Raw genomic sequence first — 42,269 nt, forward strand, 5'->3', positions numbered from 1 at the left:
AAGGCGCCGCAGGGCTGGTTCTTGGTGGCCACCGTGCGCAGGCGCAGGAGGCCGACATCGTCGCGGCCGACATCGGCCGCGGCCAGGACCTCGCTCCAGGCATAGACCGTGTCGCCGGCAAAGAGCGGCGCCACGTGGCGGCCGGCATTGATGCCCGCCAGCGCGAAGGCGTTGCCCAGGCCGTTGAAGCTGAGCGCCCGGGCCAGCGAGATCACGTGCCCGCCATAGATCAGCCGCCGGCCGAACCGGGTGTCCTTGGCGGCCAGCCCGTCGAAATGAACCTTGGCGGTGTTCTGGAACAGGCGCGTGGCGATCTGGTGCTCGGCCTCCTCGACGGTCATGCCGTCGACATGGTCGATCTTCTCGCCGACCGCGTAGTCGGCGAAGCGGTGCGGGCTGCCGGCGAGCTCCGAATCGTAGGCCGCGGCGGACAGCTTCGGCAGGGCGCCTGCGAGGTCCTGCGGGTCGACCACCTTGGCCAGCGTCGGCACGTGCTCCTCGGCGATGGCCGCCTCGGGGTCGCGCTTGCGCACCAGCACCCAGCGGCAATAGCTCAGCACGGTCTCGCCGGATTCGTCCGAGCCCACCGAGCGGACATAGACCACGCCGGTCTGGCGGTTCGAGCTCTCCTTGAGGCCGATCACCTCCGAGACGGTCGACAGGGTCTCGCCCGGATAGACCGGCCGGCGGAAGCCGCCCTCCGCGTAGCCGAGATTGGCCAGCGCGTTCAGCGAGACGTCCGGCACGGTCTTGCCGAACACCATGTGGAAGGTCAGCAGGTCGTCGAGCGGGCTCTTCGGGTAGCCGAGGGCCCGGGCGAAGGCGTCCGACGATTGCACGGCGAAGCGCGGGCCGTAGAGGCCGGTGTAGAGCGCCACATCGCCCACCGTCACGGTGCGGGGGGTGGCGTGGCGGATGGTCTCGCCGAGGCGGAAATCCTCGAAGAACCGGCCTGGATTTGTCTTCACGGTCACTCGATCCTACTGCGCGTAGATATACGCCTGGGGCACGGCATATTCGTGCAGAAGGCGGCTGATGAACAGCAGCAGCAGGATCAGGATGATCGGCGAGATGTCGACGCCGCCGAGATTGGGCAGCAGGTTGCGGATCGGCCGCAGCACCGGCTCGGTGATCCGGTAGAGCACCTCGCCGATCTGGGCGACGATCGGGTTGCGGACATTCACCACGTTGAACGCCACCAGCCAGCTCAGGACCGCGCTGGCGATGAGGACGTAGATGAAAAGCTGGACGACCGTGTCGAAGAGCCAGATCAGGGCGTTCATGCAGGTCCGCGCACTATCCTCGGGGCGCCCGCGCGGCAGCACCGGGAGCGGTGTGCGGCAGGCGGCGGTGAAACAGGAATTGACAGGCTGAGCCGCCCGCGCCTACAAGGCCGGCGCCTCGACGGGGCTGTAGCTCAGATGGGAGAGCGCCGCAATCGCACTGCGGAGGTCAGGGGTTCGATTCCCCTCAGCTCCACCACTCACTTTTCGGTTCGGAAAAGCGAGGGGTGGCAAGAACTCACCGAACAATCCATAGGCTTTCTCGCGACGGATGTGCGGCTTTCTGCTAGAGCCGTACATCCGCAGTGTCGTGCTTACGGCTCCGACCGTGCCGTCGCGACAAACCCGTAATTACCCACCCCCTTGCGCGGTTTGGGTTTCGCTGATTCCCTGCCGGGATGGGTCGCAGCGATCTTGAGCGGTTGAGCCGCGAGGAGCTGATCGAGCTGGTGCTGCGGCTGCAGCGTCCGGAAAAGACCTGGCGTACCTCGTCGAAGCCTCCCGCGACGGACCGCAAGGAGCGGCGGGAGCAATCCAAGCCTGGCGGCGCCAAGCATGGTCACGAAGGCCATAGCCGGGTGATGAGCGACGATCCCGATACGGTGGTCGATCATCGTCCCGACCGGTGCTCATGCTGCGGCGGCGACCTGCACACCGCTCTTCCGACAGAGGTCGTCGGCGTTTCCGAACGGATCGAGCTGCCGGAAGTCGCGCCGGTGGTGACGCAGCATCGGCGACTGGCCGTGCATTGCCCGGCCTGCGGGACGCGGGTGGTCGAAGCCGTGCCGGAAGCGGCGCGAGGAACACCCTTCGGCCCGCGGCTGCATGCGGTGGCGACGTATCTCAAGACCTTCCAGGCGCTGTCCTACGCGCGGTTGCAGGCGGCGCTCTCCGACCTCTTCGGTCTGACGCTCAGCCAGGGCGGGCTGATGAACTTGCTCCAGCGCGCGCAGAGGCGCTTCCGCTCCGGTCGCGAGGAGGCCGTCTCGATCCTGCGCCGTGCCACGGTGGTCGCCTCGGACGAGACCGGCGTGCGCATCGAGGGCAGCAACGCCTACCACTGGGTGTTCCATTCGGCCAAAGCCGTGGTGCACACGGCCTCGCCAACGCGGGGGGCGATCGTGGTGCGGGAGATGATGGACGGGCATCGGCCCGCGGTGTGGATCTCGGACCGCTACACCGCCCAGCAGGGCCACGCCGCCGCGCACCAGACCTGCCTTGCCCATCTCGCCCGTGATGTCGCCTACGCCGTCGACACCAGCGACGATCCTGTCCCCTGGCACCTGCAACTCTGGCTCCAGTCCGTGTTCACTCTGGCCGAGCGCGCCACCGATCTGGCCGCCTCGACGCTGGCCGCCAAACGCCGGAGCCTGGATCGCCAACTCGGCGCCATCCTGGCCACGCCGAGCGGCTGCGACCTGACCCGCGACCTGCAGGCCAAGATCGGTCGGGCTCGCCATCAGCTCCTCGTCTTCTTCGATCATCCCGGCGCAGTCGAGCCCACCAACAACGGCTCCGAGCGGCTGCTGCGCCCGGCCGTGATCCAGCGGAAGGTCACCAACGGCTACCGCGCGATGTGGGCCGCCGAAGGCGAAGCCGCTATCCGCACCGTCGTCGATACCGCGCGCCTCACTGGTGCCAGCCAGTTCGGCACTATCCTCAAAACCGTCGGCGCCTGAACCTCACGATTACCGGGGTGGGTAATTACCCAAACCCTGTCTCAATCCGCTTGGAAAAACTTAGTCCGCTTGACTGTCCTGTCGAATCGCCGAACCGGATGGCATGTTCGGCCACCTCCCAAACAGATTGCCAAGAATCGGTGTCTCGGGAAGCTTAAGATATTGAGACATTCCTGCGTCCTTGCGACCCCCAACATCGACTTGGCGCGGCTGAGCGACAACTTCTTTCGCAGCATGCCTCTTCCGATGCATCACAGCACCCTCCACGGGGCGCGAAGCCATATCTCTGGGAGGCCCCTTCTTCCGGGGCAGGCCAAATTAGCCGGCCGCGCTTGGTCAGGCCGCATCGGAGGTCTGAGCCTGCGGTACGATCCGATCGAGGTGGGTTCGGAGTCGGCCGGCAGCAAAGTCCATAAAGGCGCGAACCTTGGCAAGCGCCAGCCGGTCGGGTGACACGACCAAATGGATGGGGACGGGGGGCGGCTCGTCGGCGGGCAGAAGAACAGCCAAACGGCCGTCACGCACTTCGTCCTGGATCTTGTACGAGAAGATTCGAACGATGCCCTCGCCGTCGATTGCCGCTCCGACAGCAGCGTCGTCGGTGTTGACCATCAGCCGAGGCTTGACGCGGACCGTGCGGGCGATCCTGCTGCCGCGCGCCGGCGGAAAGCTCCAGATGTCGGTCGGGCTTGTGGGTTCGATCCCGATGCAGTCATGCCGCGCCAGATCGGCCAGCGTATTGATCGGCGGTCGATCAGCCAAGTATCTCGGCGACGCGCAAAGAACGCGGCGCACTTCGCCGATGCGAACCGCGATCAGGCTGGATTCCTGCAGCGGAGCGATCCGGAGCGCAACATCAATCCCCTCATCGACGAGGTTCGTCACCCGATTCAGCAGCAGGTAGCGGACCTGCATGGCGGGATACGCCCTCAGGAACTCACCCACGACCGGGCGCAGAACGCGTGTCCCGAACATCACGGGCGCGGTGACGGTCAGGACGCCCCGGGGTGCAGCCCGGTTCCCGGCCAGGGCGAGGTCGGCTTCGTCCAAGTCCGTCAGCACCCGGCGGCAGACGGCGGCGTATTGCTCGCCGGCCTCGGTCAGCTGCAGCCCTCGGGTCGTCCGGTGCAGGAGTCGAGCTCCGACATGCCTCTCAAGAGCGGCGATGGCCCGCGTCATCGCGGCTGGGGAGCGACTGAGGCGCCGGCCAGCGCATGCGAGGCTGCCCTCGTCCAGAGCGGTGACGAACACCCGCATCGCTTCGAGACGATCGATCATTATTCCGCCGTGCGAAATCAAGGATTGCGCAGGTTAGGCGTTCCGCTCCCGAGCACAACGGCCTAGCCTGCTTTACCTGATTTGGAAAACAGGAGGGTGAACGTGACCGACCCCGCCAACATCCCGATCATCCATTATCGGACTGCCAAGGTCGAGGGCGTGCGCATCTTCTACCGGGAGGCGGGCCCCGCGGATGCCCCGATCGTGTTGCTGTTGCACGGCTTCCCGACCTCGTCGCACATGTTCCGCAACCTCATCCCTCTCTTGGCCGACCGCTATCACGTCATCGCCCCCGACTATCCAGGTTTCGGCGGCAGCGATGCTCCCGATTACCGGGAGTTCGCGTATACGTTCGCGCATTATGCCGACATCGTGGACGGCCTGCTGACCCAGTTGGGAGCGGGCCGCTATACGATGTACGTGATGGATTACGGCGCCCCGGTCGGTTACCGGCTCGCGCTCAAGCATCCAGAACGCGTCAGTGCTCTCGTCGTCCAGAACGGTAACGCCTATGAAGAGGGGCTGAAGGCATTCTGGGATCCCATCAAGGCCTACTGGCGCGAGGATACGCCCCAGCGGCGCGAAGCTCTCGCTTTCCTCGTCGCACCGGAAACCACGAAGTTTCAGTACGTCGACGGCGTGGCCGACGTCTCCCGGATCGATCCGGACAACTGGCTGCACGACCAAGTGTTGCTCGACAGGCCGGGCAACAGGGACATACAGCTCGACCTCTTTCGCGACTACGGCACCAACGTACCGCTCTACCCACAATTTCAGGCCTTCTTCCGGGAGCACAAACCACCGACGCTCATCGTCTGGGGCCGGAATGATACGATCTTCCCGCCCGACGGCGCGCATCCGTATCTGCGCGACCTGCCCGATGCCGAGCTGCATTTGCTCGACACGGGGCACTTCGCGCTCGAGGACAAGCTCGACGTCATGGCGCCGATCATTGGGGACTTCCTCGATCGCAGCATCGGCAGCCGTTGAGGCACAGGCGAGCAGCAAGGGGGCGTCGTCAGGGGACGATCCAGGTCGCGGACGGCGCCACGATCTCATTCAAGGATCGCGGCGAAGGGCGGCCGATCGCCCTCGCTTACCGCTGGCCTCCCAGCGCCGACACCGTCGAGGATCAAATGCCCGTCCTCGCCCGTCAGGGATACTGCTGCATCGCGTATGACGGATGCGGGCGCAGCCCCTCCGTCCGACCTTGGACTGGCAGCCACCTCAATACCGAGGCTGGCGATTGGGCGGCGCCGGTCCAAGCGCTTGGGCTCGCGTCGCCTGAACCCTCTGGCGTAGCATGCGTTTTGTGCCTCCGATCCGAGGCGGGACCTCGCTGAGCGACACGTTCACGGACGGATCCTCGACCACAGAACGAGGCTTTCCGGCCAAAGGCGAGAATACCGCCCTGGGGCCTGCGGCGCACACTCTCGGTCATCCCTGGGGCGCCCTCAGAACGGTGCCAAGTGGCGCGCAACTCAGCAAGAACGGGGGCCGCGGAGCCAAGCCGCCTGTCGAAGCTGCAGCGCGGTTGGCCGCCGAGATCATCGGGTCCGGGGCCCTGTGACCGGCATCGACCGGGAGGCGAGCGTGCGCGCTCGCGCCGGGACAAGGGCTGAGTCATCCGGATCAACGCGGATCCGGCCGCGAGCGACCGCCATCCAGACGTTTGATGCGTCCGAGACGCGCGGCCCTGTGGCCAGCTGCCGGGTCTTTGTGCATCAGACGGTCCCGGTCGCCGCCGCGGCCCGATCGCACGGAGACGCCGGTCCGGCCGGCCGGGCGATCGGCATCCGCCGCTCGGGGTATGAGAATGACCACGGCCTCCTACGATGCGGCGCTGGCCGCCACCGGCGTCGGCGCGTTCCAGAAGCGGTTGTTCGCCCTGTTCGGCCTCGTCTGGGCGGCGGACGCGATGCAGGTGCTCGCCATCGGCTTCACCGCCCCCTCGATCGCCGCCGGATTCGGCATCCCCGTCCAGCAGGCGCTGCAGACGGGAACCGCCCTCTTTCTCGGCATGCTGGTCGGCGCCTTCCTGTTCGGCCGCCTCGCCGACCGTTTCGGGCGCCGGCCCGTCCTGATCGCGACCGTGCTGATCGACGCCGCCTTCGGCCTCGCCTCGGCCTTCGCCCCGAGCTTCGGCTGGCTCCTGGCCCTGCGGTTCCTGACCGGCCTCGGGGTCGGCGGCACGCTGCCGGTGGACTACGCGATGATGGCCGAGTTCCTGCCCGCCGATCGGCGGGGCCGGTGGCTCGTGGCGCTGGAAGGTTTCTGGGCGGTCGGCACCGTGGTGCTCGCGCTGGCCTCGCTCGCCGCGCACGGGACGCGACCGGAGGAGGCGTGGCGGGTCGTGTTCATGATCACCGCCGCGCCCGCGCTGGTCGGCCTCGGGCTGCGCATCCTGATCCCCGAATCGCCGCTCTTCCTCCTCCGGCGCGGCCGCACCGCGCAGGCCGAGGCCGTGCTCGCGCGGGTCGCGCGCACGAACGGATGCCCCGCCAGCGCGCCGAACCTCTCGCAGGCCGCCCGATCGCTCGGGACACCGAAATCCGCCGGCTCGATCTTCCGCCCGGACCTCCGGCGGCGCTCGGCGCTGATCCTGGCCGTCTGGCTGCTCGTGTCGGCCTCGTATTACGGCGTCTTCGTCTGGCTGCCGGTGCGGCTGGCGGGCCAGGGCTTCGGCTTCCTGCGCGGCGAGGCCTTCCTCGTCCTGGTCGCGCTCGCGCAGCTGCCGGGCTACGCGCTCGCCGCGTACGGGGTGGAGCGCTGGGGGCGGCGTCCGACCCTCATCGCCTTCCTGCTCCTCAGCGCGTTCGGCTGTCTCGCGTTCGGCATCGGATCGTCGGTCGGCTTCCTCGCGGCGGCGACGCTTCTGATGAGCTTCGCGCTGCTCGGCACATGGGGGGCGCTCTACGCCTTCACGCCCGAGCTCTATCCCACGGAACTCCGCGCCACCGGCATGGGCAGCGCCGGCGCGGCGGCCCGCCTGGGGGGCCTGCTCGCACCGTCCGTCCTGGCGCCGGTGCTGGCGAGCGGCTTCAACCTCGCGCTCGGTGCCTTCGCGGCGCTGCTCGCGCTCGCCGCCGCGCTCACGCTGCTGATCGCGGTCGAGACCCGGCGGATGCCGCTCGGGTGACGCTTGTGCTTCAGGCGGGGATGGCTCTGCCGCTGACGGTGGACTGTCCCGCTTGAGAGGCGCTCGACGCCTTGGTTGCGGAGGCAACCAGAGCCTCAACGGGCTGATGATGGCCCGGAGGTCGCCGCGCGCCCGCATGAACGAAGCCGCGAGCGACATCTCCCGATCAGGCAGGCTGACCGGTCGCGCCGGCTTCGCAGCCGTCGAACGCCTCACGATCTCTGGCACGGACAGAATTCGGGCCCAGTCCTTTCTGAGGCCGGGCATGCCATGAACGAGAACCTGACCGCTCCAGCACGGCTGAACGCCCGACCTCGGGAAGGTCCGATGTCTGGTGGGCGAGACAGGTGTGCCGGTGAAACCACCATGAACCGGTATTCGCGAGGCACCTCAATCGATCGTGCGGGCGCCGGCGATGGCCAAAAGACCGTCTGCGAGCGCGCCGCGCCAGACCAGATAATCGTGCCCGCCGGCATAGTCCCGGCCCGTGACGGGGTAGCCCCGGCTCTTGAGGCGCTCGCGCAGGCGCCGGGTCGTCTCCAGGATGCCGTCCGAGCCCTGATGGGCGCCCTCGAACAGGCCGGCGCTCATGTGGAAGCGCAGGTCTCGGCGCGTCGCGCGGGCGACGAGCTCCGCCAAGCGCTCCGGATGCCACCAGAACGAGCCCGACATCGCGATGACGTTGCCGAACAGCTCGGGATGGGTCAGCGCCACGGTGGTGGCCGCCAAGCCGCCATAGCTCGATCCGGCCAGGATCGTGCGGGCGGGCGGGATGGCCGCGCGGCTGCGCGCCTGGATGGCCGGCAGCAGGTCCCGCGCCAGGAAATCCGCGAAGGCCGGGTTGCCGGGGAGTTCCCGCGTGCGCGTCTCGGCATCGATCTCCGAGACGAACACCGCCAGCGTCGGGGGCAGGCGCCCGTCGGCCGTGAGGGCGTCGAGGATCCGGGGCGTCGGCACCTTAGTGAGATAGGCCTTCGCGTCGAACAGGATCAGCAGCTGGTTGCGCCGGTCCGCCGGGTCGAAGCCCGCCGGCGTGTAGAGCGTGATGCTGCGGGTGTTGCCCAGGCCCGCGCTCGACAGCCGGAACCGGGTGAAGGTGCCCCGCGGGGCCGAGAGGTTCTCGAGCCCCGGCTGGACCGGCGCGGCGGGCAGTTCCAGCGTCGAATCCTGGTTGAACGCGTCGGGCGCGTCCGCCGGCCAGGGGTGATGGTTCAGGGGATCGGCGGCCGCAGTGGCGAGCAGGGCGATGCGGCGCTCGCGGGCGCTGCCGGCGGGCGCCGGCACGTCGGGGGCGATCCGGTAGGACAGGCGCGTATCGGCTGGGACCGTGAAGCTTTTGAACCAGACATCGCTGCCGGCGAGGCGGCTCAGCCATTCATGGTCGCCCGACGGCGCCCCGACGAGCCGCACGTTCGTCCGGTTGCCCCGCGCCAGGAAGGTGAGGAGGACCTGGCCGTCGCCCGCCGGCTCGACCAGGGGCGTCCCGCGTCGCGCCACATCGGCCCAGAACGCCTCCGTGCCGCCCCCCGCCTCAACCCTGTGCGCCAGGGCCGCCATGACGGGACTGATCAAGTGCGGCGCCGGCGACACCGCCTCTAGCGGCGCGGCGCTCGCCTCCGTGGTCAGGCGCGCCGTCCCCTCCTCAAGCGCCTTGAGAACCAGGCGCGCGGGCCCGCCCGGCGCCACGAAATGGACCACGGTGCGGCCTTCGACATCGTCGGCCAGTCGGCGGATCGGTCGGCCGTCGTCCGCCACGAGGTCGAGCCGGACGCGGCCGGCGCCGACCGCGAGGGTGCCCCGCACATAATCGCCGGGCTGGGCGACCAGCACCAGGGATCGCACCTGGCCGGCGGCCAGGCGGTGGCTCGCAACGGTCTCTGCAGGCTGCGTCCCCGGAGGCGGCGCGCCCTCGGAGTGGGGCGCGGACATCCCGAGGACCAAGCCGGCCATGACCAGGGCCGCGAGCGACCTCACCACCGGTATTTCAGCGCCCCGGTGACGGTAAACCCGTCTCCGTAGAAGCAGGCCCCGGCGCCCTGGCACGACGCCACGTAGGTCACATTGCCGATATTCTTGGCGTTGAGCTGAAGGGCGGCGCCGTCGAAGCGGCGGTCCAGAACGCCGAGATCGTAGCTCAGCATGGCGTCGACCAACGCGTAGGACGGCACCTTCACGGTGTTGGCACTGTTGCCCCAGCTCGTGCCCAGGTAGCGAATACCGGCGCCGAGCTGGAGGCCCCTGAGCAGTCCCGTGTCGAAGGTATAGGCCGCCCAGAGCGAGGCCATGGTACCGGGGATGCGCGGCGGCGTCTTGCGGAACTCGGTCGGATCGCCGGTCCTCTCGATGATCGAGTCGATGTAGGAATAGCTGGCGATCAGGGAGAGATTGGCGGTAATGTCGCCCTGGGCGGACAGATCGACGCCCTGGTTGTGGACGACGCCGATCTGCTTGAAGATGAACTTTCCGAACGTGTCCGAGTAGGCGCTGACCACCCTGTTGTTCTGCACAATGTCGTAATAGGCGGCCGTGAGCAGAAGGTGCGTTCCCTCCGGGGTGTACTTGATGCCGCCCTCGAACTGGTCCGCCGTAGTCGGTTTGAACGGCGTGTTGCCCATGGGCGGCTGATCGAGGACTGGCTCGAACGAGGTGGCGTAGCTCACATAGGGTGCGATGCCGTTCGGCAGGGTGTAGAGCGCACCCACGCGATAGGTAAAGGCACTGTCGTCGTAGCGCATGGCGGTCCGCGGCACGGAATCGGTGGTCGACGTCTTCGCCCAATCCTCCCGGAGGCCGGCCAGGAGGTGGAGATCACCGATCGTCACTTGGTCTTGCAGGTAGACACCGACCTGGCTGGCAGACGTGTTCAGGTTTGAGTCCGGGTCGAGGACCAAGCGCGAAAAATCGTAGCCGTATATCGGACGGGCTAGGCTGATGCTGGGGACGTTCTTCCGGTCGAAGCCCCAGTGATAGTCGCGGGTCCGGTCGCGATAGTCGAGGCCGGCCAGGATCGTGTGTTCGACTGGGCCGGTGGCGAGCTTAAGCTCGACCTGATTGTCTTTGGTCAGCGTGCCCCAGGCGTCTGTGCCACCCGATGCGGAACGACTAATGAGCGTCTTCGCGCCGGTTGCCGAATCGAGACTGGTGCGCCCCCAGGTGAGCGTCCGCTGCTCGTAATCGACCCAGGCGTAGCGCAGCTTCTGACGCAGCGTGAGGGCGTCGCCGATCCTGTGCTCGAACTCGTAGCCGATCCAGGCCTGTGTGCGCTCCGCCTTCTCGAAGTTGGGGTCGGAGACGAAGAAGTCTCGCCGCACGTAGCCGTAGTCTTTGATCGGCCGGATCGTCCCATCAGCATCGAGGAAGTTGCGGAAGCCGAAATTCGGTTCCCACTGGTAGCCGGACAGGATGGTCAGCGTCGTGTCCGGGCTGGGAGCCCAGCTGAGCGAGGGGGCGACCGCGATGCCCTGTTGGCGGGTGAAGTCTTCCTGCAGGTGCGTGGTCAGCCCGGTGCCGACGAGGCGGAAAGCGAGGGACTCCGTGCCCGACACCCGGTCGGAGATGTCGAACGATCCTTGCAGGAACGCCCTATTGCCGACGGTCAGCCAGATCTCGCGCAACGGCCCCGAGAACAGCGGCTTCTTGCTCACCATGTTGATGAGGCCGCCTGGATTGACCTGGCCGTAGAGCACCGAGCCCGGGCCGGAGAGCAGCTCCACCCGTTCGAGCAGATACGGGTAGACCTTGGAGTAATCGACGTCGCCGCCAAAGAGCATGCCGTCGAGGTAGCGCGGCACGTAGGAGAAGCCGCGCACGAACACCTCGTCCCGCACGTTGGAGGCGCCGCGATAATCGGCGATCACCCCGGGCGTATAGCTGAGCGACTCGGCGACCGAGCGGACCTGCTGATCGTCCATCTGCTGCCGACCGATCACCGTGATCGATTGCGGCGTATCGGCGATCTTCGCGCTGGTCTTGGTGCCGGAGAAGGTTTGCCGAGCCACGTAGCCACGCACCGGGCCGTCACCGCGCTCGCCGCGGCCTTCCACCGACAGGGTGTCGAGCGCGACCGCAGCGACGGGCGCCGATCCGCTGACACTTTGGGCCAGCGCGGCGCTGAGGGCGATCGTGCTCGCCGCCCCGGTGAGAAGGATCGAGAGGGCCAGACGCAGGGACGTTCCGGAACAGATGTGCGACCGCATGGACGAGACGTTGGCAACACGCCGCGCATGATCCGTCGCGCGAGAGCACGTGATGCTGAGCGCTCCGTATAGGCCCAAGCATTCCGAAGCTCCACGAAGGTTAGCGTTGCCACAGCGGCGGATTTCTTTGTAGGAACGGCACGCCTTGCGTAGGCAATATCGTTTTAATTTGTATCTTTTCTAAAGTGATTGGCGTATGAATGCTATGGATCATCTGTCCGTCAGCGTGATCGACGGGCGGACAGGCTGCGTATGCGACGCAGCCGTCAGCGAAATCAGCCCAGGTTTGCTCGTGATGGTCTTGTCTGAGGGCGCGCATCGATTGTTCATCGACGGTCAGGCGTTGGATGTGCAGGGAGGCGACGAAGGGGGCGACGGAACGGTGGTCCTGCTCAACACCACCCGTGCGTCGCGCCTGCACCATGATCCCGGCGAGGCGGCGCCCGTCCGGTCCGTGACGATCGCGGCGCCCCATGCGTGGCTGGACGGGCTGAGGCGCGCGACGACCGAGACCGACCCGGTCCTCCAGGATTTCCTGTCCACGCATCGCGCGCAGCTGACCGTCCCGGCGAGCCGGCAGATCCGCCATCTGGCGGATCAGATCTACGACCCACCGCCGACCCTGGGCGGCGCGATCCGCGCCCTTCATTGCAAGGCGCGGGCCCTCGACATCCTGTGCCAGGCCTGTGCGGCCGTGAGAGAGCACACGGGCGAGCGCTCGCAGCCGCACCTCGCAAGCCGCCGTCGTAGCGAACGGGTCCGGGACTACGTGCTGGCCAATCTCGGCGCGAATCTCACCATCGAGAGGATTGCCGCGGAGATCGGGGCGAGCGTGTCCTCCGTCCAGCGCCACTTCAAGGAACACTTCCGGATGACGGTGTTCGAATTCATCCGCAGCGAGCGGCTCGCTCAGGCCTGCGCGGCGCTGGAGCGGGACGGCGTCACCATCGCCCAGGCGGCCTACGTGGCGGGCTACGCGGATCCCTCGAACTTCACGGTGGCGTTCAAGCGGGCCTACGGCGTCCTGCCCAAGCACAAGCGGCGGTGACGGCGCCCGCTCACTCCTGAGCCCCGGGACGATCGGGCCCGCCATACGGACGCTTACAGCCATCCGCCTCCGATCGGAGCCGTGCCGCCCGGTTTGCGGAGAATCCATCCGGACGACCCGAAGGCGCCCGGCATCCGCGATCGCTCCAGAACGCCCTCCTCCGATCGGCTGCGTCCGGCCGCGGCGGGCGGCGGCCGGTGATGCCGCCCGGCCTCGATCGCATCCCGGCGCGGCGCAACCATATGCTCAGCGGCCGAAATATCGGGTGAAGGCTCGTCCGCCGCGCGCCGCGGGGGGCTCGAGGACCCGGCCGTGTCGGTCGATCAGGCTCCATAGGCCGCCCACCATGGAGGCCGGCACCCGGCCGTCCGAGCGGCAGCCCGTGCAGGCCAGGGCCTGGCCCCGAGCGTTGAACGGGTAGGCCCAATCGTAGGGTGTCGCGAGCACGCGGCGCAGGCGCCGGTCGTAGAAGGCGACCTTTCCGGCGTACCGTCCGCGCACGAGCCCCTGGGCGAACGGGTCGGGCCCGTTGTCGAGGGTGAAGACCGGCAGCCCCAGACCGTCGGGGCGGACCCACAGCCAGCCGAGCCCGGGGACCGCGACCTCGGCCAGGCCATGGTGGAACGGCAGGCGGGCGGCGTGGACCGGGGCCAGGCGTATCATCGCGCCGGCGCGACGGGCGCAATGCGCATGGCGGTCGAGCTCGGTGCGGACATAGTGGCAGGCCATGGGATAGGCGGCCGGCTCCTGCCGCGCCGGCGCGGGCGCGACCGGCAGGATCATGGTGCCCAGGGCGGCGATCAGCCGGGCCGGCGTCCCACGGGAACGGCCGCTCGGTTCGGGTCCCGCGGGTATGATCCGCGGCGGGTCGCGGGGCCGTGTGCCCAAGTCCGGATCCTCTATCGGAACGGCGCCGGAATCGGGCTACCGGAGGTGGCCGCGCGGCCCGCCGCGCGCCCTCAGAGGCCCTTCTCCAGAACCTGGACCACCGCGTCCACGCGGGGCTTGAAGTCGGCTACGTTCGCGAAGGGACGCCAGTTCACGTCGAGGATCCCGCCCTCGAACTTCAGCCCGAGGGCGTAGTTCGAGCCCCGGGCGCTCGCCTCGTCGTAGCGGACCCGGATCGACTTCAGCGCCTTGTGCAGGGCATCGCGGCCCATCTGGTCCTTGGTGATCTCCTTCAGCCCGGCGGCCAGCGGCTCGAAGATCGTCTTCCCGAAATAGGCGTCGTCCGCGTAGTATTGCGCGTCGCCCGGGATCGTCAGCTGGTCCCAGGCCACCTCGACCGGCACGGGAAAGCCCGCCGCCTCCTGGATCGCCTTCTCCAGGGCCGGATACCGGTCCTGACGATAGGCGGCGATCGCCCGGCGCTCGGCGAGCCCGACCGTCGGCTCGGCCCAGGCGGCCGGGACGCAGAGCCAGGTTGCGGCAGCCGCGAGGGCGAGACGGCGTGAGATCATGCGGTGGGGTCCTTCTGCAGGTTGGGGCGGCCTTGGCTTGCCGCCCGGGGGTGATGGTTCGATGACGCGGCGCGGCCGGGAACGCCCGCGGTGAAGGCGGCGCAGCGTCTCGATGGCGGGGTGGGATGATCGCACGGACAATCCGACCGGCGCTCCTGGCCGCTCCGGTCGTCGCCCAGCAGGCCGCGCCCCCGCGGGCCGAGCCGGTAAAGCCCGCCGGCGCGGCGGCCGTGAAGGCCCTGACCTGCGATGCCGTCGCGGCCGACGAGCGGCGCCTGCGGCAGCGCTACCGCAGCGATCCGGCGGTGCTGCGCGCCCTCGACCGGGCGCGCGACCCGGATGGCTGACGCCGACGATCCGGCGCGCCGCCGGGTGATGCGGCTGCTCCGGGCCCCGCCCCTGGCCCTGCTGCTCGGCCTGGGCCTCGGGCCGTTCTTCCTGCTGTTTCCGGCCCTGCCCGCCAGGCCGGAGCAGGATTCGAGCCTTCTGCCGGTCGCGCTCTGGCTCGGCGCGGCTCTGCTGGGTGGCCTTGCCGGCGCCCTCGAGGGGGCCGGGCGCCCGCTGTACCGGGCGGGCTGCCTCATCCTGGCGGCGACGCTGCTCTCGCCCTTGGCCCTGCGCCTGGTGATCCTGACGGATCCCGGGATCCCGCAGGATCTCGCGACCCTGCTCGGCCTCGACGGGGAATCGGCGATGGACGCCGCTCTGTACGAGATCTGGCTCGCGGCCTGGATGGCCTGTCTCGCCGCAATCCTGCCGTGCCGGCTTCTCCTCACGCGGTACCGGAGCGCCCGCCGCGACAGGCCGGCCGGCGCGTCCCGGTCGAGCCCGGGGGCCTGAGGCCGCCCCGCCGGAATGGGACTCCGCATCGCCACGGACCGCTCCGCCTCACGCCGTGGCGGCAGCCGACGCCGCCCGCCTGTTCCGGATCATCGCGAACCCGGCCGCCGCGATGATCCCGGCCAGCCCGAGCACGATCGCCAAGAGGGTGATCGTGCGGTTCCAGAGCTGATCGAGGCCGAGATCGGTGGTGACGAGGTCCGGACGCTGCGGGTCGGCCATCACCGCGATGCTGTAATCGCCGACATGCAGGCCGGTGAACAGGTAGTTGACCTGCCGGGTCACGGTGGCGGTGGGCGTCCGAAGGCTCACGGTGACGTCGCAGACATGGACGATCACCGTGGTCTTGCACGTGCCCGCGCTCACCTGCGCGTTGGGGACGGCCCGCGCCCGGTCGTGAACCTGCCAATCCGTCAGCAGGGTCGGGGTGGTGTGGACGAGGCACCCCACCAGGAGACCGCCGAGCGCCACGAAGCCGATGAGCGCCCGGAGGGCGCCCCTCCAGCCGTTGCCCTGGGGCGGCAGGCGCAAGGGTTCGGAGCGGTTCGGGGACGCGGTCATGCAGCCTCAGGCAACCTGGCTCTCGTGAGGAACGGGTCGGGCGGCGGTCTCGGCCAGGATCCGCCGGGCCTGCGCGGCGTCGCGATAGCGGCCGATCAGGTCGGCGAAGTCCTGCGGCTTCATCTTGCGCGGCAGGCCGTGCTTGAGCGTGACGATGCGGCGCTTCGGATCGAGCTTGATGCCGCGCCCGCCCGGGATCCGCTGCGGCACGGCGACCTCCGGCGGCAGCAGCAGGCGGGTGACCATCGTGAGCCGGTCCAGCGTCATGTCGAGGTCGGCGATGTCGTCCCAGGCGATGGCCCGGTCGAGGCCCGGCACGTGCAGCCCCTCGGGACGCAGGGCCATGATGACCCGCTCGCCGTCCCGGAGCCGGTAGAGGCCGGGGCCGCCGAGGGCGACGCCGCAGACGAGCGCCACGGCGGCCACGATCCGGGCCTCCTGCGGCGAGAGACCCGGGAGGCCGAACAGGGCCAGCGCCAGCGCCGCGACGCCGAACAGGATGCCCGCCGTCACGAACACGATGGCCTGGGGCCGGCGGTTCTCGTGCAGCACCTTCTCGTCGGCCTCGATCTCCGCGGCGGTCGCCTCCAGATGCGCCCGGAACGCCGCATCCTGCGCCCGCACCGCCGCGAGGAAATCGGCCGTGGCGGCCCGGCACAGCCCGGCCGGATCGGCGAAATAGGCGGCGAGCTGCCCGGGCGCGTCCGAGGGCGGCCGGGCCGCGGCGGCGGCGATCAGGTTCGCGTCGATCGTCAGCCCGAGGGCGGCGACGCGGTCGCGGGTCGTCGGATGGGTGTCGGTCGGGTGCGGCTGCTCGGTCTCCAGATGCGCCCCGGGATCGTCGAGCCCCTGGGCGGCGACCCGGTCGAGCACGGCCGCCACGAGGTCCGCGGGCGCCGAATCGGGGGCCTGCGCGGCGGCGTCCAGCGTCTCGGCGATGCGCGGCTGCACGGCGCCGGTGCGCAGGAGCGCCCGCGCCGCGGCCTCGGCCGAGGTGGCGCCCGCGCCCGCCGCGTCGGCGGCGAACTCGCGCGCCCGGCTCCAGTGGCGCACGGCGAGGTGGAAGCGCTCCATCACGAAGACGCCGAGGCGCAGGGACGGGCCGAGCAGGCTGAACGAGCCGTGATGGCCCGCCGCCACCGCGTCGAGGGAGCGCCCGACGCCCGCGTAGATCGGCAGGAAGCGCTGGCTGTAGGCCGTGTCGCCGCCGGCATAATGGGCGAGCTCGTGCGCGAGGATCGTGGCCGTCTCGTCGACCCGCATCAGGGCGAGGTAGGGCAGCGGCAGGTAGAGGATCCGGCCCTCGAGACGCTCACCCCCGGGCTCCAGCTCGGCCGGGCCGGCGCTGACGAAGAACCCGCCGCCGAGGCCGATCACCACCGCGTCGGGCTTGAGCGCCCCCAGCCGGTCGGCGAGCGCCTCGGTCAGCCGCCACAGGCCGGGCGCCTCCGCGGCCGTGACGACGCGCCCGAGGATCGGCAGGGGATCGGGCTCGAAGGCGCTGAGCGCCCGGCGCAGGCCGAGCACCGTGCTGCCCGCGACGACGACCGCGCCGCCGACCACGACCACCGCGAGCCCCAGGAGCTTCAGCGCGCCGGCGCTGAAGCCGGTCTGGACGAGCATGCCCGCCTCGAAGGTCACGGCGGCGACGAAGCCGGCGGTCGCCGCCAGGATCTGGGTCGAGAGCGCGGTCGGGATCACCCGTCGCATCAGCGAGAAGCCGCGCACCAGCGCATCGCGCGACGTCCGCCCGACCTGGCCGAGCAGCGTGCCGGCGAGCAGCACCAGGATCGAGAGCGCGGCCGCGATGGCGCCCCCGACGATCACCACCGGCGGCAGGAGGCGGCGCCATTCCATCACGGTGGTCAGGGTGGCGACCTCGTTCCGCGCCGCCCGGGCCTGGTCCAGGGCGAGCGGGCCGCCGTAGAGCTGGCCGTTGCGCCGGAACTGCATGCTCCAGTCGATGCGCCCGTCCTTGGGCACGCGCGCCTCGAGATCCGCGACGATCCGGTCCAGCTGCCGGCCCTCGGCCGCGAAGGCGGCCCAGTCGTCGGCGCCGCGCTCCCGCTCCCAGAGGCCGAGCATCATGAGGCAGAGCGGCAGCAGCACGGTGGCCGCGACGAGCTTCAGGACGGCGCTGGGACGTGACTGCGACTGCGGCGGATTCGACGGCTCGGAAATGGTCATCTCCTGACGCGCACAGGATCCGGGGTGATGCGACGCAAGAACGGGAAGATGATCGACGACGGAACGGAGGGCCTGACAGACATTGCAGCGTTTGATTTCAGACCTGCGCCGGTAAAGGTTGGGCACAACTCAATGTGTTCTTCGCAGCGCGACAGGATTTCTACCTTCTCGGACCGGCGCGTCAACAGAATGTTGTCCTGTCCGCCTTCGGCGCCGCGAGGAGCCGGATCAGCCGGCCATGCTCCGGACGTACCGGTGGTGGATCCACCCGGCGCGGCAGGGGCCCGCGTAGGGCGCGCGCCGCGGGATCGGCGAGGACACGCCGCACTCCGCCCCGCCGGTCCGGTCGCGCGGGGCATAGACCACGCCCCTCCAGGGCCCGCGGGCCTCGCACAGGCGGACCTTGTCGCCGGTGTGCAGCCGGTCGATCTCCCGGTACGGCGTGCCGCCGGGGCCGCTGCGCACCGAGAGGAAGTTGTCGCCCCGCGGGTCGAGGCCGACGATCTCGCCGACCGCGTCGCAGGCATCCAGCTCGGCCTCGCCGCCGACGGTCACCGGGACGTCCAGGCCCTGCGCCGCCGCGGGGGATGCGAGGGCCAGGAGGGCGAGGAGCGACAGGCTTCGGAACAGAACCATGGACGGGCGATCCCTTGATTGCGGCGCCGGGCAGGCGGTGTCCGAGGCGGATCGAACGGCGCTCATCGCGGCGGCGGGGCCGCGCTCCGGCGGGCATAGAGGCCGGTGAAGCTCACATTGGCGCCGCCGCAGGCGTTGTTGTCCCGGACCACGAGATAGGGGCCGCGCCGCCACAGCCGGATGCGGCAATCGTCCGGATCCCCGGCCGCGTAGGGCAGCGTCTTGTCCTCGCCCATCGTGAAGGCCAGGACGCCGTTCTCGGGCCGCGCCGTGCCGGCGACCGCGCCGATATGGAACGGGCCCTCGCCGCCGCGGCGCGCATCGCTCCGCCCCCAGGAGGCCTCGCCCTTGACCGCGAGAGCGTCCCCCGCCCCCGGCGCGATGGTCAGGTCCGCGTCCTGGCCGATCCAGTGCCCGACGAGGTCCGCAGGAGCGACCGCCGTCTCGGGCAGGGCCGCCAGGGCGCCGGTGGGCAGCCAGCCGGTCGTCAGGACGCCCTTGGCGCTGGTGAAGCCGGCGCAGGTGAAGCCCCCCGCGCTCCGGCTGGTCAGCACCGCGTCGCCGTCGGTGAGATAGGCGCGTCCCCGGCAGGCCGGGCTTGGGCCCGGGCATCCCTTGTTCGGGTCGTCCTCGACGAAGTAGGTGCGCGGCGCGCCCGCCCGCACGGTCGACGCCCGGGCCTCGTCGGCCTTCACGACGTCGGCCCAGTTGCAGCCGGCCCGGGCAGACGGCGCGGCGCCCGCGAGACCGAGGGCCGCCAGGGCCACGATATGGCCGCACCGAAGGATTGCCGCCGGCATCCTGTCCCCCCTCCTCCCGCCTGTGCGGAGCCCCGATCCGTCGCGCTCACTCGCCGGCATAGCGCCCCTGGCGGATGTAGGCGGTCGGCACGCAGGGGCGCAGGCGCGCGAGATCGGCTTCGGCCGCGGCCCGGGTCGCGTAGCCGCCGACGACCACGACATCGAATCCCTTGCTGAAGCCCACGAACTTGCCGGAGAAATCGTTGAACGGCTCCAGCCCGCACCGGGCGACCGCCGCCGAGGCGCGCTGGACCGCCGCGTCCTGCACCTGGGTGTAGTCCGGATTCGCGAACGAGCCGGCCACGATCCAGTACGGCCCCGCCGGCGTCGCGGCCTGCACGGAGGCCGCGAAGACGAGACTGAGCACTCCGATCAGGCGCAGACGCATGGATGCTGCTCGACCCCGGCGTTCGTCTGGGAACCTCTCACGCGACGGCTGGATAGAGCGCCCGGATCGACTTGCCGAGGCCCCATCGTGTGCTTCCCGTTGCGTTTCGACGGGAATGAAGCACCGCGCCGCGAAAGCCGCAACTGCAGAGGGTTCCGGCAGGCGGTCAGGCGAAGACGTCGGCGACGTAGCGGCCGGTCTCCCGCTCGACCGTGTCGGCCCAGGCCTCCGCCTCCTCGGGCGTGACGGCCCGGGCCTCCTGGTAGATGCGCACGCAGGTCGCCCGCACCGCCGGGGCCATCCGCTCGCCGTCGCCGCAGACGAAGACCGTGGCGCCGGCCCGGAACAGGTCGGCGACGTCGGCCCGGTCCCGCCAGACCCGGTGCTGGACGTAGCGCACGTCGCCGTCCGGCGCCTGCGAGAAGGCCGTTCGGACCGAGACGACGCCCTGTGCCTCCCAGGCGGCGAGCTCGTCGCGGTAGAGGTAATCCACGTCCGGGTGGGTCGCCCCGAAGAACAGCAGGGCCGGTCCCACCGGCCGGCCATTCGCCTTCTGGATCGCCCGCTCCTGCAGGAAGCCGTGGAACGGCGCGATGCCGCTGCCCGCGCAGATCATGACGATCGGCACGGCGGGGTCCTCGGGCGGATGGAAGGCCGCCTGCGAGGGCCGCACCGCCACCGAGAGGCGTGCGCCCGGCTCCAGGCCGGCGAGGTAGGTCGAGGCGACGCCGCGATGCCGGCGCCCGCCGGCCCGCGCGGGGGCGTCGAGCACCGAAAGGGTCAGCGAGCAGCGCGCGGGATCGCGCAAGGGGGAGGACGAGATCGAGTATTGCCGCGTCCGCATCGCCGGAAGCGCCGCCAGGAACGCCCCGAACGCCAATTCGCAGGCCGGGACGCGCTCCAGGAGGTCGAGCAGGCTCACGCGCTTCTCCAGCACCTCGGCCGCGTAGGCCTCCGGCTGCGCCAGCTGTTCCAGCGCTGCGCGGTCGGGCGGGCAGCGGGTCGCCGCGGCGAGCTGGCTGACCTGCGCCCGGGTCGCCGGCTGGCCGAGCTCGACGTAATCGGCCAGGATTTCGGCGGCGGAGACCGGGTAGCCGGCCGGCAGGGCGGTGGCGGTACCCGCCCCCTTGCGGATGAGGATCCGCGTATCCCCGGCCAGGCCGAAGCGCCGGAGCGCCCGCTCCACATCCGGGTGCGGGTTGCGCGGCAGGACCGCGAGATAGTCGCCGGTCCGGTAGCTCATGCCCGCCGGCAGCGCGATCTCGATGTGCCGCTTGGACGTGCCGAGCGGCGAGGCCGTGTCGACCAGCTCGCGATTCTCTAGGATCCGGCCCGGGTTGAGGTCGGTGAGGTGCAGGGCCGTCTCGCGGCCGGAGCGCAGGATCTCCACGTCGAGGCCGGTCCCGGCCGGCTCGGCCGCCTCCTGATCGCCCCCTCGGCCGCTCGTTTGCCCCAGCGCCCCGCCGAGATCGGCCCAGAGCCCGGCATACCAGGCGTCGAAGCCGCCGAAGAAATCGCCGCCGGCATCCGTCTCGCCGCGCTCTCGGACGCGCTGCGCGCCGGCCTTGGCGAGGGCCGCGTCGGTGCGCTTGGGGATCGCCTGGTAGGTGCGCGCCCATTGCCGGTTGCCGCAGCCGAACACGGTGAAGCGCACGCCCGCGAGGGCCTCGGGTCCGAGCCCCTCGACCCAGGCCAGGAACCGCCTGGCATTGTCGGGGGGATGCCCCTCGTAGGACGCGGTGACGACGATGACGGCGCCCTCCTTCGGCAGCCGCTCGACGTAGTCGTCCATCGGCGCGGCCGTGGCGGCGTAGCCCTGCCCCGCGGCCTCGCCCGCGATGCGCTCGGCGAAGGCCTGGCAGGAGCCGGTGTTGCTGCCGTAGAGCACGAGCAGCGGCGTGGTCGCCTCCCGCGCAGGCGCGCCGGTGCGGCCGGCCGTCATCGGCCGCTGCGGCGCCGTCGGGACGGCGCTGCGCGGCCGTGCCGCCCCGCGCCGGCGGGCATGGATGCGGAAGCCGTGCGGCTTCAGCGTCAGGGTCTCGGCGATCTCCAGCGTGTAGCCCGGATCCGCCTCCGTCAGATCGAAGCGCCGCAGGATCAGGGCGAGCACCAGATGCGCCTCCTGGAGCGCGAAGCCGCGGCCGATGCAGGCGCGCATGCCGTTGCCGAAGGGCTTCCAGGCGTTGGGCGGCAGCCTCTCGGCGGCCTCGGGGGCGAAGCGCTCGGGCCGGAACGCCTCCGGGTCGTCCCAGACTGCCGGGTCGCGGTGCAGGATCGGCGCGAGGATCAGCAGCGTGTCGGCGGGCGTCACCGAGTAGCGGCCGCCGATCACCGTGGGCGCCTTCGGGGCGACTGCGAAGGCCGGGGCGGTCGGCCACAGCCGCAGCGTCTCCTGCAGGATCTGCTCGACGTAGCGCATCCGGGGCAGGTCCTCGACCCGGGGCAGACCGTCGCCCAGCACCGCGTCGACCTGGTCCCGCGCCCTCTGCAGCACGTCCGGATTGCGCAGCAGCAGGTAGAGCGCGAACGAGAGCAGGCCGCTCGTCGTCTCGTGACCGGCGATCAGGAAGGTCACCATCTGGTAGCGGATGTTCTCGTCCGAGAGGCGCTCGCCGGTCTCCGGGTCGCGCCCCTCCAGCATCAGGTTGAGCAGGTCGTGGCGGGTGGCCGCCTCCGGGTCGCGCCGACGCTCGGCGATCAGCGTGTCGGCGACCTGGTGCATCAGGGCGATGTCGGCCTCGTAGCGCCGCTTGGTGCGCAGCAGCAGATTCGTGGCCACCTCCGGGCGCCGGGCGCGGGCGCCCGCCTCCTCCAGCGCGCCCACCATGGCGGCCACGAAGGGGTGCATCTCGTTCTGGTAGAAGCTGTTGAAGCGGTAATCGAACGCGCAGAGCGCGATCGTGTCGAGGGTGAGCCGGGTCATGGAGTCGGCGACGTCGATGGTCGCCTCGGGCCCGAACCGCTCCCAGCGCAGCAGCATCTGGTCGGCGATGTCCTCCATCCGGTCGAACATCGCGCGGATGCCCAGCGGCCCGAAGGCCGGCATCAGCAGCCGGTGGGCCTTGCCCCAGTTGGGCTCGTCGTTGCGGGCGGTGAACAGCCCGTCCCCGCCGAGGTCGCGGAGCATCTCCAGCGGCCGGTGCAGCTTCTTCTCGAACCGGCCCTCGTCGCAGAGCTCGTTCACGAGCGCCTGCGCGCTCACCACGGTGAGGCTCCGGCCGCCGAGCGACAGGCGGTAGATCGGCCCGTGCGCCCGGGCGAGGCGCATCAGGCTCTGCACGGGGGCGTTCGGGTCGATCTCCGGCAGGTTGCCGACGATCGGCAGGGGACGGGGCTGCGGGATGGGGGCGGTCGGTGCCATGGGACAGATCCTTGGCTTCGTCCGGGGTGTGGGTCGTGGCGGGTCCGGGCGCCGCCGATGCCCGGCGCTCAGCGGGATTCCGGCGCGGGGACGCAGTTCGCGAGGCTGAGCTTGGTCAGGAAGCGGGACATCTGTTCGGCCCTGTCTCTGGAGCGGGGGTGGCGGGAGCGCGCACGGAATTGTGGGTCGGGTGCAGCAGGCTCGCGATCACCGTCTCGGTCATGCGGGCCCGGGCCTCGGCGAGGTCGATCTCCGGGGCGAGCCGGTTCAGCAGGGTCGGAAAGGCCGGCGGCTGGCTCACCGCGTTGTTGGCGAGGGCGAAGAACAGCGCCGGATGGCTGCTGCGGACGATCCCGGCCGCGATGCCGGCGGCGAACAGCGCGCGCGTGGTCTCGTAGGCCGGCCGGAGGAGGCGCTCGGTCAGCAGGGCGGCACGCTCGGGCGTCTCCGATCCGTGCCGGCTGACGAAGTCGCGCACGTCGGGATGGGCCGCGTAGAAGGCGGCGACGCGGCCGATCACGGCCCGGAGCCTGTCGTAGAGCGGCTGCCCGGGATCCGCGGCCAGGGCGGCGACCTCCGCCATGGTCGGCTGCGCCGCCGCCACGATGGCGTCGAGGCAGGCCTCCCAGAGCTCGGCCTTGCTGCCGAAATGGACCCGCACGAGGTTCGGGCTCACATCCGCGGCTAGCGTGATGCTGCGGATATCCGCCCCGTCGAACCCGTGGGCCGCGAAGGCGTAGGTCGCGGCCCGCAGCAGCCCCTGCCGGCCATCCGGCCGGTCCCGGGTCGGTCGTCCGCGCGGGCGCTTCCTCACGGAGCCGGCGGGCTCGTCGATGCGCGCCATCGATCCCCCGTTAAATGTACGCCGGTACACTTAATCAGGGGATGCGCGCCCGCAAGGGCCCCGGCTCAGGCCCGTCATCCGCTCGGGCCCGGGGTCACGCCCCCGCCGAGCGCCGGGCCGCCGCGACCACCTGCTCGGGGGTCGGCGGGTTCGCCGGATGGTAGCTCAGGCACAGGGGCGTGGTGAGCTTGGCCGGCCGGCCCGAGCCCTCGGTGGCGAAGTAGAACTCGCCCGCGCCCAGCCGGCCGATATCGGAGGCCGCGCCGCCATGGGCCGCCATGATCTCCTGGGCGGCCGCGATCGTCGCCGGGGCGCTCTGGCGGCCGAAGAACTGGGTCGTGCAGTTCGAGACGATCTGGTTGTGCAGGCCCTTGGGCACCTGCGTCGCCACCACGAGCCCGAGCCCGTATTTGCGCCCCTGCGCCACCAGCTTGATGCCGCTGCCGAGGCTGGGGCTCGCCCGCTGGGCCGGCAGGAAGGTCTGGGCCTCGTCGACCACGTAGAGCATGCCGCGCGGGCTCGGATTCCGCTTGATCCAGCCGAACAGCGTCATCTGCAGACGGTTCACGAAATCCTCGCGCGCCGCCTCCGAGCCGAGGCCCGACAGGTTGATCACCGAGATCCGGGTGCGGGCGGGATCGGCCCCGAAGAACAGCAGCTTGGGGTCGAGCACGGCGCCCTTCACCCTGAGCAGCGGGTTGGTCGCCACCGCGGCCCGGAGCTCGTCGGCCATCTTGGCCGCGTGTTTGGCGGCCTCGCCGATGTCGCTCACCCCGTCGGGCAGGTCGGCCAGCAGGGTGATGAAGTCGCCCAGACTGCCGCCGCCGCGCTCGGCGAAGACCCGCAGGGCGTCGGCCAGCACGCCCCGCTGCAGGCCCTTCCTGGCGCCGGCCAGCGGGCCAAGCGTCTCGGCGGCCATCTCGACCGCCTGCTGGCGCTCGTCCGGATCCGCGCCGATGCCGGAAAAGTCGGGCAGGACCGACAGGAACAGCGGGTTGCCGGCATTCACCCCGGGGGTCCAGACCACGACCTCGACCCGCTCGGCATAGGCCGCCGCCTGGGCGGCGTCCGCGTCGGTGAAGGCGGCGGGCCGCTCGGGCCAGGAATCGCCGAGCCGCGACAGATCGTTGTTGGGGTCGATCACGATGGCCGGGATGCCGGCCAGCGCCGCCTCCTCCACGAGCCGGCGCAGCAGCACGGTCTTGCCCGAGCCCGAGCCCGCGATGATCGCCGTGTGCCGCGGCAGCAGCCGGATCGGCAGGGTCACCGGCTGGGCGTCGGCGTTGATCCGGCGCCCGACCGGGATTGCCTCCGGGGCGGATGGCGTCCGGCTGGATGAAAGGCCCTCAGCGGCGACGGGGGGCCTCCCTCCCCCCTCTGTGGGGGAGGGTGGCTCCTGCGTCAGCAAGGGTCGGGAGAGGGGAGCGACGCTGGTAGAGACGTCGCGACGGGAGTGAAACCCGCCGTCGTCGCGCTGCCCCTCTCCCGACCCCCTTCGGGGGCCACCCTCCCCCGCAGAGGGGGGAGGGAGAGGCAGTGTCGCATCCGACATACGCGATGGGACCTCAAACTCGTGTCGGCCGTCGATCTTCTGCGTGGGCTCGGCGAGGCCGGCCTGGTGGAACAGGGCGGTGGCGCGCACGGGCTTCTGAGCCCGCAGCCAGGCCTCGAACCGGTCGCGGCGGTCCTCCGCGTCGGCCTTGGCCTTGAGGTCGCGCAGGGCCACGAAGGTGCGCAGATCCGCCTCGTCCGGGTCGATCAGGAGGCCGCCTGCGGCCTTGAAGGTGTCGACCAGGTGCCGGGTCTTGTCGCCCCCGGGCACCGGGCCCCGCCTGACGATCAGCAACTCCCGGTCGGGGATGCGGGTGGAGATGCCCGACGCCGTCAGCGCCGCCCGCAGGCGGGCCTGGAACGCGATGGCGTTCTGGTGCTGGAGCGCCCGGTAGCAGACGTGCCGCTCGCGGTCATTCTCGTCCCGGTGGATGAAGGTCAGGCGCCCGTGCAGCGGCGGAATCCGCTGCTCCGGCTCGCCCTTGCTCGCCACATCCAGGGCATCCTCCGGGTCGTCCTCCAGGGCGTAGAGGTCGAAGGCGGCGCGCAGCAGGTCGCCGAGCCCACCCTCGTCGTCGAGCAGCCCGTCGATCCCGGCGCGCGTACGGGCCGCGTCGAGGTCGAACTCGTTCTCCAGCGGTGCCTTGGCCTGCCCGGTCTCGGTGTGGAGGAGATCGTGGCAGACCTCCACGGTCCCCCGGGCCAGGCAGGCGCGGCGGACGGCGTCGCAGCGCATCAGCAGGGTGCGCGGCATCATCCCGGCCTCGGCGGCGGCGGCGATCGCCGCCGGGCTGAACGGCCATTCCGGGTGCGGCGGCACGAAGCCGGCGGCCCGATAGGCCGGGGCCAGACGGCCGCGGATCAGCGCGGCGGCCGCGACCTTGTCGTTCATCCCCTGGAGCGCGATCGGCGGCTTGAGGCGGTGGCGGAAGGATTTGAGCCCACGTTCCTCCAGGCGCGACCAAGAGTCCGGCAGGCAGCTGATCAGGGTCATGCCGCGGCCGCCAACCTCGTGTAATTCGAGGATGCCCGCGGCCAAGACCTCGGTGAGGCTCACGGTGGCGTCCAGGTCGTCCGTGGCGGCGAGGCGGCTGGCGTCGATGACGCCGTCGATCTGGTCCAGGGCGACCAGCGTCGGGCCGCCGAGCCCCATGATCCAGGCCATGCCGCGCACGAGATCGACCGGAGCCGGCGGCGGCGTCTTGAAGCCGAGGGCTGCCCGCTCGGCCGGGTCGGCGTCGTAGCCCTGCAGCCAGGCATGGGCGAGGCCGATGGTACCGAGATCCTGGGCGCGCAGCAGGCAGAGCGCCCGGAACACGTCCTGATGCTGCAAGGCGCGTGCGGCATCGACCTTCATCAGCGCCATGACCAGCAGGTCGACGATCCGGCGGGTATCCATGTTGGGCGTGTTGAACGCCGCCTCGACCTGCGCCTCGACCTTGAACCGGCGGGCGACCCCGGCCAGGACCGCGTCGGATTGCCGGCGCCCGTCCGGCATGGTCTGCAGCAGGGCGGTGAGGTAGCTGAGCGCCGCGCTGCGCCAGAAATCCGTGAGCCCGAGCACGTCGAGCAGCACGAACCAGCCGCCCGAATTCCAGACCGCGTGCCGGAATTGGCCGACGAGATGGGTTTTGCCGATGCCGGCTTGGCCGACGAGCACGCGGGCGGGTGCCCGCTGACCGGCCGTCCGGGCTTCGTCATGCATCTCGGCGACAAGCAGCGGCACCAGAGCCTCGTTCGGGCCGCCGGTGGGCTCGGCTTCGGTCCAGACGCTGTCGAGGGTGCGCACCCAGTCGAAATCGACCCGGCGCAGGGCGTCGAGGGCGTCGGTCATGCCTGGATCCAGAGGAGGTGGAAGGGTTCGCCGGCCGGGCTGTAGGCGGCCTCGCGGTCGGCCGCCGTCAGGGCCTTCGGGTCGCTGAGCTGGCTCAGCCGGGCGGTCTTGTCGCCCTTGAGGATGCGGGCGAGGCCGGCATCGACCGTGGCGCGGTCGAGTTCGGCGAGCTGCGCCCGCACGTCGCTGAGCCGGACGGCCCGGGCGCGGGCACCGCCCGTGAGGGCCAGATAGGCCTCCTCGATCCGGGCGCGCAGGGCGGCGGCGCCGGGTTTCTTCGTCGCGGGCGACCGGGTGGCCTTCTCGCCAGCAACCTTCTTGGCGGGAGCTTTTTTGGCGGGAGCTTTTTTGGCGGGGGCTTTTTTGGCCGACGCTTTCTTCGGAGCCGTCTCGGGCGGCTCAGCCGGCTCGGGCGGGGCGCCGATGAAGTCGGCGAGCGTCCGCCCGCTCTGCCCGAGATGGCCGCCGAGCCGGGCCAGCCAGTCCTGCATCACCCGGAAGGCCGGCGGCAGCGCGGCGTCGAGATGGTCCCCGGCCCAGTGCCAGCCCCGGTCGGTCACGGAGAGGACGAAGGAGCGGCCGCTCTTCTCGACGGCGATCAGCCCGGCGGCGGCCAGCGCCTCGCGGTCGGCCTTCTTGACCGCCGGCACGACCTCCCCCTGCGGCGCCCGGCCGTGCCGGGCCAGCAGGCACCACAGGATCAGCGTCTGGGCAGGCGTCGGCGCACTCATCGGATCATCGCTCCCTCGGACGTTTGGCGCAGGCGCACCACGTCGCGGATCTTCTCCACCGCGCGCTGCAGGTCGGTCTCGACCTGCGCGTTGGTGATGCGCAGCACGAGGTAGCCGGCCGCCAGCAGCTCGTAGTCGCGGTGGCGGTCGGCGCTGAATGTCGGGTCCAGGCGGTGCTCGGGACCGTCGAGCTCGACCACGACGCGGCCCGCCGCCCAGAGCAGGTCGACCCGCGGCCGCGTGCCGAACCGGGGCAGCGGCACCGTCGCGTTGCCGGAGAACAGGGGGCCGAGCTCCGCATCCGCCCGCAGGGCCGCCTCGACGCGCTTCTCGACCGCGCTCGCCGGATGGGCGCGCGACGGCGGCGCGAGGAACCGGGCCTCCACGGGAGCCGGGGGCCGCTGGACCGCGTGGGCGCCGTAGAGCACGCGGTCGTAGGGCGGCACCGGCGGCGGCGCGCTCGGGAACAGGGCGGCGACGGCGGTGCCGTGGCGGCGGCACCATTCGAGCACCTCGATGACCGGGGCAGCGCGCTCCGGGGCGGCCGGATCGAGCTCGGCCACCAGCACGAGGCCCGAAGGCGCCACCGCCCGCATCAGCTGCGCGAGTTCCAGGCTCCGGGCCGCCCGGCGGAACCGGGGCGGGCGCCCCGCGGCGGCGTGCTTGGCCGCGGCCTTGAGCCAGGGGCCGTGCGGCTCGGGGGCGGTCGGCGCGTGCGGCGGACTTTGCCAGTCCGGCCAGCGCGCCAGGGCGAGATCCGCGAGGTCGTCGAGCAGCCCGTCGAGGATCGCGGCGGCGCTGCGGCGCCCGGCGATACGCAGCACCAGCAGGCTGTGCGCGGCCTCGGAGGCGTCGAGATACGGTCCGATTCCGTCGAGGCCGATGCCGACGAGGACCAGCCGCTCCCCGGCGCCGAGCCCGAGGATCCGGCCGGACAGGTCCGCGACCGGCAGCATCGGCAACGGCGACACACCCGGTAGACCCGGCGCAGGCTCGTCGGCGAGGGGCATCAGGGCCGTGGCATCCGCACGTTCGCTCCTGCGATCCGGACAGCGGGATTTCTGACCACATCCCGCCGGGCACCAGCAAGCCCCTCGGGGGCTCTTAGGTTGTCGCACCGGGGACGGATGTTCGGGTGTTTCACCGCCGGATTCGCGCGCGCCCGTCATTCCGGCACCCTGCGGGCCGTGGCCGGATCCCCCACCCGCTCCCGCATCCTGAGGTGGCGGCGCGGGCGGGGGGATCCGTCGCTTCCCGTCGGCCTCCCCCGCATGCCCTTTGGCTGCGCTCCTCAGTGCAGCGTGTCGTCCATGCAGGCTTCGTCCGCGACGTCGCGCGCCAGGGCGCGGCCGATATGCTCCACCAGCGGGCGCAGGGCGGCGAGCAGGCTCGGATCGCCGATCTCCTCGGCGGCGCGCCACAGCTCGATCGCGTGGTGGCCCAGGCGCACGATCGCCGGCTCCTCGCCCTCGCTCTGGCAGGCCCGGTTCAGGATGTCGGATACGCTCATGCGTGCAGCCTCCGCTCGGCCGGCACAGGCAGCCGGACCGCCGGCGCCTGCGGGGCGTGCAGGGACGTCTCGTGCAAGGGCGAGGCCTGGAGGCCGAAGAACGCGCGGGAGGTCGCCACCGTGTCGGGCATCAGCCGGGCGTACACCGCCAGGATCGCGTGGCCGTTGTAGCGGGTCGGCAGCCCCAGCGGCTCGACGTCCCAGCCGCAGGACATCAGCCGGTTGACCAGGATCGGGTGGGTCTGCGCCAGCAATCCGTCGAGGCCGCGCGCCCGCGCCACCTCGGCCGCGGCGGTGAAGATCCCGGCGGTGGCCGGGTCGATCAGGCCGGTGCGCCCCTCGCGCCGGGCCGGCAGCGTGCCGCAGCGGGTCCACTCGTAGACGGTGGCGCCCCGCGGCGGCGGCCCGCGCTGCGCCAGGTGCGGATAGACCTCCGTCAGCAGGTGCGGCCGGGTCGTCGGCAGGAGCCGCGTATAGGCGGTGATCTCGCCGCCTTCGAGATAGGCCAGGTGGATGCAGCCGGGGCCGTCGAACTGGTCGATCTCGCGGCCGTCGGGCCGGCGGCACGCCTCCCAGTTGAGCCGTTCCACGAAGAGCGCGTGCCGGAACCGATAGATCTTCTCCAGCAACGCCCCGTGCTGGGAAATATTGTCATCGTCGATAACCACAACCATGGATCATTCCCCCTGTCGGGGGAGTGATGCCGGGCCGCCGGTCCGAATGAGCCTCGTAAAATTACGAGGTCGGCAGCCGCCGCGCGGCTACGCTATGATGCCCTGCCGCATGGCTTCCGCGACGCACTGGACGCGGTTCACCGCATCGAGCTTGCGCGCGGCGTTCTTGAGGTGGAACTCGACGGTCCGCTGCGATGTGCTGAGGATCTCGGAGGCCTCCCAGCTGGTCTTGCCGGCCGCGGTCCAGCGCAGGCACTCGATCTCCCGCGCGGTGAGCCGGGGCGCCTTGCGCAGCGGCGTCCGGCCGCCCTCACGGATCAGGGTCTCGGCCCGCTGGTAGGCGTAGATCGAGACCAGATGCAGCGCGGCCTTGGCCTCCTCGGACAGGTCGAGCCGGCGCGCCCCGAAGCTGACGCCGCCGCCCGGCCCGGCTAGGTGGTGGATCGGGACGCAGAACCCCTCCGACAGCCCGAATTCGGTCGCCTCGCCCATGACCCGGGCGGCCGCGACCTCGTCGGACCGATAGGGCGCCTCGCTCCAGAGGAACGGCTCGGTGGTGCGCTTGACGTGGTTCGCCACCGGGTCGATCCGCAGGTAATCGCGCTCGAAATAGCGCTTCCGCCAGCCTTCCGGCCAGGCCGGCACGAGCGCGCAGCCCTGCGTGGAGATCTCGTGCTCCGCCGGCAGGTTGGTGATGATGAAGGCGTCGTATCCGAAATACGCGCCCGCCGCTCTCATCTCACGAAGGATGTCGGGAATCTTCGACGCCAGCTTGAGGCGGCTGACGATATCAAAAGCCTTCTGGCTGTCCTGGCTCACCGAAAGTCCGAATGCTTGTATTTCTGAAATCTTCCCGACCTGTAGTTGCAAAAAATGCAGTCCACACGGAACAAACCTATACATGAGGTTGCCGGGCCGGCCAAGCGCAGAGCAGGGCTTTCCACGGTCCGTCCGGTTCCGACACACGGCGCGCCCCGTCCCGGGCCCGCCTCTCACCCCGCATTCCGGGCGACCCGCCGCACCGGCCGGCTGACGAACCGGGAGCCGGCGAGCAGAAATCGCCAGGGCGTCTCGGCGCCGCGGGTGATCCCGATGCGCCGATCCGCCGCGACCGTGACAGGCTGCGTCCGGGGCGCGAACCGGAACGGCGCCTGTGCCACCGGCAGGCCGTCCATCGCCCCGGTGATGCCGAGCGCCTGGCACAGGCGGCCCGGCCCGGCGCAGAGCAGCCGCGGATCGTCGGTGCCCCGGCGCTCCGCCATGGCGGCCAGGCCGGCATTCGGCTCGATCGCCCGCAGCAGCACGGCGCTGCCGGGCTCGCAGACCAGGTTCAGGCACCAGTGCAGCCCGTAGGACCGGTAGACGTAGACGTGCCCCGGCGGCCCGAACATGCTGGCATTGCGCTTCGTCGGGCCGGCGAAGCTGTGGGAGGCCGGGTCGGTCCGGTCGTAGGCCTCGGTCTCGACGATGACGCCCCCCGCCTCGCCGACCCAGAGCCCCGCCCCGATCAGGTCCGCGGCCACCGCGGCGGCGCTCCGGGCGAAGAACGGGTCGGGCATCGGGTCTGTCCGGGTGTCGTGCGGCGGGTGTCATCCAGCCTGGGCAACGCCCGGCGGGCGGTTCGGGTGACGGCTTTTTGCACGCGCGGCTGGCGCCCCGGACCCGGCGCCGAATCGGCGGGCAGGCGGGGCGATCCGCCGACGGGACCCGGCATACGGCGCGGCTCCATTCCGTCTCTTCGAAGGGATCACGCCGGATGCCGAGGCCGGTCCCGGCCCGAAACTCGCCGGCAAGTAGAAATACAACGGAGGCCGCGGGTGCGGTTTGCTGGTAGGACAGGCCGGCCAGACCGGGCCCGCTGCCGATCTCGTCGGACCTCCAGCATGACGCGCACCTCGTCGATCGCGACGCTCCGAACCTCCGCCGGAGGCTCGCAGGCCGCCCCGATCCCGCTGCGCGCCCGGATCCGGCCCGGCCTGACCCTGCGCCGCCTCCGGCTCTGGAGCGGGCTGGTCCTGTTCGCCTACATCCTGACCCACCTGACCAACCACGCGCTCGGCAACGTCTCCCTCGACGCCATGGAGGACGGCCTCGGCGTCGCCTCCGCGCTGTGGCTCAACCCGCTGGGCCTGACCCTGCTCTACGGCGCGCTGGTGATCCACCTGCTGCTCGGGCTCCAGGCGCTCTACGCCGCCCGCTACTTCCGCTGGCGTCCCGGCGAGGTCGTGCAGATGGTCTCCGGGTTGCTGATCCCGCCGCTGCTGGTCAGCCACGTCGCGGGCACCCGGATCGCCTTCGCCACCGAGGGGCTTGAGAAGGGCTACGCGCAGGAACTCTACGCCTTCTGGGTCGCGGCGCCGCATCAGGGCGCGATGCAGGCGGCGATGCTGGTCATCGCCTGGATTCACGGCTGCTCCGGACTGTATTTCTGGCTGCGGCTGAAGCCCGCCTTCGGGCGCGCCGCGCCCTGGCTCCTGGCGGTCGCAGTGCTGGTGCCGGTCCTGGCGCTGCTCGGCTTCGTGCAGGGCGGCCGGGCGATCCTCGCCCTGGCGCAGGACTCGGCCTGGCGCGTCGCGGCGCTCAAGCCCGTCCATGTCGGGTTGCCCGACCAGGTGGCGCGGCTCGGCACGATCCGGGACGGGATGCTGCTGACCTATGCCGGCCTGGTCGCCGCGGTGATCGCCGCCCGCGGCGTCCGGACCCTGGCGGAGGTCAAGCGCGGGACGATCCGGCTCAGCTATCCCGACGGAAAGGTGGTCCGGGTGCCCCGCGGCACCAGCGTGCTGGAGGCGAGCCGGCGCAACCGGATCCCCCATGCCAGCGTCTGCGGCGGCCGCGGCCGGTGCTCGACCTGCCGGATCCGCGTGCTCGACGGCAGCGCCGACACGCCCCCGGCGGGCCGGGCCGAGCGCGCCGTGCTGGAGCGGATCGCCGCCGGGCCCGGGGTGCGCCTCGCCTGCCAGTTCCGGCCCGAGGCCGACCTCGCCGTGGTGCCGCTGTTCCCGCTGCCGCCGCGGGTGCGGCAGGCGGACCTGCTCGACCGGGCGCAATCCGGCGAGGAGCGCTTCATCGTGGCGATGTTCGTCGACCTGCGCGGCTCGACCCGGCTCGCCGAGGAGCGCCTGCCCTACGACACGGTGTTCATCATCAACCGGTTCCTCGGGGCGGTCGGCGACGCGGTGCGGGACGCCGGCGGCTCGACCAACCAGTTCCTCGGCGATGGGCTGCTGGCCCTGTTCGGCCTCGAGACCGACCCCGAGCCGGCGGCCCGCGACGCGCTCCGGGCGGTCGAGCTGATCGCCGAGCACGTCGCCACCCTGAACGAGCTTCTGGCCGCCGACCTGGAGCACACCCTCCGGTACGGGATCGGCGTCCATGCCGGCCTGGCGATCGTCGGCGAGATGGGCGACGCCACCGATGCGCGCTTCACCGCGCTCGGCGACACCGTCAACGTCGCCTCGCGCCTGCAGGGCCTGACCAAGGTCCTTGGCTGCGTCGCCGTGATCTCGGAGGCGGTCTATCGCGCGGCCAAGACCGCGCCGACGGCGATCCGGGAGATCCCGGTCGAGGGCCGGTCCGAGCCGGTCCGGGTCAGCACGCTCGGGGTGCTCTGCCCCGCCGCGCCGTGATGGATACGGTTTCCCGAAGACATCGGCTGCACACACGGATGGAAGCAGGGTCGGATGGCCCGCCCCGCCGGAGTCAGAACCTCCGCGCCTCCCTCCCCCGGGCCAGATGCGGGGACAGGGCCAGCATGAGCGGCACCACGGCGAGCGCCGTCCCGGCGGCCGCCACGGCGGCCCAGCGGGGGCCGGCCGCATCCCCGAGCCGGCCGTAGAGCAGCGGCGCCGCGAGCGCGCTGCCCCCGAGCGTGCAGGTGTAGAACACCGCGAACGCCCGCTCGACCCGGCCGCCCGGGGCCAGTTCCGGCACCGTGCCGTATAAGACCGACGAGGTGCCGTTCAGCATCACGCCCAGCAGCGGCAGCAGGATCAGCGCCGGGGCGAGCGGCAGGGCGATCACCGCCAGGATCGCGACCGCGGTCCCGGTCTCGGTGAGCAGAACGGTCCGGGTGACGCCGAGGCGCTCCCCGAGCCGGCCGCACACGGCCTTGCCGAGCGCCCCGCCGATGAACACCAGCGAGAGCGCGAGCCCCACGGTGGTCAGGGCCGCGCCCTTCTCCTGCAGCAGGAACGGCAGGTAGAGCAGGAAGGCCGGGCGGGCGGCGTTGTCGAGGATGCCGATCGCGACGAGGAGGCCGAAGCCGGGCCGGGCGCCGGCCCCATCACGGGTGCCGATTGCGGCCTTCGCCCGCTCCGTGCGTGATCTGGCCTCACGCGGCAGCCAGCGGCCGACGCCGAGCGCGACCGCGACGCCCAGCCCGGCGATCACCCAGAGCGCCGTGCGCCAGCCCGACAGGGTCAGCAGGAAGCCGACCAGCGGCGGCACGGCCGCCTTCCCGAGATCGCCGGCGAAATTGTAGGTGCCGAGGGGACCGCGCGCCGCGGCCCCGTAGGCCCGGGCAATCACCGTGGAGGCCAGCGGGTGCTGGGTGCTGCTGCCGGCGCCCCCGAGCAGCAGGCCGACACAGAGACCGATCAGGCCGCCCGATGCCCCGGCCAGCGCGTAGCCGCCCGCGCTGAGCAGCGTGCCGAGCACCAGCACCGTGCGGGCGCCGAATGCCTGGGCGAGCCGGCTCGCCGGCATCTGCAGGGCCGCGAGCGCGCCGTTATAGAGCGAGCGCAGCAGCGCCAGCGCGACGTAGTCGAGGCCGAACTCCGCCTGCCAGACCGGCAGCAGCACGTAGATCAGGTCGGTGTAGCCGTCGTGCAGCGCGTGGTTGATCCCGGCGATCACCAGGGTGCGCTTGTCCTCGATGCGCTTGGCCACCCGGTCCGGGGCGTCGTCGAGCGGGGCGGTGAAGTCCGAGGCGCGGGCCATCCTGGGATCCTTGTGCGTCCACCACAGGATGCGGATCTCGCGCCCGGCTGACAAACGCCTTATGCTGACGCTCGCGTGAGGAAACCTGACAGCGATGCACCGCCGCCTGCCGCCGCTCAACGCGCTGAAGGCCTTCGAGGCGGCGGCCCGGCACGCCAGCTTCACCCGGGCCGCCGAGGAGCTGCGCGTGACCCACGGGGCGGTGAGCCGGCACGTCCAGATGCTCGAAGGCTGGCTCGGCGTGCCGCTGTTCGAGCGCCACAACCGGCGGGTGGTGCTCACCGAGGCCGGGCGCAGCTACGCCGCCGAGATCGGCGCCGCCCTCGACCGGGTCGCCCTGGCGACCGCCCGCCAGGTCGAGCGCGGCCGGCCGCGCCTGCTGCACGTCAACGCGCTCGCGACCTTCACCCTGCGCTGGCTGATCCCGCGGCTGTCCGGCTTCCAGGTCGCCCATCCCGCCATCGAGGTCCGGCTGACCACCTCCAACGTGCCGCTGGCGAACCTCGCCGACCCGTTCGACGTGGCGATCCGGGGCGGGCCGCAAACACGCCCCGGCCATGTCGCGCAGCCGTTCCTCACCGAGCGGCGCAGGCCGGTCTGCAGTCCGGCCCTGCTGCAGCGCCTGCCCCTGGAGGCGCCCGAGCAGCTGCGCCACCACACCCTGCTGCACGCGGCGACGCTCCCGCAGGTGTGGCCGCACTGGCTGCACGCCGCCGGGGTGCCGGACCTGATCCCGCAGGCCTCCGTGACCCTGGAGCATTTCTATCTGACCCTGCAGGCCGCCCTCGACGGCCTCGGCGTGGCGATGGGTCCAGAGCGCCTGATCGCCGACGACCTGGCCGCCGGCCGCCTGACCTGCCCGTTCCCGGGCCCGTCCCTGCCGGCGCGGAGCTACTACACCTACGTGCCGGAGGCCCGGGCCGAGGATCCGACCGTGCGCGCCTTCTGCGCCTGGCTCACCGAGGCGGCGCACGAAGCCTGACGCGCCGGGGATGGCGTCGGGGGTCGGACTGGCGCAAGGATGGTTGTCGGGCAAGGATGCTTGTCAGGAACGCGTTCGACGGCGGGGTCCAGCGCCGACCGGTGAGCGCCGCGGCCGAAGGTGAGCTCATGGCGCGCAAGCGTCTCCGTCCCACGACCGTCTACCTGTCCGAGGCCGTGGCGCGGCTCGGGCTTTCCCCGGATTCCATCGATCTGGAGACCCTGCGCGCCGATCTCGAACTGCCGGAATTCGGGGCCGAGGTCGACGACGAGCGGGTCGCCGACGTTTTGCGCGCCCGCCAGAAGGCCCGTGCCTTCGCGGAGACCGGCGTCCCGGCGGTCCGACAGGCGATCCCCGCGCTCAGGGCCGCCATCCTGCGGGACCGCCGGGTGATCTGGACCATCCGGACCGAGATCCCGCTCCTCGACAATGGCCGCCTGGACCTGCGGATCGACAGCGCCCCGGACCCGGCGGCGGCCGAGATCCTGGCCCGCATGGCGGCCCGGAACGATCCGGCGCACCGCCTCGAGACCCTGCGGGCGGCGGTGGCGGAACGCGCCGGCGAGGTCACCCGGACCCTGAGCAAGCCGGTCGAGCGCCTGCGGGCACAGATCATCCAGGATCTGCGCGAGGTCGGGGCCGACGCGGCCGCCTATATCGCCCATCTGGACCGTTCGCTGCGCTCCCGCGTGTTCACCTACGGGCCGAAGCTGGCGCGCTCCCTGAACGACACCCTCACCCCCGTCCGGCGCCACGCCAAGGCGGTGGCGAGCGAGGGCTCGCGCCTGCGCCGCCTGCGCGATCAGGTCGGCTTCGGCGCCTATATCGAGCGCTTCGCCGCCGCCCGCCGGCTGAACCGCCGGATCCTGTTCCACATGGGACCGACCAATTCCGGCAAGACCTACGCGGCCCTGCAGATGCTGACGGCGGCCGCCAACGGCACCTATCTGGCGCCCCTGCGGCTGCTCGCCCTGGAGAATTACGAGGCCCTGCGCGAGCGCGGGCTCCGGGCCGGGATGGTCACCGGCGAGGAGGTCCTGGGCGAGCCGGAGCCGACCCACACCGCCCGCACCATCGAGACCGCCGACCTGACCCGCCCGATCGACGTGGCGGTGATCGACGAGATCCAGATGCTGTCGGATCCCGATCGCGGCTGGGCCTGGACCAACGCCCTGTTCGGCGTGCCCGCCCGGACCGTGGTCGTGTGCGGCTCCGACGACGCCCTGTCCTACGTCCGCCGCGCCGCCGAGGCCGCCGGTGAGTCGCTGGAGGTGATCCCGTTCACCCGCAAGTCGCCGCTGCTGCTGCTCGACGCGCCGGTCCCCCTGGAGAAGGTCGAGCCCGGGGACGCGGTCGTGGCGTTCTCGCGCCGGGCCGTGCACGAGAACCGCGAGATCCTGGTCGCCCGCGGGCACCGGGTGGCGACGATCTACGGCGCCCTGTCGCCGGAGGTGCGCCGGGCCGAGGCCACGCGCTTCCGCACCGGCGAGGCCAACGTGCTGGTCACCACCGACGCGATCGGCATGGGGCTCAATCTCGGGCCGCTCCGGCGGATCGTGTTCTCGACCGTGCGCAAGTGGGACGGCACGAAGGAGCGCGGCCTGACCAATTCCGAGATCCGCCAGATCGCCGGCCGGGCCGGCCGCTACGGCCACCAGGATGTCGGCTACGTGGCGGCGACGGACGCGGTCGCCATCGAGCCGATCCGGATCGCGCTGTCGGGCGCCCCCACGGCGCCGGCGGCCGATTCGCGCTTCTTCGTCCGGCCCGATCTCGGCGCGATCCGCTCGGTCGCCGAGGAGATGCAGACCCAGAGCCTCCACGAGGTGCTGACGCATTTCGCCCGGGCCACCTTCTATGCCGGCTCGCCGTTCCAGCCCTCGGCCCTGGAGGAGATCCTGGAGGTCGCGCGGGTCATCGACCGGGCGCGGCTGCCGATCGAGGAAAAGTTCGCCTTCTCGGTCTGCCCGATCAACCGGCGCGACGAGATCGCCATGGGCATGCTCGAGCGCTGGAGCCAGGCCCGGGCGGCGCGCACCACGGTCCCGGCCCTGCGGGCGAGCCTGACCGGGGAACTCGACTACCAGGAGCGGACCGTCCGTCTCGCCAGCGCCTATCTGTGGCTGTCGCGTCGCTTCCCCGACACGTTCGACGACGTCGAGGCGATCCGGCACATGCGCGGCCGCGCCAACGACGCCATCGAGCAGCATCTGCGCGAGACCGCGACCCGCAAGGCCGAGCGCCGCACCCGCCGGGCGGGCACCCGGTAGCGCATCATCCCGAAAGGCGGTTGCCGGCTTTCGGGATGATGCACCATCGAGACTTAACCCCTCACCAGCGGTAGCCGAGGCTGGCGATGACGGTCCGGCCGTTCCCGTAGAAGCAGCCGCCCGCCGCGAAGCAGGAGGCGACATAGGTCCGGTCGAACAGGTTTGCGGCGTTGATCGAGGCTTGCCAGCCCGCGAGCCCCGGATCGGCGGCGCCGAGATCGTAGCGGATCGCCGCATCGACCAGGGTCACGGCCGGCACGGAAAAACTGTTGGCCGGATCGCCGGCACTCCGGCCGATGACGCGGATCCCGCCGGCGAGGCTGAGGCCCGCGAGCGGCCCGCCCGGAAACCGGTAATGCGCCCAGAGCGACACCAGCTGGTCGGGCACGGCGACGAAGCGCTTGCCGACGAGCGCCGGGTTGCTGTCCCGGCGCACGGTGGTGTCGAGATAGGTATAGGCCCCGATCAGATCGAGGCTGTCGCACAGGGTCGCCCGGGCCTCGAACTCGATGCCGCGCGAGCGCACGGCGCCGGTCTGGACGCTGTAGAACGGATGCGCCGGATCGGCGGCGGCGACGTTGTCCTGGGTGATGTCGAAGCCCGAGACGGCGACGAAGCTGTCCAGGCCGGGGGGCTGATACTTCACCCCGACCTCGGTCTGCCGCGCCTGGGTCGGCTTGAACGGGGTGCCCGAGAAGCCGGTACCCAGGGTCGGCTCGAACGACGTCGCGTAGCTCGCATACGGCGCGAGACCGCTGTCGAACAGGTAGACCGCGCCAACCCGGCCGGTGAAGGCCTGGTCGTCCTGGCGAGAACTCCCCGCCGTCAGGCGGTTGGCGGTATCGAGCAGGGACCAATCCTGCCGGCCCCCGACCGTGACCGCCCAATGGTCCAGACGCATCTGGTCCTGGGCGTAGAGGCCGACGCGGCTCCAGTCCTGACGCGTGCTCGGCGCGGCGGGTGGACGCGCGAAGGGCCGGCGGTAGACCGGCGCCGCAAAGTCGATCGGCGGCACCGGGCCGAAGCCCGAGGCGTTCACGTCCGCCCGGGAGCCCTGGTAGCCGAGCCCGAGCAGGATCGTATGGCCGACCGGTCCGGTGGCGAAATCGGCCTGCGCCTGGTTGTCGAGCGACACACCGTCGACCGCCTCCCGCGACCAGGAGGCCGAGCGCTCGAGCAGGCGCGCGGTCGCGCCGAACGGGGCGAAATAGTTGATCGCCACGCCCTCGAAGCGCGTATCGATCTGGGCGTAGCGCAGGTTCTGGCGGACGGTCCAGGTCTCGTCGAAGCGGTGCTCGAAGGCGTAGCCGATCATCGCCTGCTGACGGTCGTACGCATCGAAGCCGGGCTCGCCCGGGAAGAAGCGGCGCCGGATCCGGCCGGCCGGGCTGGGGAACAGGCTCCCCTCGGCCGGGAGCCAACCCGCGAAGTTGTTGTGCGGGTCGTTCTGATAGAAGCCCAGCAGGGTGAGGTGCGTGTCGTCGTCCGGCCGCCAGGCCAGCGCCGGCGCCAGCACGAGCCGCTGCTCCCGTGAGAAATCGACCTGCGTGTCGACCCGCCGGCCGAGGCCGTTCAGGCGGTAGGCCCAGCGTCCGTCCGCGGTGATCGGCCCGCCGAGATCGAAGGCCGCCTCGGCCCGATTGCGGTTGCCGGTGGTGAGCGCGACCGCGCGGAAAGGCTGCTCGGTCGGCCGCTTGCTGACCATGCTGACGATGCCGCCCGGGCTCGCCTGCCCGTAGAGAACCGAGGCCGGTCCGCGCAGCACCTCGACGCGCTCCAGCACGGACGGGTCGATGACCTGCGCGGCCCAGTTGCCACCTTTGGCGAGCGGCAGGCCGTCGAGGATCTGCGGGTTGGTCGCGCCCGCCGCGAAGCCCCCGAAGCCGCGCAGGAACACGCTCTCCAGCACGCCGCCGATCCGCGTGTCGGCGAACACGCCCGGCGTGTAGCGCAAGGAATCGCCGACGCTCCGGGCCGCCTGCTGGTCGATCTGCGCCCGGGGGATCACCGACACGGCCTGCGGCACCGCGAGGAGCGGCGTGTCGGTCTTCGTCCCGGTGGCCGAGACCCGCGCCACAAGGCCGGGGACCGGATTCGTCCCGGTCATCCCGTGGCCCGTGACCGTGAGGGCCGGAAGGGCGATGGCGGCATCGGTCCCGGGGCCCTCGTGACCGACTGCCCTCTTCGCTTCGGCTGCCGCGCCCGCTCGGTTGCGGGGTGCCGCGGTGCGGCTCGACGCGACGCCGGGTCGGCCCGCGCCGGGCACGTAATCCTCGGCGTGGAGGGCCGCCGGGGAGCCGGACAGGATCACGGCCAGCACGCATGTAGCTTTGGATGATCGGGGGTTCGCGCGCGGCTTCTGGCCGATTGGGGCGACGGCGTGCGGATCCTGCGGGCGCGGAGACATGGTCGGGCTCCTGTCTGGGGAGCCCAGCGCTACGGCGATTGCTGCCGCCGGTCAACAAAGGTAGGATGATTGGATGAAACTATCTTTTAGCGCAATTCCAAGGAGTCCGGAGCATGCACCGTGCGGCCTTCACCCTTCACGACGTCTCGGCCTTTCCCGTCGTGCGGATGCGGAATGGGGATGCCTGCGCGCCCGGTTACGCACCGGCCTGGTGCCGGGAGATGGACGCGCTTCTCGGGCGCAACACCCCCTTCGTGCTCATCTATCAGGGGCGCCGAAACGACGAGCCGCACGACGATCGGGTCGCCCGCGGGCTGTGGCTGAAGCGGAACAAGGACGCCTTGGCGGAGCGCTGCCGCGCCCTGATCATCGTCGAGCCCGACCGAGATCGGCGCGCGGCTCTGGACGCGGCCTTCCCCAGCCTGGTCCGCGCTTTCGGTACACCGCAGGCCGCCTGCGCCACCGATGAGGAGGCGGTCGCGCTGGCCAGGCAGGCCCTGCGCGCGACCGGCTGAACGGAGCGCGATCAGCGATCGGCGGCAGCCGGCCCGTCACGCTCAAGCGCGTCGAGGATCGGGCTGACGATCGCCCGGGCGGCCTCCGCGGCACCCGCTTCATCGCGGTCCCGGATCGCATCGACGACCCGGCGATGGGCGGCGAGGTCCGGCTCGGGCAAGGTCCGGTCGGCCAGCGCCGCGCTCGTGCTGCCGTGCAAGGCCAGCGCGAAGTAGCGATAGAGCTCCACGAGGGCGGCGTTGCCGCCGCTTTGGGCGACCGCGACATGGAAGGCGATGTCGCGCTCGATGAAGCCCGCGAGATCGCCGTCCTGGGGACGCTCCCCGCGCGCATCCAGCAGTTCCTCGAGCCGTCGCACTTCGTCCGCGTCCCGCCGGGTCGCGGCCCGGCGCGCGGCCTCGGTCTCAAGCAGCGCGCGCAGCTCGAAATGGTCGCGCAGGCTCGCATGGGTGACCCGGCGCATGACCTCCGCCGGGTCGACGTTGAGGCGGACATAGGTCCCGTCGCCCTGTCGCACCTCGAGGACCTTGGCATGCGAGAGCACCCGCACGGCCTCCCGCACGGTGTTCCGGCCGACCTGCAGCATCTCGGCGAGTTCCGCCTCCTTCGGGATGCGCGCCCCGACCTTCCAGCGGCCGGTCTCGATCTGCGTGCGGATGAGCTCGATCGCGGAATCGACCAGGGAGCGTCGGGCGGCCTGGGGCAGGTTCAAGGTCGGGGGCATGGGAGCAGCTTTACGCGAGGATGCAGGATCATCCCACGTCTGAACCGTCTCCTCGATCGGCCCGTTTGGCAAGCATAGCCCCGAACGCAGAAAACCCGGCTCGCGTTAGCGAACCGGGTTTTTGATGGGTCGAGTGGTCGAAAGAGATTTGGTTGCGGGGACAGGATTTGAACCTGTGACCTTCAGGTTATGAGCCTGACGAGCTACCGGGCTGCTCCACCCCGCGCCAAGGTTGTGCGGCTGGTCCGGGCTGGCTGATCGCCTGTGGGGCGGGCTCCGGGGCCGATCGCGGTGATCGTGCTGAGGGAAGGGTGTGATTGCGTTGTGCGGGTCTGGCGGCGACCGACTCTCCCGTGCCTTGAGACACAGTACCATGGGCGCTGGCGTGTTTAACGGCCGAGTTCGAGATGGGATCGGGTTCTGGGCACG

The 42,269-nt window shown here is 71.3% G+C and carries 34 protein-coding genes, 2 tRNA genes and 1 rRNA gene (1 of these 37 only partly in view); 11 read left to right on the top strand and 26 right to left on the bottom strand.

The window, feature by feature from the left end:
* Both BMZ47_RS09735 and BMZ47_RS09740 read right to left on the bottom strand, forming a co-directional pair.
* Positions 1-968: the 5' portion of a MaoC family dehydratase gene (locus tag BMZ47_RS09735; RefSeq protein ID WP_091861371.1), read on the bottom strand. It extends 76 nt beyond the left edge of the window; the window shows 968 of its 1,044 coding nt (coding positions 1-968); the start codon lies at positions 966-968; the stop codon falls past the left edge of the window.
* A 12-nt stretch (positions 969-980) separates the two neighbouring features.
* Positions 981-1,283, bottom strand: a complete 303-nt coding sequence (locus tag BMZ47_RS09740) for a YggT family protein (protein ID WP_007567711.1) — start codon at positions 1,281-1,283, stop codon at positions 981-983.
* 123 nt (positions 1,284-1,406) lie between these two features.
* Here BMZ47_RS09740 and BMZ47_RS09745 point away from each other — a divergent pair.
* Positions 1,407-1,482: transfer RNA gene (locus BMZ47_RS09745), tRNA-Ala, on the top strand.
* A 199-nt stretch (positions 1,483-1,681) separates the two neighbouring features.
* Entirely contained in the window at positions 1,682-2,962 is a 1,281-nt protein-coding gene (gene tnpC, locus BMZ47_RS09750; protein ID WP_091861251.1) for an IS66 family transposase, read from the top strand.
* 336 nt (positions 2,963-3,298) lie between these two features.
* Here the strand turns inward: tnpC and BMZ47_RS09755 are convergent, their stop codons facing one another.
* Positions 3,299-4,237, bottom strand: a complete 939-nt coding sequence (locus BMZ47_RS09755; RefSeq protein ID WP_091861374.1) for a LysR family transcriptional regulator — start codon at positions 4,235-4,237, stop codon at positions 3,299-3,301.
* 105 nt (positions 4,238-4,342) lie between these two features.
* On the opposite strand from BMZ47_RS09755, the gene BMZ47_RS09760 reads away from it, so the two are divergent.
* Together BMZ47_RS09760 and BMZ47_RS09765 are read left to right on the top strand one after the other, a co-directional pair.
* Positions 4,343-5,230, top strand: a complete 888-nt coding sequence (locus BMZ47_RS09760) for an alpha/beta fold hydrolase (protein ID WP_091861377.1) — start codon at positions 4,343-4,345, stop codon at positions 5,228-5,230.
* Positions 5,231-6,056: 826 nt separating this feature from the next.
* Positions 6,057-7,379: an MFS transporter gene (locus BMZ47_RS09765; protein ID WP_091861254.1), complete on the top strand. Its 1,323-nt coding sequence runs from the start codon at positions 6,057-6,059 to the stop codon at positions 7,377-7,379.
* 390 nt (positions 7,380-7,769) lie between these two features.
* Here BMZ47_RS09765 and fes read toward each other — a convergent pair whose 3' ends face one another.
* Positions 7,770-9,353 (bottom strand): enterochelin esterase, encoded by a 1,584-nt coding sequence (gene fes / locus BMZ47_RS09770; protein ID WP_208601026.1) that lies wholly within the window; start codon positions 9,351-9,353, stop codon positions 7,770-7,772.
* Positions 9,350-11,575, bottom strand: coding sequence for a TonB-dependent siderophore receptor (locus BMZ47_RS09775; RefSeq protein ID WP_091861257.1), 2,226 nt, complete (start codon positions 11,573-11,575; stop codon positions 9,350-9,352). The genes fes and BMZ47_RS09775 overlap by 4 nt, the downstream gene beginning before the upstream one ends.
* Before the next feature lie 295 nt (positions 11,576-11,870).
* Between BMZ47_RS09775 and BMZ47_RS09780 the strand changes: the two genes are divergently transcribed.
* Positions 11,871-12,623 carry a helix-turn-helix transcriptional regulator gene (locus tag BMZ47_RS09780; RefSeq protein ID WP_167369022.1) on the top strand — a complete coding sequence of 251 codons (753 nt, stop codon included), beginning with the start codon at positions 11,871-11,873 and terminating at the stop codon, positions 12,621-12,623.
* A gap of 246 nt (positions 12,624-12,869) precedes the next feature.
* Here BMZ47_RS09780 and BMZ47_RS09790 read toward each other — a convergent pair whose 3' ends face one another.
* Both BMZ47_RS09790 and BMZ47_RS09795 read right to left on the bottom strand, forming a co-directional pair.
* Positions 12,870-13,511, bottom strand: coding sequence for a hypothetical protein (locus tag BMZ47_RS09790; RefSeq protein ID WP_208601027.1), 642 nt, complete (start codon positions 13,509-13,511; stop codon positions 12,870-12,872).
* Between the two features lie 71 nt (positions 13,512-13,582).
* Positions 13,583-14,083, bottom strand: coding sequence for a hypothetical protein (locus BMZ47_RS09795; protein ID WP_007568010.1), 501 nt, complete (start codon positions 14,081-14,083; stop codon positions 13,583-13,585).
* A 125-nt stretch (positions 14,084-14,208) separates the two neighbouring features.
* On the opposite strand from BMZ47_RS09795, the gene BMZ47_RS09800 reads away from it, so the two are divergent.
* Both BMZ47_RS09800 and BMZ47_RS09805 read left to right on the top strand, forming a co-directional pair.
* Positions 14,209-14,430 carry a hypothetical protein gene (locus tag BMZ47_RS09800; RefSeq protein ID WP_091861266.1) on the top strand — a complete coding sequence of 74 codons (222 nt, stop codon included), beginning with the start codon at positions 14,209-14,211 and terminating at the stop codon, positions 14,428-14,430.
* Positions 14,423-14,923, top strand: coding sequence for a hypothetical protein (locus BMZ47_RS09805; protein WP_091861269.1), 501 nt, complete (start codon positions 14,423-14,425; stop codon positions 14,921-14,923). Before BMZ47_RS09800 ends, BMZ47_RS09805 begins: the two co-directional genes overlap by 8 nt.
* A gap of 48 nt (positions 14,924-14,971) precedes the next feature.
* On the opposite strand, the gene BMZ47_RS09810 is transcribed toward BMZ47_RS09805, so the two are convergent.
* The 14 genes from BMZ47_RS09810 to BMZ47_RS09875 form a co-directional block, all read right to left on the bottom strand.
* On the bottom strand, positions 14,972-15,484 hold the full coding sequence (locus BMZ47_RS09810) for a hypothetical protein (RefSeq protein WP_091861272.1): 513 nt from the start codon (positions 15,482-15,484) through the stop codon (positions 14,972-14,974).
* A gap of 6 nt (positions 15,485-15,490) precedes the next feature.
* A complete protein-coding gene (locus BMZ47_RS09815) occupies positions 15,491-17,671 on the bottom strand; it encodes a M48 family metalloprotease (protein WP_483129550.1) in 2,181 nt (726 codons plus the stop codon).
* Positions 17,672-17,899: 228 nt separating this feature from the next.
* Positions 17,900-18,307 carry an integron gene (locus tag BMZ47_RS09820; protein WP_091861275.1) on the bottom strand — a complete coding sequence of 136 codons (408 nt, stop codon included), beginning with the start codon at positions 18,305-18,307 and terminating at the stop codon, positions 17,900-17,902.
* A 62-nt stretch (positions 18,308-18,369) separates the two neighbouring features.
* Positions 18,370-19,107 carry a hypothetical protein gene (locus BMZ47_RS09825; RefSeq protein WP_091861278.1) on the bottom strand — a complete coding sequence of 246 codons (738 nt, stop codon included), beginning with the start codon at positions 19,105-19,107 and terminating at the stop codon, positions 18,370-18,372.
* 46 nt (positions 19,108-19,153) lie between these two features.
* On the bottom strand, positions 19,154-19,495 hold the full coding sequence (locus BMZ47_RS09830) for an SPOR domain-containing protein (protein WP_091861281.1): 342 nt from the start codon (positions 19,493-19,495) through the stop codon (positions 19,154-19,156).
* Between the two features lie 166 nt (positions 19,496-19,661).
* Entirely contained in the window at positions 19,662-22,856 is a 3,195-nt protein-coding gene (locus tag BMZ47_RS09835) for a bifunctional cytochrome P450/NADPH--P450 reductase (protein ID WP_091861284.1), read from the bottom strand.
* 115 nt (positions 22,857-22,971) lie between these two features.
* Complete coding sequence (locus BMZ47_RS09840) at positions 22,972-23,670, bottom strand: TetR/AcrR family transcriptional regulator (protein ID WP_244536776.1); 699 nt, start codon at positions 23,668-23,670, stop codon at positions 22,972-22,974.
* A 124-nt stretch (positions 23,671-23,794) separates the two neighbouring features.
* Positions 23,795-27,085 carry an ATP-binding protein gene (locus tag BMZ47_RS09845; RefSeq protein ID WP_091861290.1) on the bottom strand — a complete coding sequence of 1,097 codons (3,291 nt, stop codon included), beginning with the start codon at positions 27,083-27,085 and terminating at the stop codon, positions 23,795-23,797.
* Entirely contained in the window at positions 27,082-27,816 is a 735-nt protein-coding gene (locus BMZ47_RS09850; protein WP_091861293.1) for a hypothetical protein, read from the bottom strand. The genes BMZ47_RS09845 and BMZ47_RS09850 overlap by 4 nt, the downstream gene beginning before the upstream one ends.
* Positions 27,813-28,826 (bottom strand): endonuclease domain-containing protein, encoded by a 1,014-nt coding sequence (locus BMZ47_RS09855; RefSeq protein WP_244536777.1) that lies wholly within the window; start codon positions 28,824-28,826, stop codon positions 27,813-27,815. The genes BMZ47_RS09850 and BMZ47_RS09855 overlap by 4 nt, the downstream gene beginning before the upstream one ends.
* A 281-nt stretch (positions 28,827-29,107) precedes the next feature.
* Complete coding sequence (locus BMZ47_RS09860) at positions 29,108-29,326, bottom strand: hypothetical protein (RefSeq protein ID WP_007568040.1); 219 nt, start codon at positions 29,324-29,326, stop codon at positions 29,108-29,110.
* The gene (locus BMZ47_RS09865; protein ID WP_091861296.1) at positions 29,323-30,000 is read right to left on the bottom strand and encodes an acyl-homoserine-lactone synthase; all 678 of its coding nucleotides are present in this window, start codon (positions 29,998-30,000) and stop codon (positions 29,323-29,325) included. Before BMZ47_RS09865 ends, BMZ47_RS09860 begins: the two co-directional genes overlap by 4 nt.
* 87 nt (positions 30,001-30,087) lie before the next feature.
* Positions 30,088-30,819, bottom strand: coding sequence for a LuxR family transcriptional regulator (locus tag BMZ47_RS09870; RefSeq protein WP_007568045.1), 732 nt, complete (start codon positions 30,817-30,819; stop codon positions 30,088-30,090).
* A gap of 173 nt (positions 30,820-30,992) precedes the next feature.
* Positions 30,993-31,559 (bottom strand): DNA-3-methyladenine glycosylase, encoded by a 567-nt coding sequence (locus BMZ47_RS09875; RefSeq protein WP_091861299.1) that lies wholly within the window; start codon positions 31,557-31,559, stop codon positions 30,993-30,995.
* Between the two features lie 324 nt (positions 31,560-31,883).
* Between BMZ47_RS09875 and BMZ47_RS09880 the strand changes: the two genes are divergently transcribed.
* Positions 31,884-33,629 carry an adenylate/guanylate cyclase domain-containing protein gene (locus tag BMZ47_RS09880; protein WP_208601028.1) on the top strand — a complete coding sequence of 582 codons (1,746 nt, stop codon included), beginning with the start codon at positions 31,884-31,886 and terminating at the stop codon, positions 33,627-33,629.
* A 73-nt stretch (positions 33,630-33,702) separates the two neighbouring features.
* Here BMZ47_RS09880 and BMZ47_RS09885 read toward each other — a convergent pair whose 3' ends face one another.
* Positions 33,703-34,941 (bottom strand): MFS transporter, encoded by a 1,239-nt coding sequence (locus BMZ47_RS09885; RefSeq protein WP_091861303.1) that lies wholly within the window; start codon positions 34,939-34,941, stop codon positions 33,703-33,705.
* A 94-nt stretch (positions 34,942-35,035) separates the two neighbouring features.
* Between BMZ47_RS09885 and gcvA the strand changes: the two genes are divergently transcribed.
* Both gcvA and BMZ47_RS09895 read left to right on the top strand, forming a co-directional pair.
* On the top strand, positions 35,036-35,923 hold the full coding sequence (gene gcvA / locus BMZ47_RS09890) for a transcriptional regulator GcvA (RefSeq protein WP_091861306.1): 888 nt from the start codon (positions 35,036-35,038) through the stop codon (positions 35,921-35,923).
* 128 nt (positions 35,924-36,051) lie between these two features.
* On the top strand, positions 36,052-38,193 hold the full coding sequence (locus BMZ47_RS09895) for a helicase-related protein (RefSeq protein WP_091861395.1): 2,142 nt from the start codon (positions 36,052-36,054) through the stop codon (positions 38,191-38,193).
* A 61-nt stretch (positions 38,194-38,254) separates the two neighbouring features.
* On the opposite strand, the gene BMZ47_RS09900 is transcribed toward BMZ47_RS09895, so the two are convergent.
* Positions 38,255-40,513, bottom strand: coding sequence for a TonB-dependent siderophore receptor (locus BMZ47_RS09900; RefSeq protein ID WP_244536778.1), 2,259 nt, complete (start codon positions 40,511-40,513; stop codon positions 38,255-38,257).
* Positions 40,514-40,713: 200 nt separating this feature from the next.
* Here BMZ47_RS09900 and BMZ47_RS09905 point away from each other — a divergent pair, with 200 nt between their 5' ends.
* Complete coding sequence (locus tag BMZ47_RS09905) at positions 40,714-41,115, top strand: hypothetical protein (RefSeq protein ID WP_091861312.1); 402 nt, start codon at positions 40,714-40,716, stop codon at positions 41,113-41,115.
* Positions 41,116-41,126: 11 nt separating this feature from the next.
* Here BMZ47_RS09905 and BMZ47_RS09910 read toward each other — a convergent pair whose 3' ends face one another.
* From BMZ47_RS09910 to rrf, 3 genes are all read right to left on the bottom strand, one after another.
* Positions 41,127-41,840, bottom strand: a complete 714-nt coding sequence (locus BMZ47_RS09910; protein ID WP_091861315.1) for a FadR/GntR family transcriptional regulator — start codon at positions 41,838-41,840, stop codon at positions 41,127-41,129.
* A gap of 149 nt (positions 41,841-41,989) precedes the next feature.
* Positions 41,990-42,066 (bottom strand) — tRNA-Met (locus BMZ47_RS09915).
* 104 nt (positions 42,067-42,170) lie between these two features.
* Positions 42,171-42,269, bottom strand: a 5S ribosomal RNA gene (rrf, locus tag BMZ47_RS09920); the annotation flags it as partial.

It is taken from the genome of Methylobacterium brachiatum, assembly GCF_900113845.1.
GTDB lineage: Bacteria > Pseudomonadota > Alphaproteobacteria > Rhizobiales > Beijerinckiaceae > Methylobacterium > Methylobacterium brachiatum.

Excerpts from the sequence above, each read along its gene's own strand:
- BMZ47_RS09860 (WP_007568040.1), bottom strand. The coding sequence starts at position 29,326 with ATGAGCGTATCCGACATCCTGAACCGGGCCTGCCAGAGCGAGGGCGAG.
- BMZ47_RS09855 (WP_244536777.1), bottom strand. The coding sequence starts at position 28,826 with ATGCCCCTCGCCGACGAGCCTGCGCCGGGTCTACCGGGTGTGTCGCCG.
- BMZ47_RS09800 (WP_091861266.1), top strand. The coding sequence starts at position 14,209 with ATGATCGCACGGACAATCCGACCGGCGCTCCTGGCCGCTCCGGTCGTC.
- BMZ47_RS09775 (WP_091861257.1), bottom strand. The coding sequence starts at position 11,575 with ATGCGGTCGCACATCTGTTCCGGAACGTCCCTGCGTCTGGCCCTCTCG.
- BMZ47_RS09740 (WP_007567711.1), bottom strand. The coding sequence starts at position 1,283 with ATGAACGCCCTGATCTGGCTCTTCGACACGGTCGTCCAGCTTTTCATC.
- BMZ47_RS09905 (WP_091861312.1), top strand. The coding sequence starts at position 40,714 with ATGCACCGTGCGGCCTTCACCCTTCACGACGTCTCGGCCTTTCCCGTC.
- BMZ47_RS09765 (WP_091861254.1), top strand. The coding sequence starts at position 6,057 with ATGACCACGGCCTCCTACGATGCGGCGCTGGCCGCCACCGGCGTCGGC.
- BMZ47_RS09820 (WP_091861275.1), bottom strand. The coding sequence starts at position 18,307 with ATGGTTCTGTTCCGAAGCCTGTCGCTCCTCGCCCTCCTGGCCCTCGCA.
- BMZ47_RS09780 (WP_167369022.1), top strand. The coding sequence starts at position 11,871 with ATGGTCTTGTCTGAGGGCGCGCATCGATTGTTCATCGACGGTCAGGCG.
- BMZ47_RS09850 (WP_091861293.1), bottom strand. The coding sequence starts at position 27,816 with ATGAGTGCGCCGACGCCTGCCCAGACGCTGATCCTGTGGTGCCTGCTG.
- BMZ47_RS09845 (WP_091861290.1), bottom strand. The coding sequence starts at position 27,085 with ATGACCGACGCCCTCGACGCCCTGCGCCGGGTCGATTTCGACTGGGTG.
- BMZ47_RS09880 (WP_208601028.1), top strand. The coding sequence starts at position 31,884 with ATGACGCGCACCTCGTCGATCGCGACGCTCCGAACCTCCGCCGGAGGC.
- BMZ47_RS09795 (WP_007568010.1), bottom strand. The coding sequence starts at position 14,083 with ATGATCTCACGCCGTCTCGCCCTCGCGGCTGCCGCAACCTGGCTCTGC.
- BMZ47_RS09810 (WP_091861272.1), bottom strand. The coding sequence starts at position 15,484 with ATGACCGCGTCCCCGAACCGCTCCGAACCCTTGCGCCTGCCGCCCCAG.
- tnpC (WP_091861251.1), top strand. The coding sequence starts at position 1,682 with ATGGGTCGCAGCGATCTTGAGCGGTTGAGCCGCGAGGAGCTGATCGAG.
- BMZ47_RS09875 (WP_091861299.1), bottom strand. The coding sequence starts at position 31,559 with ATGCCCGACCCGTTCTTCGCCCGGAGCGCCGCCGCGGTGGCCGCGGAC.
- BMZ47_RS09895 (WP_091861395.1), top strand. The coding sequence starts at position 36,052 with ATGGCGCGCAAGCGTCTCCGTCCCACGACCGTCTACCTGTCCGAGGCC.
- BMZ47_RS09910 (WP_091861315.1), bottom strand. The coding sequence starts at position 41,840 with ATGCCCCCGACCTTGAACCTGCCCCAGGCCGCCCGACGCTCCCTGGTC.
- BMZ47_RS09815 (WP_483129550.1), bottom strand. The coding sequence starts at position 17,671 with ATGACCATTTCCGAGCCGTCGAATCCGCCGCAGTCGCAGTCACGTCCC.
- BMZ47_RS09805 (WP_091861269.1), top strand. The coding sequence starts at position 14,423 with ATGGCTGACGCCGACGATCCGGCGCGCCGCCGGGTGATGCGGCTGCTC.
- BMZ47_RS09885 (WP_091861303.1), bottom strand. The coding sequence starts at position 34,941 with ATGGCCCGCGCCTCGGACTTCACCGCCCCGCTCGACGACGCCCCGGAC.
- BMZ47_RS09825 (WP_091861278.1), bottom strand. The coding sequence starts at position 19,107 with ATGCCGGCGGCAATCCTTCGGTGCGGCCATATCGTGGCCCTGGCGGCC.
- BMZ47_RS09835 (WP_091861284.1), bottom strand. The coding sequence starts at position 22,856 with ATGGCACCGACCGCCCCCATCCCGCAGCCCCGTCCCCTGCCGATCGTC.
- BMZ47_RS09865 (WP_091861296.1), bottom strand. The coding sequence starts at position 30,000 with ATGGTTGTGGTTATCGACGATGACAATATTTCCCAGCACGGGGCGTTG.
- BMZ47_RS09830 (WP_091861281.1), bottom strand. The coding sequence starts at position 19,495 with ATGCGTCTGCGCCTGATCGGAGTGCTCAGTCTCGTCTTCGCGGCCTCC.
- gcvA (WP_091861306.1), top strand. The coding sequence starts at position 35,036 with ATGCACCGCCGCCTGCCGCCGCTCAACGCGCTGAAGGCCTTCGAGGCG.